The organism is Amycolatopsis regifaucium, assembly GCF_001613935.1.
Taxonomy (GTDB): domain Bacteria; phylum Actinomycetota; class Actinomycetes; order Mycobacteriales; family Pseudonocardiaceae; genus Amycolatopsis; species Amycolatopsis regifaucium.
Genome location: NZ_LQCI01000012.1, coordinates 1 through 57,671, shown reverse-complemented (window position 1 = coordinate 57,671; position 57,671 = coordinate 1). Strand labels below are relative to the sequence as shown.

Genomic DNA, 57,671 nt, shown 5'->3' with positions numbered 1-57,671 from the left:
TCAGCACGTCAGCGACCGGCTCGGCGGGCAGTGGTCTGATCAGCGCGGATTCGCCGACGTGGCCCGTGACCTGGGTGAACGTCCGGTCGGCGCGCGGACGGCGGTGGCCTTCGAGCAGCACGCCCCCGGTGACCCGAACGCGCCGGAAGGCTCGCCGCGGTCCAAGGACCGGGTCGAGACGAGGATCGTCGCCGCGGTGAACACCCCGCACGGCGTGGTCTTCGCCGATCCGATGACCGGGCGGCTCGCGACGCTGCCCGACAATCCGACGTCGATCAAGGCGATGCCGATGGGCGGTGGCGATGCTCCGCACGCTCACACGCCCGAAGCGCCGACGCAGTCACCCGAGCCTGAGACCGCGAAGTCGCCTGCCGAGCGGCTGCGCGGTGACGACGAACCACCTTCGCCGGACCGGCCCGAGGACCAGCAGCCGAAGACCGAGTCCGACATCGCCGATCGGCTCAAGGGCACCGAAAAGGCACCACCGCGGATCGACGAAAGCTACGTCAACGATCCCGGCTTCCGGGGCTCGCCGGAGGACCACAAGAGCCTCCGTGACCGCTACGACAACGCCGATCTCGCCGAGCAGGCGCGCGAGAAGGCGCTCAGGCGGCTCGAAGCCAGCCCGCTGAAGGACCGCGTCTCACCCGAAGCCGCGGAAGCGATCTACTCCTACTCGCGCGAACACGCCTACGCGATCAACGACGCGAACCGGCGGGGCGAGTCGCATCCCGACTTCGAGAACGCGCAGCGCAGCACCCGCGCGATCGTCGGCGCGCTGAACGAACTGCCGGACTTCCACGGCGAAGCCATTCGCGGCATCGACACCAAGGGCGACCTGCGCGCCGCCGGGATCATGGCCGCGCATTACGAGGTCGGCCAGACCGTCCCCGAACCGACGATGACCAGCTCCACCATCAAGACGTCGCCGGACACGAAGTCGAAATTCGGCGAAGACGTCGAGATCCACATCGTCTCGAAGACCGGCAAGGACGTCTCGTCGCTCGCGGAAAACCCGGGCGAGCACGAAGCGATCAACAAGCCGGCGACGCAGCTTTACGTGCACAGCAAGGAGTTCAAGACTCCGCCGCTGGTCGACCGGCCGAAGTGGGTCATCCACGCCGAGGAGGTCACTCCCGGCGACCCGCGGTACCTCGACCCCGAGACCGCCAAGCAGAAGATGGACGAGCGGCGGGCCCGGCACGCCGCGGAGGCGCCCGAACTCGCGCGCCTCGCACAGGAACGGTCGATGGCGCGCCTCGGCGGCTTCGACGAGCCGCAGACGCCGCACATCACCACCGAGAACCCGGCGGACCACGGCGTCGCGGACGCCGACAAGGGCCCGGAGTACGGCGAACAGCCCGCTCAGGACCACTCCGCCACCGACGACACGATGGAGTTGCCGGTCCCCGAGCGGGACTACTCGTCGATGGCGGTGGCGACGAACCCGCCGAGCGAACCCGCGATCCACGCCGGTTCCGCGAGCCCCGCCCAGCAGGCCGCCTACCTCGCCGACCGGCACCCGCGGCTCGGCGAGGTCAACCCGCATTTCCACGACTCCGACGCGCTGGCCAACGGCTTCCGGTCCAACTGCACCCGCACGCCGGGCGCGTACTGGGACCAGCTGCACGGCATCGATTCGACCGCCGGCCCGCTGCTCATGCACGAGATGGACAGCCGGGGCACGCTGGAGCACGTCGAGGAGCGGTTCGGCGGCCGGTTCTCCGACCGTGACGGCTACGACGCCGTCATCCGCGAGATGCGGGACATGCCGACCGACCACCACGCCGTGGTCGCGGTGAAATACCTCGACGAGAACGGCGTCGAGCGCGGCCACATCGCCATGGTGGCGAACACGCGGGACGGCGTCGCGTTCATCGACCCGCAGTCGGGTGCGCTGATGAACCTGCCGCATCCGCCGCTGAGCATGAAGCTGATGCACGTCGGCGTCCCGGAAACCCCGGCCGCGCACCACACCGACGGGCACACCACGCAGACCGAAACGGCTTCGACCAGGCCGGTCGACCCGCGCATCGCGTTCGCGCGGCCGGATCAGCCGGTGGATCCGCGGATCGCCTACGCCAGGGAAGACACGCCGGACGTGCAGCCGTCGCGGATCGGTCCGGACGGCCGTCCGATCGTGACGCCCTCGCGCGACGGGGGCTACGGGATGGCGCACGACGAGCAGCCCGCCGGAAACCGGGCCGAAGTCGAGCGGTTCCTGAACGATCCCGAGGTCGCGGCCGCGGTGGACGGACTCGACCCGGACAAGAAGCGTGCCGTTCACGAGGACGAAAACGGGGTCAAGCACGACGTCGGGCCGATGCGGGACTTCATCCGCGAACAGCTGCCGTCGCATCCGGAACTGGTCCGGCTGATGGAGCACCCGGACAACGCGTACCTGCGGGCATCGCTGCTGAACAACCCGATGACCATCGGCAGCCTGTTGCTGCACCCGGAGGCCATCCCGATCCTCGAAGACGCCCTGCGTGACGTCGAGGAAAGCGGCTACCAGATGATCGACGACGTGCGGCAGGAAGGTCCCGGCGATACGCCGCTGACCCAGGAGCAGCGGGAAATCGCGGCCGAGGCGGCGCGAATCGCGGCCGACGTGGAGCCCGGCGATCAGTACCACGCCGGCTTCGAGCGCGCGGACAAGGGCGATGCCGGGAAGATCCAGGAGTTCCTGGACGCCGAGCGGGCGGCTTGGCCGCGGAACCAGGGCGACCTCAACCGGATCGCCGAACGGATCGCGGCGGAGAACAACGGCGACGCGTCGGGCAGGCCCGGTCCGAAGGACGACGACCGCGCGAAGGCGAAGATCGCGGGCTACGACGGAGACGCGTCGAAACTGACCGACCTGGTGGGCGTGAAGATCCAGTTCGACACGCTGGCCGACGTCTACAACGCGCTGAACGCGGTGATGAACGACCCGGATCTCCGGATCGTCAGCTTCGACGACCGGTTCGCGAATCCGCAGGACAGCGGATACCGCGATCTGCAGATGAACGTCCGGCTGCCGAACGGGCACGTCGCCGAACTGCGGCTGCACCTGAAGCACATCGACACCGTGTCGGCCTACGAGCACGCCTTGTACGAGGTCCGCCGTGACTTCCCGACGTACAACCGGACACTGGACGAGAACAACAAGAAGAGGTTGTCCCCGGAACAGGCCCTGCTGGAAGCCGCCTTGATGGACCGGGTCCGGGAGAAGTTCATGGCCGGTCTTCGCGAGGGCCTGCCTCCTGAGGAGAACACGTGATCCAGACGCCGTCCTTCTACACGTACTTCGGAAAGACCTACCGCGTCGAGTCGACCCCCGACGGGGGCCTGACCGGTTTTCTCCTCGACCTGAGCACCGGCGAGTTCGACGAAAAGCCGGAGCACGTGCGTGAGGTCTTGTGGGCGATGGCGAGTTCGGACATCAGCAAGGTGTCCGAAGAGAAGTTCGTCCAGGAGACCGAGCGCGCCCGTGCGTACGAACTCAAAGGCGGCGGACCGATCTTCGCGCTCTACGAGACCATCGACGGCCTGTACGCGCAGGCCAAGCGCGAAAATCGCCGCTTGGAACCGCAGGAATCGGCGCTGATCCAGTCGCTGCGCAAGCGCACCTTCAAGATGTGGGAGGACGAGCTGGCCCGCCGCGCCGCCGGGGAGCCGCCGTCGTTCCGGGCGGAACCACGTTTCCCGAACCGGGCGCGATGATTCACGTGGAACAACTGACCGCCGAACAACAACGCGAGCTGCTGGTCGGGATCGGCAAGCTCCTCCGGGCGGGCGTCACCGACCCGGCGCACGTCGCCGTCGCCGACTTCCGGCAAGCCGGGGAGCACACCGAACTCGAGGGCCACAACGTCGTGCCCGCGGCCGAGCTGAACGAACTCTTCGGCAAGCTGCGCACGGGAATGTACGCCACCGGACGGGGCACCTGGCTCCAGTCGCGGTTCACGCTCAAACCCGACGGATCCTTCGACTTCGACTTCACCCTCGACGACGAACCGGCGTGGACCAAGACACCGCCGACTTCGGCCTACCCGGACGAGCTGGCCAGCTTCCCCCGCGACGACGAGCACATCCCGGACTGGTGGCGGCTGCGCGCGCAGTTGCCATTGCGGGTCGAGTTCCGGCACGCCCGGATCGTCGACGCCTACACCGAAGGCAAGCCACCGGTGGTCGACAGACCGGAGCTGGACGAGTCCGAAGCGCCGCTGATCGCGCAGTACCTCGAACGTGAACCGGCGATCCTCTCGGGCAGCGGCCTCGGCAAGGACATCTTCGAGCCCGAAGCCGACGGCGACGTCCCGGAGAGCTACCACACCGACGGCACCTGGATCTGGCACGCGTCCGTGCCGCATTACCTGCGGAAGTACGGGATCCCGCCGGAACCGGACCTGGTCGAGCACATCCGCGGCCAGCGCTTCCAGCCGCCGTACGTCGAGCACCTCGTCCGCCGGACCGCCGAAGCGGATCTGCTGGGCAAGCCGCGGCCGAAACCAGGCCGCTCCGACGTCAAGAAGACCGAGGGCGACATCGCCGCGGAGCTGGAGACGTCACCGAACCCGGCCTTGACCGACGAAGAGCTCCTGGTCGTTCTGGTCAGCAGGCTGGGCGAACACGCCGTCTGGCCGGAGGCGTACCGCATCGGGGACCGCGCGGACGGCGCCTGGTGTCTCAACTTCACCGAAAAGGGCTGGGAGGTCGCCGCGTATTCGAGTGGTAGCCCGGACTCACCGAAGTACTTCGACAGGCTTGAAGACGCGGCTCACCAGCTCCTCGGCGCCGTCCTGCTCCATCCGGCGCGGATGACCGCCGGCCATGAAACCCCACTCGAGACCGCGAAGGAACTGGCCGACTGGCCGGTGCGGGCGGCACCGGGTGAGCCGCCCCTCACACTGCTCCGCAACAAGCGCGTCAGCCGGATGGTCGCCGGTACGGTCGTACTGCGGTTCGGCGAGGAAACCGGCAATCTGGTGCACCACGGAGGGGTACGGTTCGCCACGACGTCCCTGCCGCTGGAGCGGGAACGTGTCGGTGGGACCTACCGGCTGCGCCGCCCGCTCCACGTGATCACCGGTGTCACCGTCCCCTGGGCGAACATGCCCGGTGGGGCGGTGGCCTACGTGCTCCCGAAGACGATCGCCGAGCACGTGTCCGACGGTAGCCTGGAGAGGATCGAGTAGGTGGAATCGGCGGAAGCGGTAGCCAAGGTCGAAGAGTGGCTGCGCGCGGTCCACGGTCCGGACGTGTCCGCACCTGGCGGCGCCGGCCTGCGCGTGAACCACGAAAAGGTCCTGCGCATCCCCGAGGGCTGGTCGGTCCCCTACAACACGATCGCCTTCCTCGACGAAGGTCATGCCGAGAAGGAGATCTTCCCGCCGCCGTCGGTGATCGTCCGCGAACCGGACGGTGAACTGCGCCAGGCGCATCCGCAGCCGGGCGGGCTCAGCGTCCCGGTCGCGTTCCCCGGCCAGGAGATGTGGCGCGAGGTCGTCGACCCCGAATACGCCAAGGCCGGACTCGGTGACCTCGGCGTCCCGCCCGCGGTCGTCGCGGGCTGGGTCCAGGTCAACGCGGACGGTGTGCAGACCGGGCAGGAGCGGGAGAATCCCGAGTACAAGGCCGGTCCCATTCGTCGTGGCTACCCGAAACCGGAGAACCGGCTCGAAACGCTGCTGTCGTTCGCCAGTGTCGGCTGGTTGACGAGAGAACAGCTGCTCATCGGGCTGCTGCGCTGCGAGGTCTACGTCCCGGTGGACCTGGCGTCGGGCAAGACGGAGCGGTTCTATTTCAACGAAGAACGCGCCGAGCTGCGGGTGTTCAGCTCGACCAGGAACCTCCCGTCCCGTGAGCACGGGTACTGGAAGGTCGACATCGCCACGCTGGCCGGTTACGAGAGTCCGCCGAACCTCGTGATCAACGGCGGACCCGCGACGTTCGAGGACGTCAGCGGCGTCGAACTCGCCGAGACGGCGGCGAAGTTCCCGCGCCGTGACGCCCACGTCGACGTCAACGAACGCTGCCCGGAAGCGGATCCGCAGCTGGAGGCCCTGGCGGCCGAAACCGCCGCGAAGATGGGCCTGCCCGAACCGGTGAAACCGCCGCTGGCCGCGGCCGAACGGGCTCGCCGTCGCGGGTTCGAACTGACCGCCGAGGAATGCCAGAAGACCGTCATCGGCCAGTCGTGGCTGGCGCGGCTCAAGCTGCCCGAACCGCCGCGCAGCCGTCCGAACGACCTGCGGGCGAACGGTCTGGCACCGGGATACGACAACGAAGGACAGATCCAGCCGCGCCTGGACACCTTCGGCAAATACTTCGAGCGAGACCGCTCCAGCTCTCGTTATGGCTGGCAGCGCGTTACGGGCGCGTACGTGGGCTTCGCGCTCGGCGAGGCACTCGGAGCCGCTGTCGATCGCATGCGGATCGACGAGATCCACAGCACCTACGGCCCCGACGGGATCACCGACCTGCCGACCGCGTTCGACCTGCCCGGCCGGATCGGGCCGCTCACCCAGCGGCTGCTGTTCTACACCGAGGCCGTGATCCGCAGCCCCCATCGCGAGCAGCCGGAGAACCGCGACGCCGAACGGGCGCTCGGGACGGTCGCGCGCAACTCGCTGATGCGCTGGCTGCACACCCAGGGCGCGCCGCTCGACAACGCCGACGGCTGGCTGGTGAAGGTGCCGGAACTCCGCGTCCGCCGCACCCCCGACGACGCCGAACTGAACGCGTACCACGCGCTGGCGACCGTCTCGCCGACGGCGATGCCGCTGAGCGGGCCGGAAGCGCTGGTCGCGGCACTGCCGGCGGCGATGACCGCGGCCGGGCCCGGCACCGCGATGAGCGGGGGCGTCCGCCAGGCGGTGCGCGACCTCGTTTCGGTCACGCATCCGGGAGAGGTCGACGTCGAGGCGGCGACCTTCCTGACCTGGCTGTTCGAACCCGCCCTGACCTCGGAGGCGTTCAGCTACCCGGTCTGGAACACCTCCCGCGAGATCTTCGACGACCAGAACCCGCACCAGCGCGGGCCGGTGTGGGCGGATCTCAAGGCGATGGTCGCGGAATCGGTGCCGTTCTTCGGCAAGCACGGCCTGCCCGATCTGCGTGTCCCGGAACTGATCGGCGACGGCAAGGGCACGCTTTCGGTGCTGGGCCGCGCGTTCGCGGCGCTGTCCGGCTTCGAGAACTACCCGGAGCAGGCGCTGCTGCGGGCGGTCAACCACTCGGGCCGCAGCGCGGTCACCGGCGCGATCGCCGGTGCGCTGCTCGGCGCCCGCACCGGCATTCCCGGCCTGCCGCAGAAGTGGGTCGAACAGCTGGAACTGCGCTATCTGGTGGAGAACATCGCCACGGACGCGTTCTGGCATTTCGACCGCCATTCGGCACTGCACGAGGTCGACGGCTGGGCCCAGCGGTATCCGCGCTGGTGAAATCTGGAATGGGGACGATGAACGAAGAGGAAGCCGTCAGCCGCGTCGAGGAGTGGCTGGCGGGCCAAGGCGCGGTGGGGACCGGCGCGTTGCGGGTCCGCCGCGACTACGTCGTGCGCGCGACCGACGGCTGGAACGTCACCTACAACACCGTCGGCTGGCTCGACGGGACCGATCCCGGCACGGGCCTGTTCCCGAGCCCGGTCGCGTTCGTCCCGGACGACGGCGGTGAGATCCGGCTCGACCTGGAGCTGATGGCGGTTTCGGCGGCGGGCGGTGATGGCGACGCCGACGCGTTCACCCGCTGGGTCGAGGTCGTCGATCCCGAATTCGACCCCTCCGTGGCCCCCGGCCTGCCCGTCCCGAAGGCGGCGATCGTGCGCTGGGAGCAGCACACGCTGTTCGGCGAGCCGACCGGCGCGGTCCGCGCGAATCCGGAGCACCGCCCGGGACCGCGGTTCGCCGGACGACCGAAGCCGGAAAGCGCCGTCGAGACACTCCTCGGCTACCTCCGCGTCGAGTGGATCACGCCGGAGGAGTTCGTCCACTGGATGCTCGACCTCGACGTGCTGGCCCCGGCCAAGGAAGGCCACCTGCAGGTCCGCGACTTCGGTGACGCTGGTGCGCGCTTCGTCGTCTACACGTCCGAAGCGCAGATCCCGTCCGAGTACACGATGTGGCAGCGGGTCCAGCCCCGCGTGCTTCTGCGCCGGGCCAAGGACACCCCCGGGGTCGGTCTGCTGGTCAACCCGGGACGGCCGGAGACCTTCAACGTCTACCCGGAAACCCTGCGGCGGGTCGCCGACCTCGAACTGCCGGCGGGAACCGAGCGGCCCCAGTCCGTCGGGCGCCCCGCTTACTTCGGCGAGGACTACGCGGAGGCGTTCAAAGCCCTTCACGAGGAGTACGGCCAGGATCTCGGCGCGGCCACCTCGAACCTGCGGAGTCTCGTCGACCAGGCCAGGGACAACGGCTACCCGCTGAGCACCGGCGAACTCGTCCGCTACGTCCGAGGCGTGACGCTGGCGTTCAAGCGGAGCCGGGCGAAGTACGACGGCCGTCCGCTACCGGAACTGCCCGAGGATCTGTTCGCCAACGGGCTGGTGACGCACTACTACGACAACGGCGAACCTCGCCCGAGTGCGTGGACGTTCGGGAAGTTCTACAACCCGACGATTCCCGTGGGCAGCTTCACGTACCCGCGGCTTGTCGGCGCGTACGTCGGCTTCGCGCTCGGGGACGCGCTCGGCTCGGGCGCGGATCCGGCCGAAGGTCTGCCGCTCGGCGGGCTGACCCGGCAGCTGCTGTTCCACACCGAGTCGGTGATCCGCGGCCTGGACGCGACTCCGGACAAGGCCGAGATCCCGGCGTCGCTGCCCGCGGGCGGACGTTCCGACGGCTGGGTCGCCAAGGCCACCGAAGGCGCGGGCCCGGCGCCCGCGGAATTCTCGGCCATGCTGGCGACGGCGCTGGCCGCGACAGTGACCGGTGGCGTGCCAGGCCCGGCCGACGACGCCTTCTACGCGATGAAGGTGGTCCGTGAGCTGGTCGGTTCCGCGGCCGGACACGAGGTCGTCCACGGTGCCGAACTCCTGGTGAACCTGTTCCGCGCTCAGCTCGCGGTCCGCGACGGCGAGCCCGCGGTGGCGAATTTCCTCGAAGGTTTCGACGAGTACAGCGGCGAGGTCGGCGACCTGGTCAAGACCGTGCTCGACCTCAGGAACGACATCGAAGGCAACGACGTCGAACAGTTCGACAGCATCGGGGACGGCCGGACGCCGCTTTCGGTGCTGGGCAGGGCGCTCTTCGCCGCCGCGAAACGGGGACACGACCCCGAGGCGGCGCTGACGCTGGCCGCGCGCGGCGGCGCGGTGACCGGGGCGCTGACCGGGGCGATGGTGGGTGCCAGGCTCACCGTGCCCGGTCTGCCGGAGTCCTGGCTCGCCGCGTATTCCGACCTCGGCGTCGTCGACAACATGGCGGGCGACGCCTATTACTACTTCAACCGTTTCGGCCTGCCCCGCGAACCCGAAGAGCGGCGCCGCTGGGACGCGAAACGGTACCCGCGAGGAGATCAGTAGAGACATGCGCGAGTGGCTTCAGGATCCGGCGACCAGGTCGCGGCTGCGGGGCAGCCTGTTCGCCGGAGCGCTCGGTGACGCGCTCGGCGCGAAGACCGAATTCGATTCGATCGACCGCATCCGGGAGATCGCCGGACCCGCCGGGATCACCGGCCTCATCCCCGCGTACGGCGGCCTCGGACGGATCACCGACGACACCCAGATGACGCTGTTCACCCTCGAAGGCCTGATCAGGGCCCATGCGGGTGCGCGGCGGCAGCAAGGGACCTTTACTACCGCCGCCGTCCCCGTCGAGCAGTCCCTCCAGCAGGCGTATCAGCGCTGGCTGCACACCCAGGGCGTCTCGTGGGAAAGGGCCCGCGGCCCGCACGACACCAGCGTCGAACCGGACGGCTGGCTGATCACCAATCGCGAGCTGTTCAGCCGTCGCGCACCCGGCCTGACCTGCTTCAGTGAGCTGGAGGCGTACGGCAAGACCGGCGTACGCGCCGGCATGGACAAGCCGGTGAACAACTCGAAGGGCTGCGGCGGGATCATGCGCGCGGCACCGGTCGCGCTGTGGTCGGACGACCTGGCCGAGGTCTTCCGGCTCGGTGCCGAGAGCGCGGCACTGACCCACGGCCACCCGAGCGGGTATCTCTCGTCGGGTGCGTTCGCGGTGATCGTGCACGAACTGCTGCGCGGGAAACCGCTGCTCGACGCCGTCGCGACCGCACGGGTCGAACTGGAGAAGTACCAGGGACACGAGGAGCAGAGCGTCGCGCTGGACCAGGCGCTCGCGCTGGCCGAGGACGGGGCCCCGACACCGGAGAAGCTCGAAACGCTGGGACAGGGGAACATCGGCGAAACCGCGCTCTCCATGTCGGTCTACGTCGCGCTGAGCACCACGGACCCGAACGTCGCGCTGCTCGCGTCGGTGAACCACAGCGGTGACAGCGACTCGACGGGCTCCGTCTGCGGGAACCTCGTCGGCGCGATGTATGGGGAGGAAGAACTCGAGACGGACTGGCTCGTGGAGCTGGAACTGAGCGAGGTGATCGGTCAGCTGGCGGACGACGCGCTCGCGGAGTTCGGCGGAAGCGCCCCGGGTGACGACCGGTGGTACGCCCGCTACCCGGCCTACTAGATTTACCTCCGGTTCGGGGAACTTGGGGAGGGGACGACACGTGCGTTACCGGGTTCAAGCGGCGGAGCGGCCGGATGGCCTGTACGCCGTATGGGGGGACACCGTTTTCGCGGCCCAGCGGTCGACCGAAGACGGCACGCTGCTGCTCGTCGCGCCGCCGGGGGAAGCGGCGCCCGAGGGGTTCGACCGCGAGTGGGACGGGCGTGCGGCCCGCGTGGTGTTGAACGGTGAGGTCGGCGCGACCTTCAGCCTGCAGACGTACGGCCGGTTCGACGACGAGCACTTCCAGATCGCGCCGCGGACCGGCGGCGGCGAGCTGACCTTGCGCTGGGCGGGCGACGACGCGGCCCGCGCGGCCGAACTGGGGCTGACGGATTTCTCGACCACGGCCGCGCCGTCGCGGCTGACGGCGTTGTGGCAGACCAGGCACGATTTCGTCGAGGCGCCGGACGCCCGGCCGGTGAACGGCACGGGTGACCAGCCCGCGCTGTTGCGCGCCATCGGCCGGACGCTGCTCGGTGTGCTGCCGCCGGGCTGGCAACGGGTCGGTGCCCAGTTCCGGCAGGTCGGCGACTACGCCGAACTCGAAGTCCGCTCGGTCGGTGACGAGGGCAACGGCCCGGTGTCGGTGTCGATCCCGGCTCCGCCGCGGCTCGGCACGCTGTTCGCCCGGCTGCGCGCGGCGATGCACAACCCCGAGACCGGCACCTGGTTCCAGGGCACCTTCACGCTCGACTCGGAATCGCACTTCGACTTCGACTTCGACTCCGAGCAGGAACCGACCTGGCGGATCCCGCCGAACGAGGGCGGGAAGCCGTCCCCGCGCGCGTACGCGGCCGAGCTGGCGATCTTCCCTCGCGACAAGAAACACGTCCCGGCCTGGCTCTCGGCCAAGGCGGGGCTGCCGCTGGACATCGTGTTCCGGCACGCGAAGGTCGTCGACGCGCACAACGAGGGCGAACGTCCGGTCGTCAACCGGCCACCGGTACCGCCGGACCAGCTGCGCGGCGTGCTCGACTACCTCTTCCGCTCCCCGGTGGCGCTGACCCGGCCGGGGCCGCAGCCCGACATCTTCACCCCGACCGGTCCGCCGGACGTGCCGAACGCCTTCCACACCGACGGCGTCTGGATCTGGCCCGCGGCCGTCCCGCACTACCTCCGGAAGTACGGCGTGCCGCCGGAACCGGAGCTGATCGAGCACATCCGGGCCGCCGGGTTCCGGCCGCCGCTGGTCGGCGAGCTGGTGCGGGCGACCGCCGAAGCGGAAATCGTCGGCAAGCCGCGGCCGCCGCGGACGGACGCGGATCTTCCGGACGAGAGCGTCCGCACCCGCGTCGAGCGCGACGGTGAGCCTGCCCGCGACATCCGGGCCGGTGAGCTCCTGGACGTGCTGTACCAGCGGCTCGCCGAGCACGGGGTGGCGCCGACGGCTTACCGGATCGGCGCGAACGCGGTGCCGGAGCCGGGGGTCTGGACGCTGCGCCGCGCCGAGAACGGCTGGGAGGTGTCGCGGCCGCCCACGGACGAGCCGGTGGCGTTCGCCAAGCTCGAAGAGGCGTCGCGGTTCTTCCTCGGCACCCTGCTGCTGTATCCGGCACGGGCATCGGTCGGTACGAACGAAGAAATCGACAACCCGGCCGACTGGCCGATCCTGCCGCTGCGGGGCGAGCCGCCGCTGAACTTCTTCCGCCGCAAGCGGATCATCGTGTTGCCCTCGGGTGCCACCGTGCAGCGGTTCGGGAACGAGACCGGCAACCTCGTGCACGCGGAATCGGCGCGGTTCGTCGAGACGTCGCTGGCCGGGGACCGCGAACGGGATCGGCGCCTGTACCGCCTCCAGCGTCCGCTGCGCGTGGTCACCGGGATCACCGCGCCGTGGAACGGGACGCCGGGCGGGGCCGTGGCCTACGTGCTGCCCCGGCCGATCGCCCAGCACCTCGAAACCGGCGCCCTCAGCCGCATTTAGTCCTCTAAATGCAGTACTTGGCGACGAGTTCGTAGGACCTCGCCCGCGCACCGGCGTCGTACACCGGTGTCGTCAGCATCAGCTCGTCGGCACCGGTGGCCGCGGCGAGGTTCTTCAGCGACCGCGCCACCTTCTCCGGTCCGCCGTGCGCTTGGGCGGCGGTGAACTGCGCGATCGTCTCGGCGGTTTCCGGAACGAACTCGTGCGCGGCCGCCTGCTCCAGGGTCGGAAAGGCGAGATCGCCACCCTCGCCCTTGAGCAGGTACGACTTGATCACCGTGCACGGCCCGGCGATGTACGCCGCTTCGGCGTCGGTGTCCGCGCAGATGGTCTCGACGGCGAGGATCACGTACGGCTTCTCACGCCACCGGGACGGCTTGAAGTTCTCCCGGTAGGTCTGCAGTACTTCGGCCGTGTGCTGCGGCCGGATGTGGTGCGCGGCCGCGATCGGCAGGCCGAGTTCGGCGGCGAGCAGCGCACCGGCCGTGCTGGAACACAGCAGCCACGGCTCCGGCGTCGGCACCGCCCCGGGCAGCACGCGGATGCCGGTCTCCCCGGCGAGATGCCGGAGCAGCTCCGCGACGTCGGCGCGGTATTCGTCGTCCGTCGCCGGTTCCGCTCCCCGCCGCAGCGCGCGGATGATCTTCTCGTCGAAGGTGCCGGGGCCGCGGCCGACGCCGAGGTCGATCCGGCCGGGATGCAGTGCCGACAGCGTGGCGAACTGTTCGGCGATCGCGAGCGGGGCGTGGTTCGGTGCCAGCACACCGCCGGAACCGATCCGGATCACCGAAGTCGTCGCGGCCAGATGCGCGGCCAGCACCGGCGGGGACGCCGTCGCGATGGCGGGTGAGCCGTGGTGCTCGGCGATCCAGAGACGGTGGTAGCCCAGTTCTTCCAGCTTCCCGGCGACGGCCGCCATCGAGGAGAGCACTTCGGTGGCCGCGCGACCGTCCTCGACGACGGCGAGTTCCAGCGCGGAAAGCAGAATCCCCATGTCCCCCAAGGTAGTCAAAACTCAGGACGCGGTGATGAGCACCGCGGGAGACCACCAGTAGTCGGCCAGCGGTTCGATCCGGATGCCGGTGAAGCCCGCTTCCTTGAGCTGCGAGGCCCAATCGGTGGCGGGCTGCTCCCAGTTCGTCCGGTCGGCCCCGGGTTTGACCAGCCCCAGCAAAATCGGCAGCAGGAATCCCTGCGCCACCAGCGATGCCTTCTTGCCGTACTCCGAGATCCCGCGTTCGTAGCGGGTGACCAGGGAAAGCAGGTATTCGTCTGAGTTCTCGTCGTACTCGGGGACGTCGAACTCGGCCAGCACCAGGCAGCCGGTGCGAGGCCGGAGCGCCCGCAGGACCTCGGTCCGCTCGCCGGTCGGGATCGACTGGAGCGCGAAGGTCGACTGCGTCAGCTGCCACTTCCGGTCGTCGTCGCGGGCGAGGAATTCCTGCGCGGTGGCGTCCCAGGTGTGCAGCCCATGGGTGCCGCCGAGTTGCTCACGCGTTTCCGCGAGCAGCGCGCTCGACGGCTCGACCAGATCGATCCGGCCCGGCTGCCGGTCGGCCTGTTCGAGGGCGGGGACGACGGCGAGCCCGTCCCCGCAGCCGAGGTCGAGCAGGGAACCGACGCTGCCGTATCGCTTGGCCAGCATCGCGCTGAGCTTGCGATAGAGCTGGACGTTCCCGCCTCCGCGGATGAAGGCGGTGAACGCTTCGGGCTGGTCGTAGACCGGGCCGCCGCCGCCTTCGGTCAGGTACCGGTGCAGTTCGTTGCCGAGGGTGGACCCGGCACGCCCGGCGAGGTCCGCTGCCGTGGCCCAGTCACCGTCGCGATACGCGGTGAGCGCTTCGGCCAGGACATCCGTTTTCTTCATGTTCTCCTGTTTACCGTCAGAACGGCACCCAAAGGGTGACTCGGGTGCCATTGCCCGGAGCCGACTCCACCCTGGCCGTCCCACCGACCTCGTGCAGCCGGGCGGTGATGGACTCGCTGATCCCGAAACCGGCGGGCCGTGAGTCGAGACTGAACCCGGCGCCGTGGTCACGGGTGATCACCGCGACCCCGCCTTCCTGCTCCTCGACCCGCACGACGACCTTGTCCGTACCGGCGTGCTTGAGCGTGTTGCGCAGCGACTCGCGGACGGCGTCGCGGATGGCGATCTGCCGGACCTCCGAGAGGGTGTCGTCGTCGAGTTCGGCGATCACGAGCTGCGCGCGCAGACCGTCCCGCGCCATCTCCGCCGCCAGCGACGCGAGCTTTTCGCCCAACGGCCGCGACCCTGCCTCCGAACGTTCCGAAGCCTCGCTTTCGATCGTCCGCCGCAGCTCCATCGACTGCGCTCGCGCCAGCCGCTGGACCTCGGCGAGCCGCTGGGCGGGGTCGCCCTTGTCGGTCAGCGCGATCACTTCGAGGGTCTGCAACACGGAGTCGTGCAGCATCCGATGCTGACGGGCGCGTTCGGCGATCCGGCCGTTGCGGATGCCGTAGGCGAGGGCGAGCCGGGTGCCGAGCCCGATCAGGACGAGCGCGCCGGTCGCGGTGAAGAGCACGCCGAGGATCGACGGGAGGGTGGCCAGCGCGTCGGACGGCGCGCCGTGGCCGGTCCCGAACACCGACGCGAGCATCCGGACCGGGAAGCTGACGACGGCCAGCGCCGCGGCGGCAGGCATACCCAGCGCCAAGGCCAGCAGCGCGACCTCGCCGAGCAGATGTTTGCCGGGCACCGCCATCGCCTCGGTGAACACCGAACCCGGCACGAGCGCGCCGATGGCCAGCGGCGCGAGCAGCGTGAACGCGAGGTCGATGGCCAGCAGTCTCACCGCGTTCTGCGGCTGGAACGGCGCCGACCGCAGCATCCACCGGATCCCGTACGCACTCAGCGCGACCGACCCCAGCGTCACCAACCCGACCGGGCCGATGCCGGTCATCCCGTGCGCGGAGGCGTAGGCCGCGAACGCGCCGGGCACCGCGAAAAGCCGGTAGACCAGCGGCACGAGTGCGACATAGCGGGCGGCCCTGAGCAGGAGATTGTCGCGATAGGCCGTGTCGACGGGGCCGGACATCCGCTGGATGCGCTGGAGCGCCCGCATCGGCGTCGGATCACCGACCTCGTCGGACAGCTCACTCGTCGCCGTGGCCAGCGCGGGCGCGCCACGACGCAGCAACGTCACCAGAAAACCGGCCGGCCGCTTCGCCATGGATTCTCCCCCTGCCCGGAGCATCGGCAGGAGTATCTCCGTTTACGCCGGATGGATCCAGAGACCAACGGGGTTCATCTCAGCCGATGCCGTTCTCGGCGGCCCACTTCTTCAACTCGGCCACGGCGTCGTCGTGCTCCAGCGGACCGCGGTCGAGCCGCAGTTCCTTCAGGTACTTCCACGCCTTGCCGACGTCCGGACCCGGCTTGAGGCCGAGGATCCGCATGATCTCTTCGCCGTTGAGGTCCGGCCGGACCCGGTCGAGGTCCTCCTGCGCCTGGATCGCTTCGATCCGCCGCTCGAGGTCGTCGTAGGTCGCCTGCAGCGCCGCCGCCTTCTTCCGGTTGCGCGTGGTGCAGTCGGCACGCACCAGTTTGTGCAGCCGGGGCAGCAGGTCACCGGCGTCGGTGACGTAGCGCCGCACCGCCGAATCCGTCCACTCGCCCTTGCCGTACCCGTGGAACCGCAGGTGCAGGAACACGAGCTGACTGACGTCCTGGACGATCTCCTTCGAGAACTTCAGGGCACGCAAACGCTTGCGGGCCATCTTCGCGCCGACGACCTCGTGGTGGTGGAAGCTCACGCCGCCGCCGGGCTGGAACTCGCGCGTCGCCGGCTTGCCGATGTCGTGCAGGAGCGCCGCGAGCCGCAGGATCAGATCTGGTTCCGACGTCGGTTCGTGCGATTTCTCCAGGTCGATCGCCTGCTCGAGCACGGTCAGCGAGTGCTGGTAGACGTCCTTGTGCTGGTGGTGCTCGTCGATCGCCAGCCGCATGCCGGACACCTCGGGCAGCACGCGGTCGGCGAGGCCGGTCTCGACCAGCAACTCGATCCCGGGCCGGGGGTCGGCGGCGAGCAGCAGCTTCGACAGCTCGGCCTGGACGCGCTCGGCGGTGATCCGGTCGATCTCCTCGGCCATCGACGTCATCGCGTCGATGACCCGCGGCGCCGCGGTGAACCCGAGCTGCGCGGAGAAACGCGCGGCACGCAGCATGCGCAGCGGGTCGTCGGCGAAGGACTCCTGCGGCGTCGCGGGCGTGTCGAGCACCCGGTCCCGCAGCGCCTGGAGCCCGTTGTGCGGGTCGACGAAGGTCTGGTTCGCCAGGTCGATCGCCATCGCGTTGACCGTGAAGTCGCGGCGGAGCAGGTCGCCCTCGATGCTGTCGCCGAAGGTGACCTCGGGGTTGCGGCCGACGCGGTCGTAACTGTCGGCGCGGAACGTCGTGATCTCCAGGGTCATGCCCTGTTTGGTCACGCCGACCGTGCCGAACGCGATGCCGACGTCCCAGACCGCGTCACCCCAGGCGCCGACGATCTTCAGCACCTGGTCCGGCCGCGCGTCGGTGGTGAAGTCGAGATCGCTCGACAGCCTGTCGAGCATCATGTCGCGGACGCTTCCGCCGACCAGGTACAGGCGGTAACCGGCCTTGGCGAAGAGCTTCGCGAGCTCGTCCGCCAACGGGGAGATCCGCATCAGCTCCGCCACGGCGTTCTGCATCGCAGTGCTCTTCCCCGCAACCGCCTGCCCGGCGACCACCTTGTTCACGACAATCCCACCACGATTTGGATGTACTTACTACGACCCGGCCCACCACGGGCACGGAGAGCCAGCGTACCCGTACCGCCGTTTGCTCTAGCATCGCAGCATGTCTGGATCAGCCGGCCGCTCCGGCGCTTCGAAGCCGGGCCGCCGGCGGAGGCGCAGGCGGGGCAGGCGGCTGACCACGGTCGACGAAACCTCGGCCGGTGGACTCGTCGTCGACGCCGAACGGGCCAACGCCGCGCTGATCGGGCGGCTCGACAGGCACGGCAGACTGCTGTGGTCGCTGCCGAAGGGCCACATCGAGGACGGGGAAACGCATGAGCAGACGGCGGTGCGTGAGGTGAAGGAGGAGACCGGCATCTCCGCACAGGTCCTCGAGCCGCTCGGCACCATCGACTACTGGTTCGTGGCCGAGCGACGGCGGGTGCACAAGACGGTGCACCATTTCATCCTGGAATCCATCGGCGGCGAACTTTCGGACGAGGATGTCGAGGTGACCGAGGTCGCCTGGGTACCGCTCGCCGAGCTGGAGACCAAGCTCGCCTACTCCGACGAGCGCAAGCTGGTCCGCAAGGCCAAAGAACTCTTCGCGCAGCAACGCACAGACCGCCGAGGGAGCACCTGAGTGAAGCGGCTTGCCGCCACTGTCCTGTCGATCCTGTTCCTGGCCATGCCCGCGTTGTTCGGCGCGGTCGCGCAGGCACAGGAACAGCCCCGGCTGCGCGTGGACCTCGACCAGCTGAACCCCCGCGTGGTCACCACGACCTCGACCTCGCTCACCATCACCGGCCGCGTCACCAACATCGGTGACCGGCGGATCAGCAAACTCGGCGTGCGGTTGCAGCTGGGCACCCGGCTCCAGACCGAGCAGCAGATCAGCGACGTGCTCGGTGGCGGCAAGTTCAAGGACCTCTCGGCCACGGACTTCGTCGACCTCGCGCCGGACACCTTGGAGCCGGGGCAGAGCGCCGGGCTGAACCTGGCCGTCCCGCTCGGCCAGTCCTCGAAGCTGCAGTTCCCGCGGCCCGGGGTGTATCCGCTGCTGGTCAACGTCAACGGCACCCCGGACTTCGGCGGCCCGGAGCGGCTCGCGGCGGTCAGCCTGCTGATGCCGGTGCTCGGTGTTCCGGGCAAGCCGCCCGCGTCGCGTCCGCCGTCGGCGCCGTCGACCAGCCTGCTGTGGCCGATCGCGAACAGCACCGTGCACGTCGTCTCGTCCCCGCTCGGCGGCCCGCTGACCCTGTCCGACGAGCGGCTGGCCGGTGAGCTGGGCAGTGGCGGACGGCTGGACTCACTGGTCGCGGCGGCGCGCGCGGCGGAGGCCGACACGAAGGTCTCGTCGTCGTTGTGCCTGGCCATCGACCCCGATCTGGTCGCGACCGTGGACGCGATGACGCGCGGCTACCAGGTGGCCACCGGGAGCGGCCCCGTCCCCGGCAAGGGCGTCGACACCGCGAAGAACTGGCTAGGTCAGCTGAAGGCACTGGTCGCGGGCCGCTGCGTGGTCACCCTCCCGTTCGCCGACGCCGACCTCACCGCGCTGACGAAGGTCCGGGCGGGGGACGCCACCGACACCGCGCTGCTGACCAGTGGGATCGGCGGCGCGGCGACGATCAAGAACCTGCTCGGTATCCAGCCGCAGGACGGCGTGCTCTGGCCCGGCGGCGCCCTCGACTCGCAGACCGTCGAGGCGATCGGCAAGGCCGGCGTCAAAACGGTGCTGACCGACTCGGGCAAGCTCCAATCCGATTCGCCGCCCTCGGGTGTGGTCTCGATCGAAGGAACGGACCTGCGTGCGCAGCCGATCGACGCGCTGATCGCCTCCGCGCTGGACGGTTCGATGTCCACCCAGAACGGACTCGGCGCCATCGCGTTCCGGACCGGGCTCGGCGGGCAGACCGCGGGGCAGGAACGGACGCGGCTGCTGATCGCACCGCCGCGGCACTGGAACCAGACCACCCCCGAGCTCACCACGTTCCTGGGACGGATGGGCGACTTCTACGCCGCCGGTCTCGCCAAGTCGACGCCGCTGCCCGATCTGCTCGGCGAGAGCCCTTCCGGGACCGCGACGGTCAACTACGACCCGCAAGACCTCACGGCCGCGACCAGCGGTGAGGTCACCGCGAAGATGTCCCAGATCGACAACGAGACGCTGGGCCTGTCGTCGGCGATGACGATGGATGCGACCAAACGGGTGAATCCGGCCGACGTGATCGCCCCCGTCCGGCTCGCTCTCATCCGGGCCGCGTCCCTGTCGTGGAACGGCGCGGACGCCGGGGTCGTCACCGGCAACGCCCGCGGCGAACTCGAGGCGATCCGCAGCCAGGTCACCGTGGAGCGGCCGAAGCAGACGATCGCGCTGGCCTCCGGCGCGTCGCCGCTGCCGGCGTACATCACCAACGGCCTGCCGGTCGGCGTCAACGTCCGCACCGTGCTGAAGAACAACGTGGGCCTGCGCCCGACCGAAGCGGTCCCGGAGCGGACCGTGCCGGCCTACGGCGCCGTCAACCAGCTGATCCCGGTCGAGGCGCTGCGAGCGGGCCGGTTCAGCGTCGACGTCACCCTGACCACGCCGGACGGGACCAGACTCGGCTCGGACGCGCGGTTCGAGCTGACCTCGACGGAGTACGGCGCGATCACCATCATCATCACGCTGACCGCGGCGGGCGCGCTGCTGCTGCTCTCGTCCCGTCGGATCTACCGGAGGATCAAGGACGCCCGGGCCGATCGGGCGAGCGAAACCACCCCACGTGTGACCGAGGACGCACAGGTTTAAGTGTTTCGGGCCGTTGCCGATTACCCTGGGTCGAACGATGCCACCGGGCATCAGGTAGTCGAGCACCGAGGATTGGGCGCACGTTGGAACGAGAGCCGGGTGTACCGCCCGAGCGTGCAGGCCGTCCCCGGCGCGAAGGTACGCCGCTACCGCCTCGCCGCACCGATGGCCCGGTACGCCGTCCGGAGCGTTCAGGACGCCCTGAACGCGGGGAACGCCGTCAGCCGCCTCCGCAGCTCCCGCCCGAACGCGGTGAGCGCCCGCGCCGGGCGGTGCCCCCGCCGCCCGTTCCTCCGCCTTCCGTGCCCCAACCTGCTCAGCAGCCCGTGGACGGCCGCCGTCCACGGGTCGTCGGTCGTCCCGACGACGAGACACGGCGGCTGAGGCCGCCCCAGAGTCCACCCCAGAATCCGCCGGCACCGAACCAGGCGCCGCCCAAGAAGGCCCCGAGGAAGGCGCCTCCGCCCGCGACACCGCCGTCGCAGTCGACGCCGCCTCCACCGACCCGTCGTCAGCCGGTCCCGCCACCCCAGGCACCCTCGCTGCCGCAGCCGCAACCACCTCAGAATCCGGCTCAGCGCCGTCCGCCGACGGCGCCGCAGGCGCTCAACCAGACGCCGCCTCCGCCTCATCGGGGGCGCCGTCAGCCGCCACCGGTCCGCCCGTGGCAGGTGGACCGGCGCGACGAACCCGACGCGACGCGGTTCATCCCGCGCACCCCTGGTGTCCCGATGGGATCGCGCTGGCCGGTCGCCGACCCCGACGTCCTCCGCCCGTACGACCAGCTCGCCACGCAGGTCATGCCGGCGATCAAGGACGCGCCGCTGGTCAAACCGCGGCCGGGGGAGACCGGTGAGCAGGACGTCGCCGCCCCGGCGAAGGCGCCGTCGATCGCGAAGTCCAGCGGCCGGATGGCGATCGCCTCGCTGATCAGCCGCATCACCGGCTTCGCGTGGAAGCTGCTGCTGGTCGCGGCGATCGGCGCCAAGGTCGAGAACGACTCGTTCAACGTCGCCAACACGATGCCGAACATCATCTTCGAACTGCTGATGGGCGGTGTGCTCTCCAGTCTCGTGGTCCCGCTGCTCGTGCGGTCGCAGGACGACAAGGACGGCGGCGAGGCCTACACGCAGCGGCTGGTCACGGTGGCGGGCACGCTGCTCGTCGGCGGGACGGTCATCGCCGTCCTCGCGGCGCCGCTGATCACCAAGCTCTACGTCGACGACAAGGGCCAGGCGAATCCGGAACTGGTCACCGCCTTCGCGTACCTGCTGCTGCCGCAGATCTTCTTCTACGGCGTGTTCGCGCTGCTCTCGGCGATCCTGAACGCGAAGCACGTCTTCGGCCCGACAGCCTGGGCACCGGTGATCAACAACCTGGTCGTCATCTTCACGATCCTCGTGGTCTGGATCATGCCGGGGAACATCTCGACCGACCCGGTGTCGATCACCGACCCGAAGCTGCTGACGCTCGGCCTCGGGGTGACCGCGGGCATCGTGGCGCAGTCGGTGCTGCTGATCCCGCCGCTGCTGCGGTCCGGGTTCAAGTTCAAATGGCGCTGGGGCATCGACAAGCGCATGAAGGAGTTCGGCGGGCTCGCCCTGTGGACCGTCGGCTACGTCGCGGTCAGCCAGGTGGGCTACACGATCACCACCCGGGTGCTGACCAGCGGTTCGGAAGGCGGGGTGACCGCGTACAGCAACGCGTGGCTGCTCTTCCAGCTGCCGTACGGCGTCATCGGGGTCTCGCTGCTGACCGCGATCATGCCGAGGATGAGCCGCGCGGCCGCCGACGGCGACCACAAGAAGCTGATCGGCGACCTCTCCTACGCGTCCCGCCTCTCGACGGTGACGCTCCTGCCGATCTCCGCGGTCATGACCGTCGTCGGCGGTTCCGTCGGCATCGCGCTGTTCACCTTGGGCAAGGGCACGGTCGAGAACGCGTCGCGGATGGGCGAGGCGCTGGCCATCTCCGCGTTCGCGCTGCTGCCGTACGCGCTGGTCATGCTGCAGATGCGGGTGTTCTACTCGATGAAGGACGCGCGGACGCCGGTACTGATCATGATCGTGATGACCGTGGTGAAGGTGCCGCTGCTCTACCTGTGCCCCGCGCTGCTGTCGCCGGACAACATCGTGCTCGGCGTGATGATGGTCAACGGGCTCACGTTCGTCGTCGGCGCCATCCTCGGCCAGGTTTGGCTGTGGGTGACCCTCGGAAACCTCCGGAGCAAGCGAGTTCTCGGGGTGATCCTCTTCACGGTCGTCGCGAGTGTGCTCGGGGTCGGCGCGGCCTGGCTCGCCGGGCAGATCGTCCCTGACTCGTTCGGGCCTACTTTCCATGCCTGGGTGAAACTTCTCCTGCAGACGGTGGTCGGGATCGTCGTGTCGTTCGGCGTGCTCATGGCCCTGAAGGTCGAGGAATTGAAGCCCGCCACGGCCAGGATCACCCGGTTGATCAAGCGCGGGTAACGATTCACGCACGGATGGCGCGCGTTCACGCGTCGTATTCTGGGTACTCTCGGGTGGGAGCTACGCGGGAGAGTGCGGTGGATACGAGACGGAGCGAACAGGCAGGGGAGGCGAGCCAGGTGGGCATCCGGGCCCAAAGCGGGTCGCTGGCCCCTGGCCGGGTCGTCGGTGACGGCCGGTATCGCTTGCTCGCACAGTTCGGGGTGGACGAACGAGCCGCCGCGCACCTTTGGCGTGCCCGCGACGGGCAGCTGAAGCGGGATGTCGCGCTGACGCTGCTGGTCGGCGACCCGGCGGACGCGGAAGCCGCGAGGCTGGCGCGCCGGACGCTGGAGCGCGCCGCGCACGCCTCGAAGTTCGGTCATGGCGGGGTCGCCCGCGTCCTCGACGTGCTCAGCCTCGGCAGCGGCGTCACTTCGAGCGAAGGTCTGCTCGGTGTCGTCGTCGCGGAATGGACGAAGGGCAGCGACCTGATCGACCTGGTGGCCCAGCGTCCGGTGGCGCCCGCCGCGGCGGCCCGGATGGTGCAGGCGCTGGCGGAAGCCGTCGACCACGCCCATCAGAACGGTCTCGTCCTCGGCCTCGACCACCCGCAGCGGTTGCGGCTCACCCCGGACGGCGCGTTGAAGCTTGCCTTCCCCGGCCCACTTCCCGAAGCGACCCTTCGCGACGACGTCAAGGCGCTCGGCGCGGTCCTCTACCTGCTTCTGACCGGCCGCTGGGCCCTGCCCGGCGGTCCCGCCGCGATCCCGGCCGCACCGCATTCGCCGAACGGGCGGGTCATCCCGCCGCGCTCGCTGGTCGCGACAGTCCCGGTCGAGCTGTCCTCACTCGCCGTCCGCACCATCGAGGACGGCGGCCACGGCGGCATCCGCACCAGCGCGGCCATCCTGCGCGTGCTGGACCAGGTCGCCGAAGCCGAGGAACGCACCCAGCTGATCAAAGCCGTCGGCGAAGACGAAGCGGTCGCCGAACCGGACGGCACGGTCTGGACGACGAAGAAGCCGGTCAAGGACGTCGCGCGGCGCAAGAAGCTCGCGTTCGGCGTGACCGTGCTGGTCGTCGCGACCGTGGTCATCCTCGCCTGGGGCGGGATGATGCTGATCAACCTGTTCCAAGGCGAATCGAAATCCAGCGGTCCGCAGATCAACGTCGCCGCGTCCCCGTCTTCGCAGGTCGCCCCGCCCTCGGGTGAGCAACCCCCGCCCGGTCAGCCGACGACGCCCGCGCCTCCCGGCGTGGGCGCGGCGGTGCAGCCCTCCGCGGTCGCCGTGTTCAACCCGGGCAGCAAGGGCGACAGCCCCGGCCGCGCCAAGAACACCACCGACGGCGACGCGGGCACGGGGTGGAAGACCGACGAGTACGACAAGCAGTTCCCGGTGCTCAAGGACGGCGTCGGGCTGATCATGACCTTCAAGGATCCGGTCAACCTCAGCCAGCTCAAGATCGACGCGGGAAGCCCCGGCTCGAAGGTCGAGATCCGCTCCGCCGACAAGAAGAACCCCAAGCTCGACGAGACGAAGGTCGTCGGCAGCGGGGAACTCGCGGCGGGCGAATCGACCATCGCGTTGCAGCAGCCCCAGCAGGCTCAGTACTTCATCATCTGGATCACTCAGCTGGGTGAGAATGACAAAGGCAAGTTCGTCACCGAAATCAAAGAGCTGACGTTCCTGCCTGCGGGGTGACGCGTGGCACGGAGTCAGTAGGCTCTCCCGGGTGACAGCTGCAGCTCCCACGGACGCGGATCTCATAGCGGCGCATGCCGCCGGGGATCCGCACGCGTTCAGTGAACTGGTCCAGCGACATCGAGACCGCATGTGGGCGGTGGCCCTGCGCACCGTGCGGGATCCGGAAGAAGCCGCGGACGCCCTGCAGGACGCCTTCATCTCCGCGTTCCGCGCAGCGGGCAATTTCCGCGCGGAATCGCAGGTCACGACGTGGTTGCACCGCATCGTCGTGAACGCGTGCCTCGACCGCATCCGGCGGGGCAAGGCCAGACCGACCGTCCCGCTGCCCGAGACCGGGCAGTTCAACGAGCCCGCCTCGCCACGCGACTCGATGTCCGAGCGCGAGACCAGCCTCATGGTGAAGGAAGCCCTCGACCAGCTTCCCGAAGAGCAACGTGCCCCGATCGTGTTGGTCGACGTCGAGGGATACTCCGTCGCTGAGACGGCGAAGATGCTCGGTATCGCGGAGGGCACGGTCAAGAGCAGGTGTGCCCGAGGTCGCGGAAAGCTCGCGAAGGTTCTCGGACATCTGCGGAACCCCGATGCGATTGCGAACGTCCCAACTCACGAAAGCAAACGAGAGCGCGCTACCCCGCAACGGGGTGCCAGGCGTCCTCAGGGCACGCCGGGTGACGGGGAGGGACGATGACAGACGAGAGCAGGGGGATCGGTGGGACCGTCGGTCCGCCGTGGTCTGTCGATGTGCTCGCCGACCTGCACGCAGGTGTGCTGGACGAGCGGGAGGCGGCCGAGCTGTGGCCGCTGGTGAACGCCGACCCCGAAGCACTGGCGATCATCGAAGCACTTGAAGCGACCACGGCCGACCTCGCGGAACTCGCGAACGAGCCGGTCGCGCCCATGCCCGCGGAGTTCGCGGCCCGGCTCGACGCGGCGCTGGCCGCCGAGATGCGGGCGTCGCCTGCGTTTCAAGGCGCACCTCAAGGGCCGCAGGCGCCGGTCGCCCCGGTGGTGGACCTCGCGGCCGCACGGCGGAAGCGGAACAAGCGGATCGGCTGGGGCGCCGGGATAGCGACCGTGGCCGCGGCGGCCATCGCCGCCGTCGCGATCGTCGTGCCCACCACCCAGCAGACGACTCCGGGCGGCGTCGCGCAGCCCCCGCCCGCACCCACCGGCCCTTCGGTCGGCGGAGACGGCGGCGGAGCGGAAGCCCTCGTCGGAAAGGCGGTCGGCGTCCGTGACTTCGGCTCGCTGAAGACCGAAGAACGGCTCGACGCCTGTGTCGCGGCCGCCGGACTGGACCCCGACGTGCGCCCGGAAGGCATCCGGCCGGTGAACGTGGCGGGCAAGGACGGCGTGATGGTGATCTACACCACAGGCAAACTCGCCCAGTTCCGCATCGTCGCGTTCGGCGCCGACTGCGGCCCGGGCAACCCGGCGATCCTCTTCGACAAGATCATCGGACAGAAGTAGCGGTTCAAGCGATAGCAAAGGTCCCTTGCTTCCCCTCCGGACATCGGCAGGGGGAGCAAGGGACCTTTGCTGTCGCCGTCGCAAGGCGGGAGAAGTAGCGCCGGTCACCCTGGGAACACCGGCCCCTACGATCGTGTTGAGCCTGGTGAACAGGTCACTACGAGCGGAGGTCACGGGTGGCTGCCGAGGAGATCAGGAACCTGATCGTCATTGGATCTGGTCCTGCGGGATACACCGCCGCTGTCTACGCGGCACGAGCGCAGCTCGAACCATTGGTGTTCGAGGGCACTCAGTTCGGCGGTGCGTTGATGACGACGACGGAGGTCGAGAACTTCCCCGGCTTCCGCGAAGGCATCCAGGGCCCCGACCTCATGGAAGAGATGCGCGAGCAGGCCAAGCGTTTCGGCGCCGACCTGCGGCAGGAGGACGTCGAGTCCGTCGAGCTGACCGGTGACGTCAAGTACGTCTTCGCGAACGGCAAGCGCTACGCGGCCCGCGCGGTCGTGCTTTCGATGGGCGCCGCGGCCCGCTATCTGAACGTCCCGGGTGAGCAGGAACTGCTCGGCCGCGGTGTTTCGGCCTGTGCCACCTGCGATGGTTTCTTCTTCCGCGACCACGACATCGTGGTCGCCGGCGGCGGCGACTCCGCGATGGAGGAGGCGACCTTCCTGACGAAGTTCGCCAAGTCCGTCACGATCGTCCACCGCCGCGAGGAGTTCCGTGCCTCCAAGATCATGCTGGAGCGCGCCCGCGAGAACGAGAAGATCAAGTGGGCGCTCAACAAGCAGATCACCGAGGTCGAGGGGGACGGCAAGGTCGAGGGCCTGAAGCTCAAGGACACGGTGACCGGCGAGGAGTCGAAGCTGGAGGTGACCGGTTTCTTCGTCGCGATCGGCCACGACCCGCGCAGCGAGCTGGTGCGCGGTCAGGTGGACCTCGACGAGGACGGTTACGTGCTCACCAAGGGCCGGACCTCGTACACGAACCTGCCCGGCGTCTTCGCGGCCGGCGACCTGGTCGACCGGACCTACCGGCAGGCGATCACCGCCGCGGGTTCGGGCTGCGCCGCCGCGATCGACGCGGAACGATGGCTGGCGGAACACGCCGGTGTCGAGGCCGCGCAGGAAACCCCCGAGCTGGTCGGCGGCGGCTACGGCGCCTCCGCCAACTGACTCCACAAGCACCCCGTTCACCACCCAGAGGAGACACCATGAGCAACACCGTGAAGGTGACCGACAAGTCGTTCGTCGACGACGTGCTGACGAGTGAGAAGCCCGTCCTGGTCGACTTCTGGGCGACATGGTGCGGCCCGTGCAAGATGGTCGCCCCGGTGCTCGACGAGATCGCGGCGGAGCACGGCGAAAAGCTGACCATCGCGAAGCTCGACATCGACGCCAATCCGAACACTGCGCGTGACTACCAGGTGATGTCGATCCCGACGCTGATCCTGTTCCAGGGCGGCAAGCCGGTGAAGCAGATCGTCGGCGCCAAGCCGAAGGCCGCGCTGCTCTCGGACCTCGCCGACGTCCTCTGATCTCGCGTTTCACCTGCCGAAACCCGGAGCCTGCCCAGGCTCCGGGTTTCGTCGTTACGTGGAGCGGGTAGTCCAGGTCGTCACGACAACATGATCATGGGGCTCGATCGGGTTTCCCGAACGGGGAGTTGACGCACCGACCGGGCCTCCGCGCTCACCGAGAGTTCACAGGGCACAATAGAGCACCGGGGTTCGCCCCGCAGAGTTTTCACGTCGTGCATCGAGCTCGATTCGGTGCCCCAAGGGAAGAGCGAGGAGTGCATGCGGGTACTCCGCCGCGGTGACGCCGGGCCGGACGTCGCCGAGATCAGGTCCACGCTTGCGGCGATGGATCTGCTCCCGCCGGTGACCGAATCCGGGGAGTACGAGGTCTTCGACACGCCGATGGAACACGCCGTGCGGGCGTTCCAGCAGCGTCGTGGACTGATCACCGACGGCCTGGTGGGCCCGGCGACCTACCAAGCACTCCGTGGCGCCAGCTTCCACCTGGGGAGCAGGCCGCTGGCCTACATGTTCGCGGCGCCGGTGCACGGCGACGACGTGTTCGCCCTCCAGGAGCGGCTGACCGAGCTCGGCTTCGACGCCGGCCGCCCGGACGGGCATTTCGGCGCGCAGACCGAACGCGCGCTCAAAACCTTCCAGCGGGACATGCGCCTGGTCGCCGACGGCATCTGCGGTCCGGCCACCATTCGCGAGCTGCACCGGCTTTCTTCACCGCGGGCCCGCGGTGGCCGCCCGGTCTTCCTGCGTGAGCAGGAGCAGGTGCGCCAGGCGGGCCCCCGGCTGCGCGGCAAGCGCATCGTGATCGACCCGGGGCACGGTGGCGAAGACCTCGGCGTCGTCGCCGGCGGCCTGCGTGAAGCGGACCTCGCCTGGGACCTGGCGCGACGGCTCGAAGGCCGGATGAAGGCCACGGGTATGGAGGCGCTGATCTCGCGCGGCCCGAACCAGAGCCCCAGCGAGGGTGAACGCGCGAAGTTCGCCAACGAGGCGGGCGCCGACCTGTTCCTTTCGCTGCACAACGACCAGAACCCCTCGCCCAAGGCGCAGGGGGTGGCGAGCTTCCACTTCGGCACCGGCAACGGCACCACCTCGACCGTCGGTGAGCTGCTGGCGGGCTTCATCCAGCGTGAGCTGGCCGTCCGGACGGGCATGCTCGACTGCCGCACGCACTACAAGACCTGGGAGATCTTCACCCGTACCCGCTGCCCGGCGGTGCGGATCGAGATCGGTTACCTGACCAACCCGGAGGACAGCCGCAAACTCGCCGACCCGGCCTTCCGCGACGTCGTCGCCGAAGGCATCCTGGTCGCCGTGAAGCGCCTCTACCTCCTCGGTGAAGGGGACCAGCCGACCGGCACGTTCACCTTCGCCGACGTCCTGGCCCACGAACTCGCCAAAGCGGAGTAGTCAGTCCTCCACACCCGCACGCGGGCGCACATCCCCCTGCCGACGCTCTCGGCACAACCGGTTGTGTGCCCTCTCCCCGGACCACGCCACCCCTAGCCCCACACGGTGCGCAGCCCCCGCCCTTCCCGGGGGGCGTCCCCAGGTCCAGCCTACCCATCCACAGATTCTCCACCGCTCCTATCAGGGATCTGTGGATAACTCGGCGGGTTACCCACAGCTGTCCCCAGGGTGGGGGATGGCCGCTGCGCGTACCTGAAAGCTCTGCTAGAGGGCTCGGCATCGTGCAATGAAGGGGCCTTTCATTGCAAATTTCGCAATGAAGGACGCTTTCATTGCGACCGGACTCGAGCCTCCGGGAGCGCGAAGCTCAGGCGCGACCCATGCTCGGCTCGGCGGTGGTGATGGAGACCTGGCCGAGCAGCCGTTCGAGGGCCGCCTCCACGTCTTCCTTCCACGAGATCGCCGACCGGAGTTCCAGTCGCAGCCGCGGCCACCGTGGATGCGGCCGCACGGTCTTGAACCCGACGCTCTGCAGGAACGCGGCAGGCAACACGCAACTGTGTCCGCCGTCCGGATCGGTCTCCTCGGGCTTGGCGTCACCGAAGGCCTCGATCGCGCGGACGCCGCGTTTCGTCAAATCCTTCGCGACAGCCTGCACCAGCATCCGGCCGAGTCCACCGCCCTGGAATTCGGGCAGGATCTGGAAGGCGGTCAGCAGGACAGCGTCCGGTCCGGGGGGTGAAGTCGGGAAGGCCAACGAACGCGGCACGGCGTTCGGCGGCGCGTAAAGCACGAAGCCGACGGGCAAGGTGTCGCTGTAGACGATCCGGCCACAGGAACCCCACTCCAGCAGCACGCTGGAGACCCAGGCTTCCTTTTCGACCTCTGTGGCGCCGTATTCCTCGGCCTGCGCCTTCAAGTGCGGCGCCAGCTCCCAGTAAACGCAGCGACGACAGCTCTTGGGCAGATGTTCGAGGTTGTCCAGGGTTACGCCCACGACGCGACGTGACACCGACAAACCTCCCTGAACGACGACACCCGACTCAGCCCTGTCCCGAGCACGGCTCGCTGAAGGGGTCCAGACCGAGGATAGGCCGATGTGATGAACACCGGAAGGCCAGGGCCCCACAAGGGAGGGTGGTTACACTCGATGGAACTACCAGTCGGTAGCGACTATGTCCACTTCGAAGCACGGGTGAAGCGCCTGATGACCGAGAACCGTCCTGTCCGGCCACAGGCCGGCCGACACAACCTCGACCCGCATCTCGACCGCTACGCCGCGCGTACGGCCGGGATGACTGCTTCCGAGATCAGGGCTTTGTTCGCGGTCGCCAGTCGCCCCGAGGTGGTTTCACTCGCCGGTGGCATGCCGAACCTCGCCGCTCTCCCGCTGGACACCTTGTCCGCGCAGGTCGGCGAACTCATCGCCGAAGAAGGATTGGTCGCGCTTCAATACGGCTCCGCGCACGGCGTCCCGGCGCTGCGCGAACAGATCTGCGAGGTCATGGCCGTCGAGGGCATCAAGGCCCACCCGGACGACGTCGTCGTGACCGTCGGCTCCCAGATGGGCCTCGACATGGTCACCCGGTTGTTCTGCGACCCGGGCGATGTCGTCATCGCCGAAGGGCCTTCGTACGTGGGCGCGCTCGGCTCATTCGCCGCGTACCAGGCGGACGTCGTCCACGTCGCGATGGACGACCACGGTCTGGTCCCCGAAGGGCTGCGCGCCGCGCTCGCGGAAACGAAGAAGTCGGGCCGGCGGGTCAAATTCCTCTACACGATCCCGAATTTCCACAACCCCGGCGGCGTCACGCTGGCCGTCGAGCGCCGCGCCGAGATCGTGGAGATCTGCCGCGAGCACGACATCCTCATCGTCGAAGACAATCCGTACGGCCTGCTTGGCTTCAGCGGCCAAACGTACCCGTCGCTTCGCTCGATCGACCCCGACAACGTCGTGTACCTGGGCTCGTTCTCGAAGACCTTCGCCTCCGGCCTGCGGGTCGGCTGGGTGCTCGCACCGCACGCCGTCCGGGAGAAACTGGTGCTCGCGGCCGAGTCCGCGACCCTTTGTCCGCCGACGCTTAACCAGTTGATCGTGTCGCGATACCTCTCGACCCACGACTGGATGGGTCAGATCAAGACCTTCCGCGAAAACTACCGGGAGCGCCGGGACGCGATCCTGTCCGCGCTCGATCAGCATATGCCGGACGGCTGCACCTGGACCAAACCCGACGGCGGCTTCTACGTCTGGATGACCGTCCCCGAAGGCGTCGACACGAAGGCGATGCTTCCCAGAGCCGTCACCGCCCGGGTTGCCTACGCCTCGGGAACCGGTTTCTATGCCGACGGTTTCGGCAGCAGACAGCTCCGTCTTTCCTATTGCTACCCGACGCCCGAGCGGATCCGCGAAGGCGTCCGGCGGCTCGCCGCGGTGCTCGAGTCCGAAATGGACCTTGCGCGTACCTTCGGTAACGTGAGCCCACGCTCGATCTCGGGGCCGCAGAACCCCTCTCCGGACACGGTCTGATCGACCGGGCGTCCCATAGACACAAAGGAGTCCTCGGTGGTCGATCGCACCGTTGCCGTGCTCGCAGGCGGACTTTCCCACGAACGCGATGTCTCTCTCCGCTCCGGACGTCGGCTTTCCGCCGCGTTGCGGGAGGAGGGTCTCCTCGTCGAAGAGTGGGACACCGACGCGAGCCTGCTCGAACGTCTTCGCACCCAGCGGCCCGACGCGGCCGTCGTCGCCCTTCACGGTGGTGAAGGAGAGAACGGCTCGGTGCAGACGGTGCTCGAGATGCTGGACGTGCCGTACGTCGGCACCAGTTCGCAGGGCTGCCGCCGCGCGTGGGACAAGCCGACGGCCAAGGCACTGGTCGCCAATTCGGGCTTCACGACGCCGGACTGGGTCGTGCTGCCGCACAGCATCTTCCGCGAACTCGGCGCACAGGCCGTACTGGACGCGATGGTCGACAAGCTGGGCCTGCCCCTGATCCTCAAGCCCCACCAGGGTGGTTCGGCCTTGGGCACCCAGGTCGTCAAGGAGGCCGCGGACCTACCCGCGGCGATGGTCGGCTGCTTCGCGTACGGCGACACCGTTCTCGCCGAAAAGTACATAGACGGCGTTGAGGTGGCCGTGACGGTCATCGAAGGCGAAGGGGGTCCTGAGACCCTGCCCGCTGTCGAGATCGTTCCGGAAAGCGGCGTGTACGACTACACCGCTCGCTACACCGCCGGGCTGACCGATTTCTTCACTCCCGCGCGGATCTCCGACGACGCCGCCAAGGCGGTCAGCGAACTGGCCGTCGCCGCGCACCGGCAACTCGGCCTTCGCGACATCTCGCGGACCGACGCGATGGTCGCCGAGGACGGCACGGTCTACTTCCTCGCGGTGAACCTGTCGCCGGGCCTCACCGAGACGTCGACGGTGCCGATGGCGATCGAGGCCGGCGGCGCCACGCTCGGCTCGGTCTTCGCCGACCTCGTCGGACGAGCGGTTTCCCGCAAGAGCTGATCCGGAGTTCACGAAGGGGACTTGCCCGAACGGGCGAGTCCCCTTTTTTTCAGTTCCGCGCTACCGCCACGACCTGATAGTCGTCCTCGTAGATGACCATCCCGGGGTCCGCCGACCGGACGGTCTCGCACGGAACGCCGTGCGCTTTCAGGATCGCGAGGTAGCCGTCGACCGGCTCGATGAAGACGCGAGCCGTCGCTTTGAACCACGCTGCGGCGCCGGGATTCACCGCCGCGTCATACACGATCGGATCGCTGTGTGCCGGGTTGATGAAGTTCGCGTCGTACCAGTCGTTGGTCGCCCGACGAAAAGCCTCTTGCTCGACGGTGAGCCGACCGGTTCGGGCGAGCCCGTTGACGAGACCGAAGACGCCGGTGAAGTTTCCTCGCCTGTCGCGGGTTGGGCTCTGAAAGCGAACGAAGGGAAGCTCGCTCACCCACTCCTCATCGATCCGTTTCACGGGAAACATTTCCAACACTTAGCGTGACTCTATTCTCATCGCTCCGCAATCGTCACCGTGACAAAATGGCCTGGGGTGATCCCTAATCGGTTTTCGGTGTCTGATTTGCCTGATTTTGATCCATCAGCGCGACGATGCGTTCAAGATCGTCAACCGACCCGAATTCGAGGGTGATCCGGCCCTTCCGGCGGCCGAGGTCGACCTTCACCCGGGTGTCGAACCGGTCCGAAAGCCGGTTCGCGAGTTCCTGGAGACCTGGCGCCTGGATCGCCTTGCGGGGAGCGGGCTTCGGCTTGGCAGGTTTCTCGCTCTTCTTGAGCGTGACGGCTTCCTCGGTCGCCCGGACCGACATGCCCTCCGCGACGATCCGCGCGGCCAGCTCTTCCTGACTTTCGGCGTCCTCAAGGGAGAGCAGCGCCCGCGCGTGCCCGGCCGAAAGTACCCCGGCGGCGACCCTTCGCTGGACCGCGAGGGGGAGTTTCAGCAAGCGGATCGTGTTCGTGATGACCGGGCGGCTACGGCCGATCCGGCCGGCCAGCTCCTCGTGCGTGACCGCGAACTCGTCGAGCAGCTGCTGATACGCGGCCGCCTCTTCGAGCGGGTTGAGCTGAACGCGGTGGATGTTCTCGAGCAGCGCGTCGCGCAGCATCGCCTCGTCGGCGGTCTGGCGGACGATCGCCGGGATCGCCTCCAGCTCCGCCAGCTGAGACGCGCGCAGCCGCCGCTCGCCCATGACGAGCTCGTACTCGTCGGGTCCGAGCTCCCGGACCACGATGGGCTGCATGAGCCCGAAAGCCCGGATCGAATGCTCGAGCTCGTTGAGCGCCTCTTCGTCGAAGACCTGCCGCGGCTGCTTCGGGTTCGGCTTGATCTGGCTGACCGGCACCTCGCGGTAGACCGCTCCGGCCACCGCGCCGCCGTGCGAACCGGCCGCGCCGTTGGCCGCGAACCAACCTTTGTCGTCCGGCCCGGTCGGTCCGGACGGTGGAGCGGGAACCGCGGTGGAACCGTTCTCGGCCGGGGCCGCAGAGCCCGGTGGCGGACCGGTGGGGATCAGGGCGGCGAGCCCGCGCCCGAGCCCCCCTCTGCGCTCACTCATGCCGTACCGCTCCTTTCTTTCATCTCCGCCCCACGCTGGGCGATCTCCTTCGCCGCGTCCACGTAGCTCATCGCGCCCCGTGAACCCGGGTCGTACGCAAGGACCGTCTGCCCGTACCCGGGCGCCTCGGACACCTTCACACTGCGCGGGATCACCGTCTTGAGGACAGTGTCCCCGAAGTGGTTCCGGACCTCGTTCGTCACCTGGTCGGCCAGCTTCGTCCGGCCGTCGTACATGGTGAGCAGGATCGTGGAAACACTGAGTTCGCGGTTCAGGTGCTTCTGGACGAGCTCGATGTTGCTCAGCAGCTGCCCCAGACCTTCGAGCGCGTAGTACTCGCATTGGATCGGGATCAGCACCTCCTGCGCGGCGACCATCGCGTTGACGGTCAGCAGACCGAGCGAGGGCGGGCAGTCGATGAAGACGTAGTCGACCCCGATCTCGTCGAGGATCTCGGAGGAGAGCGCCTCCTTGAGCCGCATCTCGCGGGACGCCATGGAGACGAGTTCGATCTCGGCGCCGGCGAGGTCGATGGTCGCGGGCACGCAGTAGAGGTTCGAAGACTGCTCACTCTGTGCCGCCGCTTCGGCGAGCGACACCTCACCGATCAGTACCTCGTAGATCGACGGCGTGCCGGAACGGTGGTCGATGTCGAGTGCCGTACTGGCGTTGCCTTGCGGGTCGAGGTCGATCACGAGCGTCTTGAGTCCGTGGACGGCCAGTGCGGCGGCGAGGTTCACCGTGCTCGTCGTCTTACCGACTCCGCCCTTCTGGTTGGCGACCGTCAGCACGCGCCGACGGGCGGGCCGGGGGAGCGCACCCTCCTTGGGGTGCAGCACGCTGGCGGCTCGGACGGCTTCCTCGGCGATGGGCGTCCAGCCGAGTTCGCGGCCAGTGCTCGCGGGGTCGGACGGTGGGGGAGTCACCGGTCTTGAACCTCCTCTGTAGTGGACGTTGAAGTCACTCTGCGTTGTTTCACGTGGAACCGGACTAGCTACGCCTACCGCGCGGCCGAGACGGTTTCGGAGGCAGGCGGTGAATCAAGACGACCGTGCTGGGGACCTCAAGCACCTTTGTGCCGCACTCGAAGACCTCCGGTTCGCCGCCGCCGGCCTTCCGGACGGCGACGCGATCGCGTTCGATTTCCTCTCCAGCGCTCGCTCCTTTGAGGGCGACCAGAGTGCCTTGGGAACGCACAAGCGGAAGGCACCAGTTCGCGAGCCGGGCCAATGGGGCGACCGCCCGGGCGGTGACGACATCCGCGCCACCGAGCTCCTCGCGCACCTGCCGCTCTTCCGCGCGCCCGCGGACAACGGTGATAGGGAGTTCGAGCTTCTCGGCGACCTCGGCCAGCCAGTCGACCCGGCGAGCCATCGGTTCGAGCAGAACGATATCGAGGTCCGGTCGGCTGATCGCGAGCGGTATACCCGGAAGCCCCGCGCCCGATCCGACATCGACCACGCGGGCGCCGTCGGGGATTCGTTCGCCGATCACGGCGGAATTCAGCACGTGTCGTTCCCAGAGCCGGTCGACTTCCCGGGGGCCGATGAGCCCGCGCTCGACGCCGTGGCGCTCCAGAAGTTCGACGTAGCCGACAGCTTGCTCAACGCGGTCTCCGAACACCTCCGTCGCCGCGCTCCGTACCGATGCGGCGACCCCGTCCAAGCCCACTCTTGCTCCTCAACCTCTACGCCGTTTCACGTGAAACGCGCTTCACTGATTGTCCATGACGCCGACCGCAAACCGGGGAGACAGTCCGAAGTTGTGGACAACTCCACTCGTCGTCGCGTTTCACGTGAAACGCGAAGCGGCCAATTCGGTCTGGAAACGACGAAGCGGCCCGCCGGATGACCGGCGGGCCGCTTCGCTCAAAGAGATCGTCAGGCGGGGAAGATGACGACCCGGCGCTTCGGGTCCTCTCCTTCGCTCTCACTCTTGACCCCGTCGACAGCGGCGACCGCGTCGTGCACGACCTTCCGCTCGAACGGGCTCATCGGCTGCAGCCGGACGCGCTCGCCGGAGGAGAGCACCGTCTCCGCGGTGGAGCGACCGAGCTCGCGGAGCTCCTCGCGGCGATCCGCGCGCCAGCCCGCGACGTCCAGCATGAGACGGCTCCGCGAACCGGTCTCCTGCTGGACCGCCAGCCGCGTCAGCTCCTGCAGTGCTTCGAGCACGGTGCCGCGCGGGCCGACCAGTTTCTCCAGATCCTCGCCACCGTCGATGCTGACGATGGCGCGACCCGCCTCGACATCGAGGTCGATGTCGCCGTCGTAGTCCAGAAGGTCGAGCAGCCGCTCGAGGTAGTCGCCGGCGATGTCGCCCTCCTTCACGAGGACGTCGTCGTCGACACCTCCCTTGCGCGGGGTCTCGTCAGCGACGTCCTCGGTCTCGGCCGCGCTGTTCTCCTCGGCGTCGATCGTGTCGATCGTCTCCGCCATTCTTAGTCTCCTCTCCAGCCCGGATCGGCGTCAGCGACGCTTCCGGCCTGATTTCTTAGTCGAGTCCGAGATGAGACCGGGCACGTCCGCGCCGTTCTCCTTCGAGCCGTTCGTCGACGGCTCGGCCGCTGTGTCGTTGGTGTCCGTCTTCTCGGCGGCGGGAGCGGTCTGGGCGAACCCGTGCGGTGAGCCCGCCTTCTTGACCTGACCACCGGAGGACTGCTTGTTCTTCTTCTGCTGGACCGGCTTCTGGCCGGGGCGGGGCGCGGTCGGCTTCTGGCCGGGCTTCGGGCCGAGGTTCGCGCGCTTCTCCTTCTCGGCCTGCTTGCGCGCTTCCTCTTCCTTGTCGATCTTCGTGTAGACGAGGCGCTGCTGCATCAGGGTCCAGCCGTTGTTGGCCAACCAGTAGAAGAGGAGGCCGAGCGGGAACAGGGCACCGAAGATGAGGACACCGAGCGGGAAGATGTACATCGTCAGCTTGTTCATCATCGCGGTCTGCGGTGTCGCCGACTCGGGGTTCTGACGCTGGACCGAGTGCCGCGCGGTGAGGTGCGTGGCGATGCTGGCGACGATCATCAGCGGGATCGCCACGGGAGCGACGTGCCAGTGGAAACCAGCGGGCGTGTTGCCGCCGCTGACCACGCCGACACCGGTGTAGATGGCTTCACCCAGGTTGGTGCCGAACAGCTTCGCGTTGACGTAGGACTCGACACCGGACTGGTCGAAGAAGTAGTTCTCGGTCTTCGGGCCGCCGTACGGGTTGATGGTGAACATCCGCAGGACGTGGTTCAGACCGATGAAGACCGGGATCTGAAGCAGCATCGGGAGGCAGCTGCCCAGGGGGTTGACGCCGTGCTCCTTCTGGAGCTTCTGCATCTCCATCGCCTGGCGCTGCCGGTCGTTCGCGTACTTCTTCTGGACCTTCTTCATCTCCGGCGCGAAGTCCTGCATCTTCTTCATCGACCGGACCTGGTTCACGAACGGCTTGAACATGATGCCGCGGACGGTGAACGTCAGGAAGATGATCGCGAGGATCCAGGACACCGCGTTCGCCTCACCGAACACGAGCCCGAAGACCTTGTGCCAACACCACAAGATGAAGGACACGGGGTAGTAGATGAAGTCGAGCACTGAGCTACTCCTCGATCGGTGTTTCAGGTCGGCGGCGGCGCCACGAGAAAGTCTCGGGAACCGGATCGCGGCCGGGCGGAGTCCACGGGCCGCAGCGCAGCAGTCGCCGGGCCGCGAGATAACCACCGCGGCCGGCGCCGTGCCGGGTCAGTGCCTCGACGGCGTACGCGCTACAGCTCGGGTAGAACCGGCACGCCGGAGGAAGGAAAGGAGAGATCGCCTTGCGGTAGAGCTTGATGGGCAGCAGCAGTACCCAGGCCACCGGACCCGGCCGGGCCGCGTCGGTGGTCTCGTTGTCGGTGGCTCGCATGCCGTTACACCGCAGATCCGTGGTCGGGGGGTCGCGCCTGGCGGGACTTCCCGGTGACGACGGAATGCCCGGACAGCCCGAGACGCCGCAACGACGCGTCGAGGTCCGAACCGAGTTCCGCGCTGGACGCGTCCGCGGCCGGTGGTAGTGCCCGTATCACCAACGAGCTGCCCGGCGGCAGTGTTCCGATCCTGGCGGAAATGAGATGCCGCAACCGGCGGGTGACCCGGTGGCGGACCACCGAGTTGCCCACGGCCTTGCTCACCACAAAACCCGCCCGCGCCGCTTCGGCGGCGTCGGGCGGGTCCGTGGTCAACGCATGGACGACGAGGCGGCGCCTGCCTGCCTTGGCCCCACGCCGCATCACGGCACGGAAATCCTCACTGCGCCGCAAACGCGCGGCGGCCGGCAGCACGACGTCCCTCGACGACGGCAGGATCAGGCGGACAGCGCGCCGCGGCCCTTGCGACGGCGAGCCGCCAGGATCGCCCGACCCGCGCGGGTCCGCATCCGCAGCCGGAACCCGTGGACCCGGGCGCGTCGGCGGTTGTTCGGCTGGAAGGTGCGCTTACCCTTGCTCACGACTTACTTCTCCTGTTTCTCGGCCGCCGGGAACGGTTCGACCCGTTCCTGGCGTGTCGTGCTGACGCACGGCAGTCTCTGGTGTCTCCTACCAACGTGTGGCCTCGTCACGTCGAGCGACGACAACGTGGGCACGCGAAACGCCCCCGCTGTATACGGGAGACCTTACGAGGGTACGCACCCATCGGCGGGGCTCGTCAGGCACCCCCTCGACCACGGACCGCGACCGCGCGTGGGGAGTGATCATCCGCGACGCGAAGGTACCGAATGGCAACGCGCCGTACACCGTGAAATGCTTGCGCGAGAGGATGCCTTGTGGCAATGGGCGGGGCTTGTTAGCGTGCCCCTCCCGGGTTTTCGCCGAGGTGGAGCGGTGCAGACGCCCGGGCGTCCTTGGGGATGTGGAGGCGTCCCACCGGCATAGGCCGAGCCCGCAGGTGACGTCGCCGCGGGCCGCCGTACATTAGTGCACAGCTGTGGACAACTATGTGGATATTTGCTGTGCGCATGAACTGATCGGGCCAAGATGACGCTCGACGGAGTTCTTCCGGGCGTTCGTTGAGTGATCTCGCCGCACGCACCGATGAGGGGAGGGAGTCAGGCAGGTGTCCGATCACCAGCACAATCTTGGCGTCATCTGGGAACAGGTCGTGCGTGAACTGTCCGATGGCACCCTCTCCCCGCAGCAGCGCGCCTGGATGCGGGTGACCCGGCCGATCGGCCTCCTCGACGGCACCGCCCTGCTCGCCGCGCCCAGCGACTTCGCCAAGGAAGCGATCGAACGCGCCCTTCGCGGCGCGATCACCGAAGCCCTTTCGCGACGACTCGGCCGCGCGGTCTCTCTCGCGGTGAAGGTCGACAGCACCGAGACACACACCTCGATGCCTCCCCCCGCGCCCGGTCCTCGCTACGACCCGTCACCCGGCCGGGTGGAAAACGGCGCCGGTCCCTCGCACGGCACACCGCCGTTGCCCGAGGGCGACGGCATGCTGTCCCCGAACCGGCCCCGGCCCGAGCCACCGAAGCCGCGGCCGCCGATGCAGCCGAGGCACCCGGTCGACAACAGCCTCAACGATGGCGATGACAGCGATGAGGAAGTCGACGAAGAGGGCGAGGCTCTCGCCGCCGTGACCGAAATCTGGCCCACGTTCTCCGGCCAGCCGATCGCGGGCCAGCCCTACACCGCGCCGGCGCAGCCGCAGACGTCGAAGACGAAGCTCAACGAGAAGTACACCTTCGACACCTTCGTCATCGGTGCGTCGAACCGATTCGCCCACGCCGCCGCGGTCGCCGTCGCCGAAGCACCGGCGCGCGCGTACAACCCGTTGTTCATCTGGGGAGAATCCGGACTCGGGAAGACCCACCTGCTGCACGCCGTCGGGCATTACGCCCAGCGGCTGTTCCCCGGCATGCGCGTGCGGTACGTGTCGACGGAAGAGTTCACGAACGACTTCATCAACTCGCTGCGAGACGACCGCAAGGTCGCGTTCCAGCGCCGCTACCGCGACGTCGACATCCTGCTCGTCGACGACATCCAGTTCCTGGAAGGCAAAGAAGGTACGCAGGAAGAGTTCTTCCACACCTTCAACACCCTCCACAACACGAACAAGCAGATCGTCGTCTCCTCCGACCGCCCGCCGAAGCGCCTCGAAACGCTGGAAGACCGGCTGCGCACGCGGTTCGAGTGGGGCCTCATCACCGACATCCAGCCGCCCGAGCTCGAAACACGCATCGCCATCCTTCGCAAGAAGGCCGCGCAGGACAGGCTCGCGGTACCCAACGAGGTGCTGGAGTTCATCGCTTCACGCGTCGAGGCGAACATCCGGGAACTCGAAGGCGCGCTCATCCGCGTCACCGCCTTCGCGTCGCTGAACCAGCAGCCGGTCGACGTCGGACTCGCCGAGATCGTGCTCCGGGACCTCATCCCGGATTCGCACGCGCCGGAGATCACCGCGCCGACCATCATGGGCGTCACTTCGGAGTTCTTCGACGTGACGCTCGACGACCTCTGCGGTCCCGGCAAGACGAAGGCGCTCGCGACGGCGCGTCAGATCGCGATGTACCTCTGCCGCGAACTGACCGACATGTCGCTGCCGAAGATCGGGCAGACCTTCGGCGGCCGCGACCACACGACGGTCATGCACGCGGACAAGAAGATCCGCAAGGAGATGGCCGAACGCCGCCGCATCTACGACCAGGTGCAGGAGCTGACATCGCGCATAAAGCAGCGAGCACGGCAGTAATCCCTTAGCACACAAGGACTTCAGGGGCTCTCACCGTCCAGGTGGGGGCCCCTTCTTCATGCCGTCTTCCAGCTCAAGCCGCCGTCCACATAGGTCCGAACCGCGTGTAGAGCCGCGAAGAGCGGGTACCTCATCAACATGACGTACGCGCGCGAAGGAGCCGAAGAGCGCCTACGCACGCTTCGCGTTTTCCCTTGTGCACAAAGGAAATCCACATGCTGTGGGTACCTTGTGCACAACTCCCGCAGGCTCAGGGCCAGCGACGACCGGGTTTCATCCACATCGCGCTCACAGGCAATCCACAGCATTTCCACACCATGATCCACACGCTGTCCCCAGGTTGTCCCCATTCTGTGCACAAGGATTACCTCTGCTGCCCGGATCACTCTCCCGAGCGATTCCGGTCACGAACCGGGCCCACAGCCCCTGGGTACAAATCACCGCACAGCTGGGGATAACCGTGGGGACAACTGTGGATGACTGTGGACAGTTCGAGCGCCGCCCGAAACCATCCACCGACGGCTCGAGCTGTCCACCGTCCGTACACACCCGGAGTCCACAGGGTCCGAGGCATCCGGACCTGCGCGAACGGGGCTTGTCCACACAATCCACAACGCCTATTACTACTGCTGTTCTTAGTTCTTCTTAAGAAGGGAATAAAACAAAAACAGGCGAAGGACGAATCTGGGGACAGCTTCGAGCCGTGTCGTCTTGTCGACAAAAGCAAGGGGAGGCCGAGGTGACGCGAACCCCGGGGACGGCCTAACGTGGGTCCCTGCACCTGGTCTGCGTGTCGACGTGCGTTCGCGTCCTCGCCGGACCGAACACACCTGCGAGGCACCTGGCCATCGCGCTCTCCGGCCGAGGTGACCCGTTGAGCTTTCGAGCCGTCAGGGGCTCGGCTGTCGAAAGGAAGCGCGCATGAAGATCCGCGTCGAGCGTGACGGGCTGGCCGACGCCGTCGCGTGGGTGGCGAGAAGCCTCCCGTCGCGGCCTCCGGTCCCGGTTCTGGGCGGTGTCCTGCTCGATGCGGGATCCGACGGGACGAGTGACGCACTCACCGTCTCCGGATTCGACTACGAGGTCTCCGCCACGGTCGGCGTCCCGGCCACCATCGCCGACGGCGGCCGCCTCCTGGTCTCCGGCCGTCTGCTGGCCGACATCACCAAGTCGCTGCCCGCGCAGCCGGTCGAGATCTCCGTCGACGGCGCTCGCGCGACCATCACCTGCGGCTCCGCGCGCTTCTCCCTGCCGACCATGCCGGTCGAGGACTACCCGCAGCTCCCGTCCCAGCCCGCCTTCGCCGGCGAACTCACCGGCGATGCCTTCGGCCAGGCGGTCACCCAGGTCGTCGTCGCCGCGGGCAAGGACGACACGCTCCCGATGCTGACCGGGATGCGGCTGGAGATCTCCGGCTCCTCGCTGACCCTGGTCGCCACCGACCGCTTCCGGCTCGCCATGCGGGAGTTCACCTGGGAGCCCGCCGAGGGCCTGTCCGACGCCGCGGTGCTCGTCCCGGCGCGCACGCTCGCCGAGGCCGCGAAGACGCTCGGTGCCAGTGGCGCCAAGATCCGCCTCGCACTCGCCAGCGGTGAGGGCCTTCTCGGTCTCTCCGGCTCCGGCCGCTACACCACGACGCGTCTCCTCGACGCGGAGTTCCCGCCGTACCGGCAGCTGCTGCCCGCGCAGCACACGTCACGCGCGGTCATCGAGGTCTCCGCGCTGGCGGAGTCGATCAAACGTGTTTCGCTGGTCGCCGAACGTGGCACCCAGGTGCGGCTGGAGTTCAACGACGGTTCGCTCCGGCTCTCGGCCGGTGGCGACGACGAGGGTTCGGCCGAAGAAGAACTTCAGGTCGATTACGAAGGTGAGCCGGTGACCATCGCGTTCAACCCGGGTTACCTCGTCGACGGGCTCGGCGCGCTGAACGCGAACCGGGCGGAACTGACGTTCACCACGCCGAACAGGCCGGCGCTGATCAAGCCCGCCGACGAAGAGGGCAACGTCGTCCCCGGCTACCTGTACCTGCTGATGCCGGTCCGGCTCCCGGGCTGACCGGCCTTCGTTTCTTTCGCACCAAAGGGGATCTTCATGGCTCAGCTGGGACTCATCGGCCTCGGCAAAATGGGGTTCAACATGCGCGACCGGCTGCGCGGCGCCGGTCACGAAGTGATCGGTTACGACCGCAACCCGGACGTCACCGACTCCACGTCGCTCGAAGACATGGTGTCCAAACTGGACGGTCCGAGGATCGTCTGGATCATGGTGCCCGCCGGTGAACCCACCCGGCAGACCGTCGCCGAGCTCAGCAACCTGTTGTCCGAGGGCGACCTCGTGATCGACGGCGGCAACTCGAAGTACACCGACGACCGCATCAACGCCGACCTGCTCGCGGCGAAGAACATCGGCTACCTCGACTGCGGGGTGTCCGGTGGCGTGTGGGGCAAGGACAACGGCTACGGCCTGATGGTCGGTGGCGCCGCTTCGGACGTCGAAAAGGCCATGCCGATCTTCGACGCGCTTCGTCCCGACGGCCCGCGCGAAGAGGGCTTCTCGCACGCCGGTGCCGTCGGCTCCGGGCACTACGCGAAGATGATTCACAACGGCATCGAGTACGGCATGATGCAGGCCTTCGCCGAGGGCTTCGAGCTGCTCGAAGCCGCGAAGGTCGTCGAGAACGTGCCCGCGGTCATCAAGGGCTGGCAGCGGGGGACCGTCGTCCGCTCGTGGCTGCTCGACCTGCTCGTCCGCGCGCTCGACGAGGACCCGGAACTGGACGACCTCGAGGGTTACGTCGAGGATTCCGGCGAAGGCCGGTGGACGCTGGAAGAGGCGATCAACAACGCCGTGCCGGCGCCGGTCATCTCGGCCGCGCTCTTCGCGCGGTTCGCCTCCCGCCAGGAGGACTCCGCCGCCATGCGTGCCGTCGCCGCGCTGCGCAACCAGTTCGGCGGGCACGCTGTGAAAAAGGTTCAGTGACGACGGCCGGCCGCTAGGCAGACGGGTTGTACCTCAGACATCTCCAGGTCACCGATTTCCGGTCCTGGCCACTGGCCGATCTGGCGCTCGAACCCGGCCCGACCGTCCTCGTCGGACAGAACGGCCGCGGTAAGACGAACCTCCTGGAGGCGATCGGCTACATCGCGACCCTGGGCTCGCATCGCGTCGCGACCGACGCACCCTTGGTGCGGCATGGCTGCGAACGCGCGCTGATCAGGGTCGCGGTGGTCAACGACGACCGCGAGCTGACGGTCGAGCTGGAGATCACCCCCGGCAAGGCGAACCGCGCGCGGATCAACCGCGGCTCGGTCGGCAAGCCCCGCGACGTGCTGGGCATCCTGCGCACGGTGCTGTTCTCCCCGGAGGATCTGGCACTCGTGCGCGGGGATCCCGGTGAGCGCCGTCGCTTCATGGACGAACTCCTCGTGCTGCGCGCCCCCCGGTACGCCGGGGTCCGGGCCGACTACGAGAAGGTGCTGAAGCAGCGGAACGCCCTGCTCAAGACGGCGGGCAAGCGGCGTACGGGACGTGAAGACCCGTACGCGTTGTCGACGCTCGACGTCTGGGACGACCACCTCGCGGTGGCCGGGGCCGCGTTGCTGGCGGCCCGGCTCAACCTCATCGCGGACCTCGCGCCGTACGCGGCCGCCGCTTATATGGGGGTCGCGCCCGACTCGAGACCGGCGAAGATCGCGTACAGGTCCAGCCTGGGCGAAGCGATACCGGCGGGCTACGGCGTTCCGGACGGTCCTCGCGCCGACGAAGCGGTACTCAAGGAAGTGCTGGTCGAAGCGCTGGGGCGGTCCCGGAACCTGGAGCTGGAGCGCGGGGTCAGCATGGTCGGCCCGCACCGGGACGAACTCGACCTCGTCCTCGGCGAAGCGCCGGCCAAGGGCTACGCGAGTCATGGGGAGTCCTGGTCGTTCGCCCTCGCATTGCGTCTGGGAAGCTACGAGCTCCTGCGTGGCGAGGCCGGGGAACCGGTGCTTCTCCTGGATGATGTGTTCGCCGAGCTGGACCGGCGTCGCCGGGCCCGGCTGGCGGAGGTGGCGGCGGGTGCCGAGCAGGTGCTGGTGACCGCCGCCGTGGACGAGGACGTACCCGCCGAACTGGCCGGGCGCCGGTTCCTCGTGGCAGATGGTGAGATCAACCCAGGGTGATCCCATGAAACGGACACCCCGGGTGATCGGCGCCACAGCAGTTGCCCACCAATCTGGGGACAAACCTGTGGACAGTGTGGATAACACCGTGAACGCGTTATCGCCCCGCGTGACCAAGGGGCCTGAAAAGCGGCTTGACCCCTCCCATAAGGGGGGTAACCCCAGTGAGGGAAGTCTGTTCGACACGCAGAGTGAGCAGCCTTCGTCACCGAACGGCGCAACCGATACCAACAGCAAGGAAGCGGCTACTGGTCGTGACCTCGCTCATCTCGCGCTGGAGGCCGCGAAGGCCAAAGCGAAAGCGCGCGGAGTCGAACCAGGCGTGCGCCGAGGCCGTATCACCGGCGGGGGAGCCGGGGCGAACGGACAGAGTCCGCGACGTCGTCGCTGGTCAGGGCCGGGTGCCGACACGCGTGACCCGCAACCGCTCGGCAGGCTCGCCTCGCGGCTCGCGGTCGACCGCGGCTGGAACACGCGGCTGGCCAACGGGCAGGTCTTCGGCCATTGGGCCCGGCTTGTGGGTGAAGAGGTCGCCGAACACGCCCAGCCGGTGGCACTGAAGGACGGCGAGCTGACCGTGCGTGCCAGCTCGACGGCGTGGGCGACGCAGCTGCGCCTGCTCCAGAGCCAGCTGCTGACCAAGATCGCGGCCGGGGTCGGGCACGGCGTGGTGAAGAGGATGCGGATTCAGGGACCGACGGCGCCGAGCTGGCGGAAAGGGCCGCGGCACGTCCCGGGACGTGGTCCGCGTGACACGTACGGCTGATCCGAGTTGCGCTTCGCCGCAACTGTGCCACCAGCGCCCCGAGAACGCGCTCAGAGCGCTTCGCGAACGTCAAGACTCTTCTTCGAACGAATTAGCGCGTCTGTGAGCAAATCAGGGGTGTCCTTGCCGCATGTCAGCGAACGCGGCCAAGTACACTGGAGATGAGCGAGCGTCTGCTCGAGCGAGACGAGGAGAATCAACGCCTGTGACCGAGAACAAGAGCGAGTACAACGCGTCGTCGATCACGGTGCTCGAAGGGCTCGAAGCTGTCCGCAAGCGTCCCGGTATGTACATCGGTTCCACCGGTGAACGTGGCCTCCACCACCTCGTGCAGGAGGTCGTCGACAACTCCGTCGACGAGGCGATGGCGGGTCATGCCACCAAGGTCGAGGTTACCCTGCTGGCCGACGGCGGCGTCCGCGTCGTCGACGACGGCCGCGGTATCCCCGTCGACATGCACCCCAAGGAGAAGAAGCCGACCCTCGAGGTCGTGCTCACCGTGCTCCACGCGGGCGGCAAGTTCGACAGCGACTCCTACGCGGTCTCCGGTGGTCTGCACGGTGTCGGTGTCTCCGTGGTGAACGCGCTGTCGAAGAAGCTGCTGGCCGAGGTCAAGTACGGCGGCCGCAGCTGGCGCCAGGAGTACACCGACCAGCTCCCCGGCGAGCTCGAGGACCTCGGACCCGCCGACGGCACCGGCACCACGATCACCTTCTGGGCCGACGGCGACATCTTCGAGACCACGACCTACAACTTCGAGACGATCTCCCGCCGGCTGCAGGAGATGGCCTTCCTCAACAAGGGCCTGACCCTTTCGCTGCGCGACGAGCGCGTCGCCGACGAAGAGACCGAAGAGGACGCCTCCGGCCAGGCGGCGCGGGTCAAGGAGAAGACCTACTGCTACCCGGGCGGTCTCGAGGACTTCGTCAAGCACATCAACGGCAGCAAGGACCCGATCCACCCCAACGTGATCTCCTTCGAGGCCAAGGGCACCGGCCTCGAGGTCGAGGTCGCCATGCAGTGGAACAACGGCTTCACGCCGTCGGTGTACACCTTCGCCAACACGATCAACACGCACGAGGGCGGCACGCACGAAGAGGGCTTCCGCGCCGCGCTCACCCGCGTCGTCAACGCGTACGCGCGCGAGAAGAAGCTGCTCAAGGAGAAGGACGCCAACCTGACCGGTGACGACGTGCGCGAGGGGCTCGCCGCGATCGTCTCGATCAAGTTGTCCGAGCCGCAGTTCGAGGGCCAGACCAAGACCAAGCTGGGCAACAGCGAGGCCAAGACGTTCGTGCAGCAGACGTCGAACGAATGGCTGGCCGACTGGTTCGAGCGCAACCCCACCGAGACGAAGACGATCATCAACAAGTCGATCTCTTCGGCACAGGCGCGGATGGCCGCCCGCAAGGCGCGCGACCTGGTCCGCCGCAAGGGCGCGCTGGAGATCGGCGGGCTGCCCGGCAAGCTCAAGGACTGCCGCTCGACCAACCCGTCGGAATGCGAGCTCTACATCGTCGAGGGTGACTCGGCCGGCGGTTCGGCCAAGGAAGGCCGCGACTCGATGTACCAGGCGATCCTGCCGATCCGAGGCAAGATCATCAACGTCGAGAAGGCCCGTATCGACCGCGTCCTCAAGAACACCGAGGTCCAGTCGCTGATCACCGCGCTCGGCACCGGTATCCACGACGAGTTCGACCTCGAAAAGCTGCGGTACCACAAGATCGTGCTCATGGCCGACGCCGACGTCGACGGCCAGCACATCACCACGCTGCTGCTCACCCTGCTGTTCCGGTTCATGACCCCGCTGATCGAGCACGGGCACGTGTTCCTTTCGCGGCCGCCGCTGTACAAGATCAAGTGGCCGAGGGCCGAGCCGGAGTACGCGTACTCCGACCGGGAACGCGACGCCGTCATCCAGGCCGGTGTCGAGGCGGGCAAGCGCCTCCCCAAAGACGACGCGATCCAGCGCTACAAGGGTCTCGGCGAGATGAACGCCGAAGAGCTGTGGGAGACCACGATGGACCCGGCGAACCGGCTGCTCGGCCAGGTCACCCTGGACGACGCCGCGCAGGCCGACGACCTGTTCTCCGTACTGATGGGTGAGGACGTCGAAGCGCGCCGCTCCTTCATCACGCGCAACGCCAAGGACGTTCGCTTCCTCGACGTGTAGTCACGTCCCGTTTCTCTGTCCAACCAGGACTGCCCTCACGAGAAGGACCTCATGACGGAAACCTTGCCGCCGGCTCCGGACCACGACCGGATCGAACCGGTCGACATCCAGCAGGAGATGCAGCGCTCCTACATCGACTACGCGATGAGCGTCATCGTGTCGCGGGCGCTGCCGGACGTGCGAGACGGCCTCAAGCCGGTGCACCGCCGCGTGCTGTACTCGATGTTCGACTCCGGCTTCCGCCCCGACCGCGGGTACAACAAGTGCTCCCGCGTCGTCGGCGACGTGATGGGCAACTACCACCCGCACGGTGACTCCGCGATCTACGACGCGCTGGTGCGGCTCGCGCAGCCGTGGTCGCTGCGGTACCCGCTGATCGACGGCCAGGGCAACTTCGGCTCGCCGGGCAACGACCCCGCCGCCGCCATGCGGTATTGCGTAACGCGTGACACGCGGATCAAGGTGGCCGATGGCTCGACTGTCCGGATCGGTGACATCGTTCCCGATGCTAAGCCGAACAGCGACAATCCGATCGACCTCAAGGTTATGGACCGCAACGGTGACCCGGTCCGGGCGGACATGCTGTTCCACTCCGGCGACCACCCGACGCTGAAGCTCGCGACCCGCGAGGGCTACGAGCTGACCGGCACGCACAACCACCCGGTGCTGTGCCTGGTGAGTGTGCTCGGTGTGCCGACGCTGATGTGGAAGCTGCTCGAAGAGGTCAAACCGGGCGACCGCGTTGTCCTGCAGCGCACGGATGCTCCCACCGACGGCGTGACCGAGGTCCGCAAATGGGTCGAGGGCCTGCTGGCGGGTGCGTTCGTCGCCGAGGGTTTCGTGTCGGAAGAGCGCGCTGGTTTCAACAACGTCGATGAAGCGTTCTTCGACTATGTTCGCGACGCGTATGACGAGGTTGTGGGCGGACGCCGCTACGTTTCCCGCCGCGAGATCGCGTCCGGTTCCGTCCTGCACGAGATGGACATTCAAGATCTGGCGACGCTGCGGAAGAGCGTTCTCGGCGAAATGGTCGGCCACCGCAGCGCGGACAAGCGTGTCCCGGAGTTCGTCTGGGCGTCCGGCCGGACCGTCAAGCAGGCATTCCTGGTCGGACTGTTCACCGGTGACGGGTCGTGCTCGGTCCTGCCGCGCGACACCGTGCAAATCTCGTACGCCACGATCAGCAAGCAGCTTGCCGTCGATGTTCAGCAGCTCTTGCTGGAATTCGGCATCGTCTCGCGGCTGACCAGCTATGAGAACGGTGAGTACAAGGTCTACATCGGCAATCGTCGTGACGCACGGCTATTCGCCACCCGGATCGGCTTCCATAGCGCCAAGCAGCAGAAGCTCGAAGCGATCCTGGACGGCATTCCGGTCGATTCGCGGGCGATGTCGTCGGATCACGTGCCGTTCGTCGGTGAGTACATCCGGGCGAACGGTGCGAGCCGTTGGACCGAGCAGGACTGGCTGCGCCGCCACAACGTCGACCGCATCGCGCGCTGGGAAACGCGTCGAGACGAGATCGCCGAACACATCACCGACCCCGAGGTGCTCACGGTCGTCGAGCCGTTGGTGGACGGGCGGTTCTACTACGCCGAGGTCAAGTCGATCACCGATGCCGGTGTGCGGCCGGTGTACAGCATCCGGGTCGACACCGACGAGCACGCGTTCATCACCGACGGGTTCGTCAGCCACAACACCGAGTCCCGGCTCGCGCATCTCGCGATGCACATGCTGCAGGACATCGAAGAAGACACCGTCGACTTCTCCGACAACTACGACGGCCGCACCCAGGAGCCCGACGTCCTGCCGTCGCGGTTCCCGAACCTGCTGGTCAACGGCGGTTCCGGGATCGCGGTCGGGATGGCGACCAACATCCCGCCGCACAACCTGCGCGAGGTGGCCGACGGCGTCAAGTGGGCGCTGGAGAACTACGACGCGACCGACGACGAGCTGCTCGCCGCGCTGCTCGTCCGGATCAAGGGCCCGGACTTCCCGACCAAGGCGATGATCCTCGGCAACTCCGGCATCGAGGACGCGTACCGCACCGGCCGCGGATCCGTGCGCATGCGTGCCGTCGTCGAGGTCGAAGAGGACGCCAAGGGCCGCACGATCCTGGTCGTGTCCGAGCTGCCGTTCCAGGTCAACCCGGACAACCTGGTCGAGAACATCGCGAACCTGGTCCGCGACGGCAAGCTCACCGGCATCTCCGACATCGCCGACGAGTCCAACAGCCGCAGCGGCATGCGGATCGTCGTCACGATCAAACGTGACGCCGTCGCGAAGGTCGTGCTGAACAACCTGTTCAAGCACACGCAGCTGCAGCAGAACTTCGGTGTCAACATGCTGGCCCTCGTCGACGGCGTGCCCCGCACGCTGCGGCTGGACCAGATGATCCGGCACTACGTGAAGCACCAGATCGAGGTCATCGTCCGCCGGACCCGCTTCCGGTTGCGCAAGGCCGAAGAGCGCGCCCACATCCTGCGCGGTCTGGTCAAGGCGCTCGACATGCTCGACGAGGTCATCGCCCTGATCCGGCGCTCGCCCTCGGCCGAAGAAGCCCGGCCCGCGCTGATGAGCCTGCTCGACGTCGACGAGATCCAGGCGACCGCGATCCTCGACATGCAGCTCCGCCGCCTCGCGGCACTGGAGCGGCAGCGGATCGTCGACACCCTGGCCGAGATCGAACTCGAGATCGCCGACCTCAAGGACATCCTCGAGAAGCCCGAGCGGCAGCGCTCGATCATCGCCGAGGAACTGCAGGAGATCGTCGACAAGTACGGCGACGACCGGCGCACCAAGATCATCCCGTTCGACGGTGAGGTCTCGGTCGAAGACCTCATCGCGGTCGAGGACGTCGTCGTCACGATCACCCGCACGGGTTACGCCAAGCGAACGAAAACCGATCTGTACCGATCGCAGAAACGCGGCGGCAAGGGCGTACAGGGCGCGACGCTGAAACAGGACGACATCGTCCAGCACTTCTTCGTCTGCTCGACCCACGACTGGATCCTGTTCTTCACGAACAAGGGCCGCGTCTACCGGGCCAAGGCCTACGACCTGCCGGAAGCCAACCGCAACGCGCGCGGCCAGCACGTCGCGAACCTGCTCGCGTTCCAGCCGGACGAGAAGATCGCCCAGGTCATCGAAATCCCGAATTACGAGGTCGCCCCGTACCTCGTGCTCGCGACCCGGCGCGGCCTGGTGAAGAAGACCAAGCTCACCGACTTCGACTCCAACCGCGCCGGCGGCCTCATCGCGGTCAACCTCCGCGAAGGGGACGAACTGGTCGGTGCCGTGCTCGCGGCCGCGGAAGACGACCTGCTCCTGGTGTCCGCGGAAGGCCAGTCCATCCGCTTCCACGCCACCGACGAAGCACTGCGCCCGATGGGCCGCGCCACCTCCGGTGTGCTGGGCATGCGGTTCAACGACGGCGACGAACTGCTCGGCATCAACGTCGTCCAGCCGGACAAGTTCCTCCTCGTCGCCACCGACGGCGGCTACGCCAAGCGCACCCCGACCGACGACTATCCGGTCCAGGGCCGCGGTGGCAAGGGTGTGCTGACCATTCAGTACGACCGGAAACGTGGCAGGCTGGTGGGTGCGGTCATCGTCGACGCCGAAGACGAGCTCTACGCGATCACCTCCAGCGGCGGGGTGATCCGGACTTCGGCCGGACAGGTGCGCAAGGCAGGCAGGCAGACGAAGGGAGTGCGGCTGATGAATCTCGACGAAGGAACCACTCTTCTCGCGGTCGCACGCAACGCGGACGAGCCCTCAGACGTCGCCACTGCAGGTAGTACTGAAGGAGAAGAAACCCCGGCGTCGGAGCAGGAGTAGACGACGCCCCACGTACTGGGTAAGGACTGACACCTCGTGACACCATCCGAGAAGCCCGAAGCAGGCGGCGCGCAGGCGGGATCGTCGAGCCCGCCGTGGCAGCGTGACAGCGGTGCGGGAGAGGCCGAAGGCGCCAGTGAGCAGACGGTCTCGGTGTCTTCGGTAGCCACCGAAGACGTGGCCTACTCGGAACCGAAGCAGGACGCGGCAACCGTGACCGACTACCACGGGGTCAGCGGCACCGCCGCGAAGAGGCTGTTCGGCGAGAGCGGAGAGGGCGACCAACCCGCCTCCTCCGCCATCCCGTCGGCCTCCCGCGCGCGGACCGCCCCGACCGCGCTCCGCCGCCCCGGCCGCGGACCGCGTCGCGCCAGCCTGCAGATCAAACGCTTCGACCCCTGGTCGGTGCTGAAACTGTCCCTCGTCCTCGGCGTCGCGCTGTTCTTCGTGTGGCTCGTCGCCGTCGGCGTCCTCTACACCGTCCTCGACGGCATGGGCGTATGGGACAAACTCAACGGGACCTACTCGTCGCTCGTCGGCGGAGAAGGAGCCGACGCACCGGCCGACCCGCTGATCAGCGCAGGCCGCGTCTTCGGGATCGCGGCCATCCTCGGCGCCATCAACATCGTGCTGATCTCGGCACTCGCCACCGTCAGCGCGTTCATCTACAACGTCTCCGCCGACCTCGCCGGAGGCCTGGAAGTGACCCTTTCCGAACGAGAGTGACCCGGTTGCAGGGCGCCGAAAGGCGTCCTGTAATCTTCTCGTCGTTCGGGCCCATAGCTCAGGCGGTTAGAGCGCTTCGCTGATAACGAAGAGGTCCCAGGTTCAAGTCCTGGTGGGCCCACCCGATCGCCCGGTTTGTGTTCGCGGAAAGCGCGAACGCGGATCGGGCGTTTTTCATTTTGGGGGTCGAACCCCCAAGCCCCCGCCAGGGAGGGCTTCGCCCCCCTGGACCCCCCATCCGGCTCGGGCCCTGGCGGGCCCATTGCCGTGGGGTGGGGTGGTCAAGGTCACGGGGGTGGGGGAAGGGTACGGGGCGTGTCGGTGTTGTGTAAGTGGGGTCGGTGTGCGGTGTTTCCGGGCTCACCCAGCGACAGAAGGGGACGCGGCACGCCGGCCTTGTCAGGGCCCTGCCGGACCTTCTCTTCCCGGCAGGGCTTTCGTCATGCCATGGGTGTTCCACGTGGAACCTCGGGCGTGCAGTAGCATCGATGGGTAAGCGGAGCAATTCGGCGGAGAAGAGGGGGCTTCTGATGAAGAAGCTGTTGGCACTCGCGGTCATCGCGGGCGGCGTGCTGTTCGTGATCAAGCGCAACAAGGCAGCCAAGGCCGAGGCCGACCTCTGGCGAGAGGCCACCGCGCCGACCGAGCGCCCGCTTGGCTCCGTTTCCACGAACGGAAGCGCCCCGGCCAAGGCCGCGGACGCCTCCCGCAACAACTGAGGTTTCCGCAGGCGGCTATCCTGACCGCCTGCGACCCGGGGCTGTAGCTCAATTGGTAGAGCACCGCCTTTGCAAGGCGGGGGTCAGGGGTTCGATTCCCCTCAGCTCCACAAGTTTCACCAGCGGTTTCACCGCTCCCCAAGGTCCGAAATTTGATCAATGGGAGCCACGGTGGGTGCGGGTACCATCGACCCGTGGCCAAACAGGCAGCTAGCAAGGCCCGGGACCGCGGCTCCATCGAGCGCCGCGGCAACTCGCTGCGCATCAAGGTCTACGCCGGGATCGACCCGCTGACCGGAAAACGCCTCTACCTCACCGAGTCGACGACCGACGAGAAGGAAGCCAAGCGCATCCTCACCCGGCTACTCGCCGAGGTCGACGAGGAACGCCACGCGCGTAGCAACGGAACTCTCCGCGTCGCGATGGAGGACTGGCTCCGGATCGCCGAACTGGGCGACGAAACCCGCGACACGTATGAGATGTACGCCCGTCGCTACATCTACCCCGCGTTCGGCGACCAGCCGCTCGCGAAGATCCGAGTCCGGATGCTCGATGAGTTCTACGCCGACCTTCGGCGATGCCGGATGCGATGTGACGGACGCCCGTTCCTGGAGCACCGCACCGACGGCCCGCACAAGTGCAGGACTGTGAAGCACAAACGTCCGCCAGGAAGGCCGCCCGCCGGCGGCTACCCGCCGCACGACTGCGCGACCACCGGCTGCCACATCATCGAATGCCCGCCACACTCTTGTCACCCGCTCGCCAAAGCAAGCGTCCTCAAAATCCACTTCATGATCAGCGGCACCTTCTCCGCCGCCCAGCGGTGGGAGTGGGTGAAGAGCAACCCTGCCGAACTGGCAGTCAAGCCGAGCGCGCCGAAGCCGGACCCCAAGCCGCCAACCCCAGAACAGGCCGCTGAGATCATTACCGCGGCCTGGGAACAGGACGACGTCTGGGGCACGCTGGTCTGGCTCGTCATGGTCACGGGTGTCCGCCGCAGCGAGTTGGTCCGGATCCGCTGGCGCGACGTCCAGTTCACCAACCAGATCCTTGCCGTGCACGAAACGAAGAGTGACCAGCCGCGGCGAATCTCGCTTGACGACGCCACGATCGAGGTTCTGCGTGACCTACGCGCCCATTACGAGGAGGGGATGCGCACGCTCGAACTTCCCCCGGCTGACGACGCGTACTTGTTCTCCTACGCGCCGACGTTTGACCGGCCGTGCGACCGCTCCGCCATCACCCACCGCTACACGCGGATGTGTGCCGCAATCGGGATCGACAGCCACCTGCATGCGCTCCGGCACTACTCGGCCACCGAGCTGATCCTGGCCGGCGTCGATATCCGTACAGTTGCCGGTCGACTTGGCCACGCCAACGGTGTCACGACAATGCGGGTTTACGCTGCATGGGTCGCCGAGGCCGATCGCCGCGCCGCCGACATCCTCGGAAGTCGAATGACACGGCCGGACCGCAGGAAGGCGCCCGAGTGACCATGAGTTCTACGCCGCACTCCGGCCACTGCCCCCTGCCGCAGGTTCCGGCAGCGGTGACCGAGGCAATCTGCGACCGTTGGCCCGGCCGCGGCCCAAGGTGGTTAGCCGCCGCGCCGAGTGAGATTTTTGCGTTGTGCCAACGATATGACGGACGAATTCGGCAAACGTTCAGCGCTCGTTATGGTCTCGTGGTGTCCGTGGAGACAAGCCACGGCCACATCGTTCTCAAGTCGACGCCTGATCCAGACGCCCCTCTTCAGGCGGCTGCTGCGAGGCAGCTCGCTGCTCTACGCGTCGGTCCGCCCGTTCACGAGGTCATCGAGTCAGAATTCGCGACATCGATCGTAATGGAGCAAGTCCTGCCTGGTGTGCGAGCCATCCGGAACGCGTCGATAGACGAGTTGGGCGAGCTGCTCAACGTGCTTAAAACCGCACCGGTCACGTTGGAGTTTCCGCCGATCTCGGCATGGCTCCGCAACCGCCTGGTGAATGGTGCTGCGACCGATCTTCCTCCAGGTGTTCTCGCTGCCAGTGCAGAAGAGCGAGCACAGGCCCTGCCGGTCCTTGACGACTTGGTTCGTGATGAAAGCCGCACGTTCATTCATGGCGACATATCGTCCGGGAACGTGCTGCGGGGGCCCTTCGGCCTGAGGCTTATTGATCCCCGTGCAGCTACGGGCGACCCAGAGTACGACGTTGCAGTACTTGCGCTGAAGTCTGGACACCAGTTGGCCGAGTTGGCCCGTCGAGCCGCAGCCAACTCAGCTCGGGTAGAGGCATGGGCCATGGTCGCAGTCGCAGCGCGTGTATGAACTTGCAGGAGGGCCACGCTGGATCAAGCGGCGTCCAAGAGTTCGCTCATGCTGTCGATGATCGCGTCAGGGTGGAGTTGGCCGAACCTTTCTCGTTTACCGGGCTTGTTTGCGTAGGCGACCGCGGCCGTGCCAGCAGCTCTCGCCGCCTCAACATCGCTAACAGAGTCGCCGACCATCACACAGGATTCGACGTTTCGAGACTCAGTGAGCTGCATAGCCTCACGAAGGAGATGAGGGTGAGGCTTTAAAAGTGCAGGATCCGGCTTCTTTCGTGACGCCACCCCCGAAACAAATCGGGTGAGGCCGTGGTGGTTCAAGTAGGCATTGACGCAGGCTGACGAGTTATTGCTCACGATTATCACTGGTCGGCCGAGTTCATGAAGTCGACGAATCACCGCGTCAGCGTATGGCGTCGGCTCAGCAGTCTGTACCGCGCGCAGTTCGAGATCGGTCAGGATTGCCTCAGCTTTGACGATCTCACCGGGCCGGTTGGCAGCGATGTATCGCAGCGTGTCGAACATGCCAGCGTCCGGTGGAGCGTCAACAACATCGAGGCGCGACTGCAACTCAGCGGCAACGGCCACCGGTTCAAAATCACTGAACACTGAGCAGACTGGGCCATCGAAGTCCAACAGCACAGTCGACGTACGAGCAAAGACTTCGCCAAGCGGCCAGGTCGTCATGGCATGTACTCCCGCCCGACCGTGGTCCAAATCGAGTTGAACCACATACGAGACTGGCTGATGAATTGCGCCGCGAGACTGTCCTCGTTGCCGTCGGCAGAGTGGTGGAAGAGTGTTGCGTCCTTGCCCATCAAATCCCAGATAGCCGTTTCCTCGCCGTCCAGCTTTATCTTGTGCTCTTGAACGGGGTAGTAGCCGAAGAAGGCTTCTGCTTCGTTGATTAGGTACAGCTTGAAAAGCGGGACCGCCGGGTTGATCCGGACTTCTGCTCGGGCGTTCGACACGATTTCGAGTTCGGCTAGCTCGTTGACCGCATCGACCACAGCAAGGGTGTGACGCTGCATGATGCGTGTCGCGCGCGCGCGGAAGGCGGGACTGTCCGTCAGGTCGTCCACGCGTGCCGGAAGGCTCCAGGGTTTGCTGGGATCCGGCACAAGTAGTCGCACGGACAGAGACTCCGGCCGGAGTCGACCGTCACGGATCTTGTCCAACGGCTCAGTGATAGCGCCGTGCAAGGTCTCACCAGAGAAACCGGCGAAGTCAACGGAGACCACGGGTTCCTCGAACGCACGCTCAAGGTGAGACCGGAGGTCCACCGGGCGTTGCGTGCGTTCCCGAACGAAGACACCGCTGCCCTGGCGCGACACGACGAGACCTTCGTCTCGAAGCAAGCGAACTGCCTGCTGGACGGTCATCCGAGCAACGCCGAACCGCTGCGCCAACTCGGGTCCGGACGGCAGCTTCTCACCAGCCTTGAAGGTCTTCGTCAGGATCGCCGCTCGGAGAGCATTCGCTACCTGCTGGTACGGCGGGCGCGGGTCATCTGGGTCCAGCTCCATGAACTCAGGATACGGCGCAACGGACCTTCCGGCCTAGCCAGCCTAGACAACCTGTTGACATGGCTAGCCATGCTGGGTAACTTCAAACATGCCTAGCCAACCTATACAGGTTGGCGATGGCGAGGCCAGTGCAGACAAAGCGACCCGGGCGGGGATGCCGCCCCGCCCGGGCCTCGCACCGGACATTTGGAGACCCAGATGCAGGAACAAGCTACGACACCTGAGGCGCGAGTGGCTCGTGCCCAGTGCCGTGAACTGCTGCGTGATGTCGCGTTGCGGAACGCGATGAGGAAGCGCGAGGCAGGGGTGCCGACCTACACCGTCCCCGAAGCTGCCGCGCTTATGAGCTTGTCGCAGGAGTACGTGTATCGACTCATTCACGCCGACGCCTTTCCTGCGCTCCGTAGTGGAGGTCGCAAGGGCCGAGGCCGCTACGTCGTTCCCGCAAAAGCCGTTGAGCAGCTGCTCGACTTTGCCTCCAGGGCGGGGAACTGCGTTGACATCGGCGAATGGGTCGAGGGCTGGCGTGCGAGTGCGACTGGGGGTGCGGCCTGATGCGTACTTTCGGAGCGTTTCTGACGGGCGCGACGCTGATTGCGCTGGGGAATCTGTTGAGTGATTGGCATGTGAAGGCCGCTGTGGTGTGGCCGTGGTTTGTGGTCGCGGGTGTCTTCGCCGGCGTGTTCGGTCTGGCGGAGTTGGTGAAGGGAAACGCGGCGCGGATCGTGACCGTGGCGGCCGGGTTGACCGGGTTGTCGGTGTGGTTCGTGGGCTGGGTTCCTGAGGAGACGCCGGGTTATGACGTGTGGCCGTGGGGTCTGCTGATCGGTGGCCCGGTTCTCGCGGTGGCCGCGTTTGTCGGTCTGCGTGGCCGGAACGGTTCGTCTGGGTTGATCAGCCGGTGGTTGCGGCGGTCGCGCCGTAATGGCGGTGTGGCGTCGCGCTGGCAGATTCGGCGGGTGGCGTCGAAGTCGGCGATGCGGCGTAAGGCGAAGAC

The 57,671-nt window shown here is 67.6% G+C and carries 48 protein-coding genes and 2 tRNA genes (1 of these 50 running past the window's edge); 34 read left to right on the top strand and 16 right to left on the bottom strand.

Annotation, left to right across the window (positions count from 1 at the left end; translation table 11 throughout):
- The 7 genes in view from AVL48_RS14735 to AVL48_RS14705 are tightly spaced (at most 40 nt apart) and all read left to right on the top strand, a layout consistent with a single transcriptional unit that may run on beyond the window.
- Positions 1 to 3,262, top strand: the final stretch of a protein-coding gene (locus AVL48_RS14735) for a WXG100-like domain-containing protein (RefSeq protein WP_244162611.1). 3,971 nt of this gene lie to the left of the window's left edge; only the last 3,262 of its 7,233 coding nucleotides appear in the window; its start codon lies beyond the left edge, outside the window; its stop codon occupies positions 3,260 to 3,262.
- Entirely contained in the window at positions 3,259 to 3,705 is a 447-nt protein-coding gene (locus tag AVL48_RS14730) for a hypothetical protein (RefSeq protein WP_061981656.1), read from the top strand. The genes AVL48_RS14735 and AVL48_RS14730 overlap by 4 nt, the downstream gene beginning before the upstream one ends.
- Positions 3,706 to 3,710: 5 nt before the next feature.
- Complete coding sequence (locus AVL48_RS14725) at positions 3,711 to 5,180, top strand: TNT domain-containing protein (protein WP_177242328.1); 1,470 nt, start codon at positions 3,711 to 3,713, stop codon at positions 5,178 to 5,180.
- Positions 5,181 to 7,427, top strand: coding sequence for an ADP-ribosylglycohydrolase family protein (locus AVL48_RS14720; protein WP_061981654.1), 2,247 nt, complete (start codon positions 5,181 to 5,183; stop codon positions 7,425 to 7,427).
- Positions 7,428 to 7,444: 17 nt separating this feature from the next.
- Positions 7,445 to 9,508, top strand: coding sequence for a YrhB domain-containing protein (locus AVL48_RS14715; protein WP_061981979.1), 2,064 nt, complete (start codon positions 7,445 to 7,447; stop codon positions 9,506 to 9,508).
- A gap of 4 nt (positions 9,509 to 9,512) precedes the next feature.
- Positions 9,513 to 10,634, top strand: a complete 1,122-nt coding sequence (locus tag AVL48_RS14710; protein WP_061981653.1) for an ADP-ribosylglycohydrolase family protein — start codon at positions 9,513 to 9,515, stop codon at positions 10,632 to 10,634.
- Positions 10,635 to 10,674: 40 nt separating this feature from the next.
- Positions 10,675 to 12,600: a TNT domain-containing protein gene (locus AVL48_RS14705; RefSeq protein ID WP_061981652.1), complete on the top strand. Its 1,926-nt coding sequence runs from the start codon at positions 10,675 to 10,677 to the stop codon at positions 12,598 to 12,600.
- A gap of 4 nt (positions 12,601 to 12,604) precedes the next feature.
- Here AVL48_RS14705 and AVL48_RS14700 read toward each other — a convergent pair whose 3' ends face one another.
- The 4 genes from AVL48_RS14700 to AVL48_RS14685 form a co-directional block, all read right to left on the bottom strand.
- On the bottom strand, positions 12,605 to 13,594 hold the full coding sequence (locus AVL48_RS14700; protein ID WP_061981651.1) for an LLM class flavin-dependent oxidoreductase: 990 nt from the start codon (positions 13,592 to 13,594) through the stop codon (positions 12,605 to 12,607).
- A 21-nt stretch (positions 13,595 to 13,615) separates the two neighbouring features.
- Positions 13,616 to 14,467: a class I SAM-dependent methyltransferase gene (locus AVL48_RS14695; protein ID WP_061981650.1), complete on the bottom strand. Its 852-nt coding sequence runs from the start codon at positions 14,465 to 14,467 to the stop codon at positions 13,616 to 13,618.
- Between the two features lie 16 nt (positions 14,468 to 14,483).
- On the bottom strand, positions 14,484 to 15,791 hold the full coding sequence (locus AVL48_RS14690) for an ATP-binding protein (RefSeq protein WP_061981649.1): 1,308 nt from the start codon (positions 15,789 to 15,791) through the stop codon (positions 14,484 to 14,486).
- Positions 15,792 to 15,870: 79 nt separating this feature from the next.
- Positions 15,871 to 17,289 carry a CCA tRNA nucleotidyltransferase gene (locus AVL48_RS14685; RefSeq protein ID WP_061981978.1) on the bottom strand — a complete coding sequence of 473 codons (1,419 nt, stop codon included), beginning with the start codon at positions 17,287 to 17,289 and terminating at the stop codon, positions 15,871 to 15,873.
- 148 nt (positions 17,290 to 17,437) lie between these two features.
- Between AVL48_RS14685 and AVL48_RS14680 the strand changes: the two genes are divergently transcribed.
- From AVL48_RS14680 to AVL48_RS14635, 10 genes are all read left to right on the top strand, one after another.
- Positions 17,438 to 17,959, top strand: a complete 522-nt coding sequence (locus tag AVL48_RS14680) for an NUDIX hydrolase (RefSeq protein ID WP_061981648.1) — start codon at positions 17,438 to 17,440, stop codon at positions 17,957 to 17,959.
- Positions 17,960 to 20,110 carry a DUF6049 family protein gene (locus AVL48_RS14675; RefSeq protein WP_061981647.1) on the top strand — a complete coding sequence of 717 codons (2,151 nt, stop codon included), beginning with the start codon at positions 17,960 to 17,962 and terminating at the stop codon, positions 20,108 to 20,110. It begins immediately after the preceding gene.
- A gap of 99 nt (positions 20,111 to 20,209) precedes the next feature.
- A complete protein-coding gene (locus tag AVL48_RS14670) occupies positions 20,210 to 20,494 on the top strand; it encodes a hypothetical protein (protein WP_061981646.1) in 285 nt (94 codons plus the stop codon).
- On the top strand, positions 20,437 to 22,578 hold the full coding sequence (gene murJ, locus AVL48_RS14665; RefSeq protein WP_061981645.1) for a murein biosynthesis integral membrane protein MurJ: 2,142 nt from the start codon (positions 20,437 to 20,439) through the stop codon (positions 22,576 to 22,578). Before AVL48_RS14670 ends, murJ begins: the two co-directional genes overlap by 58 nt.
- 119 nt (positions 22,579 to 22,697) lie before the next feature.
- Positions 22,698 to 24,263 carry a protein kinase family protein gene (locus AVL48_RS14660; RefSeq protein ID WP_082857645.1) on the top strand — a complete coding sequence of 522 codons (1,566 nt, stop codon included), beginning with the start codon at positions 22,698 to 22,700 and terminating at the stop codon, positions 24,261 to 24,263.
- 31 nt (positions 24,264 to 24,294) lie between these two features.
- Positions 24,295 to 24,954 (top strand): RNA polymerase sigma factor SigM, encoded by a 660-nt coding sequence (gene sigM / locus AVL48_RS14655; protein WP_061981643.1) that lies wholly within the window; start codon positions 24,295 to 24,297, stop codon positions 24,952 to 24,954.
- Entirely contained in the window at positions 24,951 to 25,736 is a 786-nt protein-coding gene (locus tag AVL48_RS14650) for a hypothetical protein (RefSeq protein ID WP_061981642.1), read from the top strand. The genes sigM and AVL48_RS14650 overlap by 4 nt, the downstream gene beginning before the upstream one ends.
- Before the next feature lie 176 nt (positions 25,737 to 25,912).
- Positions 25,913 to 26,908, top strand: coding sequence for a thioredoxin-disulfide reductase (trxB, locus tag AVL48_RS14645; RefSeq protein WP_061981641.1), 996 nt, complete (start codon positions 25,913 to 25,915; stop codon positions 26,906 to 26,908).
- Positions 26,909 to 26,946: 38 nt separating this feature from the next.
- The gene (trxA, locus tag AVL48_RS14640) at positions 26,947 to 27,270 is read left to right on the top strand and encodes a thioredoxin (RefSeq protein WP_061981640.1); all 324 of its coding nucleotides are present in this window, start codon (positions 26,947 to 26,949) and stop codon (positions 27,268 to 27,270) included.
- A gap of 261 nt (positions 27,271 to 27,531) precedes the next feature.
- Positions 27,532 to 28,680, top strand: coding sequence for an N-acetylmuramoyl-L-alanine amidase (locus tag AVL48_RS14635; protein ID WP_061981639.1), 1,149 nt, complete (start codon positions 27,532 to 27,534; stop codon positions 28,678 to 28,680).
- Positions 28,681 to 29,047: 367 nt separating this feature from the next.
- Here the strand turns inward: AVL48_RS14635 and AVL48_RS14630 are convergent, their stop codons facing one another.
- On the bottom strand, positions 29,048 to 29,692 hold the full coding sequence (locus AVL48_RS14630; protein WP_143104828.1) for a GNAT family N-acetyltransferase: 645 nt from the start codon (positions 29,690 to 29,692) through the stop codon (positions 29,048 to 29,050).
- A 195-nt stretch (positions 29,693 to 29,887) separates the two neighbouring features.
- Between AVL48_RS14630 and AVL48_RS14625 the strand changes: the two genes are divergently transcribed.
- The gene (locus AVL48_RS14625) at positions 29,888 to 31,207 is read left to right on the top strand and encodes an aminotransferase-like domain-containing protein (protein ID WP_061981977.1); all 1,320 of its coding nucleotides are present in this window, start codon (positions 29,888 to 29,890) and stop codon (positions 31,205 to 31,207) included.
- Positions 31,208 to 31,243: 36 nt separating this feature from the next.
- The gene (locus AVL48_RS14620; RefSeq protein ID WP_061981637.1) at positions 31,244 to 32,194 is read left to right on the top strand and encodes a D-alanine--D-alanine ligase family protein; all 951 of its coding nucleotides are present in this window, start codon (positions 31,244 to 31,246) and stop codon (positions 32,192 to 32,194) included.
- A gap of 49 nt (positions 32,195 to 32,243) precedes the next feature.
- On the opposite strand, the gene AVL48_RS14615 is transcribed toward AVL48_RS14620, so the two are convergent.
- From AVL48_RS14615 to rpmH, 9 genes are all read right to left on the bottom strand, one after another.
- A complete protein-coding gene (locus tag AVL48_RS14615; protein ID WP_208616278.1) occupies positions 32,244 to 32,630 on the bottom strand; it encodes a hypothetical protein in 387 nt (128 codons plus the stop codon).
- A gap of 106 nt (positions 32,631 to 32,736) precedes the next feature.
- Entirely contained in the window at positions 32,737 to 33,753 is a 1,017-nt protein-coding gene (locus AVL48_RS14610; RefSeq protein ID WP_061981635.1) for a ParB/RepB/Spo0J family partition protein, read from the bottom strand.
- A complete protein-coding gene (locus tag AVL48_RS14605; RefSeq protein ID WP_061981634.1) occupies positions 33,750 to 34,679 on the bottom strand; it encodes a ParA family protein in 930 nt (309 codons plus the stop codon). Before AVL48_RS14605 ends, AVL48_RS14610 begins: the two co-directional genes overlap by 4 nt.
- Before the next feature lie 64 nt (positions 34,680 to 34,743).
- On the bottom strand, positions 34,744 to 35,424 hold the full coding sequence (rsmG, locus tag AVL48_RS14600; RefSeq protein WP_061981633.1) for a 16S rRNA (guanine(527)-N(7))-methyltransferase RsmG: 681 nt from the start codon (positions 35,422 to 35,424) through the stop codon (positions 34,744 to 34,746).
- 209 nt (positions 35,425 to 35,633) lie between these two features.
- Positions 35,634 to 36,191 (bottom strand): Jag family protein, encoded by a 558-nt coding sequence (locus AVL48_RS14595; protein WP_061981632.1) that lies wholly within the window; start codon positions 36,189 to 36,191, stop codon positions 35,634 to 35,636.
- A 30-nt stretch (positions 36,192 to 36,221) separates the two neighbouring features.
- Positions 36,222 to 37,322 carry a membrane protein insertase YidC gene (yidC, locus tag AVL48_RS14590; protein WP_061981631.1) on the bottom strand — a complete coding sequence of 367 codons (1,101 nt, stop codon included), beginning with the start codon at positions 37,320 to 37,322 and terminating at the stop codon, positions 36,222 to 36,224.
- Positions 37,323 to 37,326: 4 nt separating this feature from the next.
- Positions 37,327 to 37,632 carry a membrane protein insertion efficiency factor YidD gene (gene yidD / locus AVL48_RS14585; protein ID WP_061981630.1) on the bottom strand — a complete coding sequence of 102 codons (306 nt, stop codon included), beginning with the start codon at positions 37,630 to 37,632 and terminating at the stop codon, positions 37,327 to 37,329.
- Between the two features lie 4 nt (positions 37,633 to 37,636).
- Entirely contained in the window at positions 37,637 to 38,047 is a 411-nt protein-coding gene (gene rnpA, locus AVL48_RS14580) for a ribonuclease P protein component (RefSeq protein ID WP_061981629.1), read from the bottom strand.
- Between the two features lie 23 nt (positions 38,048 to 38,070).
- Positions 38,071 to 38,214 carry a 50S ribosomal protein L34 gene (gene rpmH, locus AVL48_RS14575; RefSeq protein ID WP_005154511.1) on the bottom strand — a complete coding sequence of 48 codons (144 nt, stop codon included), beginning with the start codon at positions 38,212 to 38,214 and terminating at the stop codon, positions 38,071 to 38,073.
- A 605-nt stretch (positions 38,215 to 38,819) separates the two neighbouring features.
- Here rpmH and dnaA point away from each other — a divergent pair.
- The 13 genes from dnaA (at position 38,820) to AVL48_RS38315 (ending at position 55,149) form a co-directional block, all read left to right on the top strand.
- Positions 38,820 to 40,457 carry a chromosomal replication initiator protein DnaA gene (gene dnaA, locus AVL48_RS14570; protein WP_061981628.1) on the top strand — a complete coding sequence of 546 codons (1,638 nt, stop codon included), beginning with the start codon at positions 38,820 to 38,822 and terminating at the stop codon, positions 40,455 to 40,457.
- Positions 40,458 to 41,378: 921 nt separating this feature from the next.
- Positions 41,379 to 42,512: a DNA polymerase III subunit beta gene (gene dnaN / locus AVL48_RS14565; protein WP_020632653.1), complete on the top strand. Its 1,134-nt coding sequence runs from the start codon at positions 41,379 to 41,381 to the stop codon at positions 42,510 to 42,512.
- 36 nt (positions 42,513 to 42,548) lie between these two features.
- Positions 42,549 to 43,436, top strand: coding sequence for a phosphogluconate dehydrogenase (NAD(+)-dependent, decarboxylating) (gene gnd / locus AVL48_RS14560; protein WP_061981627.1), 888 nt, complete (start codon positions 42,549 to 42,551; stop codon positions 43,434 to 43,436).
- Positions 43,437 to 43,462: 26 nt separating this feature from the next.
- Complete coding sequence (gene recF / locus AVL48_RS14555) at positions 43,463 to 44,617, top strand: DNA replication/repair protein RecF (RefSeq protein WP_061981626.1); 1,155 nt, start codon at positions 43,463 to 43,465, stop codon at positions 44,615 to 44,617.
- Between the two features lie 274 nt (positions 44,618 to 44,891).
- Positions 44,892 to 45,383, top strand: coding sequence for a DciA family protein (locus AVL48_RS14550; protein ID WP_061981976.1), 492 nt, complete (start codon positions 44,892 to 44,894; stop codon positions 45,381 to 45,383).
- A gap of 205 nt (positions 45,384 to 45,588) precedes the next feature.
- A complete protein-coding gene (gene gyrB, locus AVL48_RS14545; RefSeq protein WP_061981625.1) occupies positions 45,589 to 47,556 on the top strand; it encodes a DNA topoisomerase (ATP-hydrolyzing) subunit B in 1,968 nt (655 codons plus the stop codon).
- Positions 47,557 to 47,607: 51 nt separating this feature from the next.
- On the top strand, positions 47,608 to 51,396 hold the full coding sequence (gene gyrA, locus AVL48_RS14540) for an intein-containing DNA gyrase subunit A (RefSeq protein ID WP_061981624.1): 3,789 nt from the start codon (positions 47,608 to 47,610) through the stop codon (positions 51,394 to 51,396).
- Between the two features lie 36 nt (positions 51,397 to 51,432).
- The gene (locus AVL48_RS14535; protein ID WP_061981623.1) at positions 51,433 to 52,122 is read left to right on the top strand and encodes a DUF3566 domain-containing protein; all 690 of its coding nucleotides are present in this window, start codon (positions 51,433 to 51,435) and stop codon (positions 52,120 to 52,122) included.
- A gap of 47 nt (positions 52,123 to 52,169) precedes the next feature.
- A tRNA-Ile gene (locus AVL48_RS14530) sits at positions 52,170 to 52,243 on the top strand.
- A gap of 409 nt (positions 52,244 to 52,652) precedes the next feature.
- Positions 52,653 to 52,841 (top strand): DLW-39 family protein, encoded by a 189-nt coding sequence (locus AVL48_RS14525; RefSeq protein WP_061981622.1) that lies wholly within the window; start codon positions 52,653 to 52,655, stop codon positions 52,839 to 52,841.
- A 37-nt stretch (positions 52,842 to 52,878) separates the two neighbouring features.
- Positions 52,879 to 52,951, top strand: a tRNA-Ala gene (locus tag AVL48_RS14520).
- 84 nt (positions 52,952 to 53,035) lie between these two features.
- Complete coding sequence (locus AVL48_RS14515) at positions 53,036 to 54,334, top strand: site-specific integrase (protein ID WP_061981621.1); 1,299 nt, start codon at positions 53,036 to 53,038, stop codon at positions 54,332 to 54,334.
- A 194-nt stretch (positions 54,335 to 54,528) separates the two neighbouring features.
- On the top strand, positions 54,529 to 55,149 hold the full coding sequence (locus AVL48_RS38315; RefSeq protein ID WP_244162609.1) for a phosphotransferase: 621 nt from the start codon (positions 54,529 to 54,531) through the stop codon (positions 55,147 to 55,149).
- A 23-nt stretch (positions 55,150 to 55,172) separates the two neighbouring features.
- On the opposite strand, the gene AVL48_RS37995 is transcribed toward AVL48_RS38315, so the two are convergent.
- Together AVL48_RS37995 and AVL48_RS14505 are read right to left on the bottom strand one after the other, a co-directional pair.
- Positions 55,173 to 55,835, bottom strand: a complete 663-nt coding sequence (locus tag AVL48_RS37995; RefSeq protein WP_063816518.1) for an HAD family hydrolase — start codon at positions 55,833 to 55,835, stop codon at positions 55,173 to 55,175.
- Positions 55,832 to 56,674, bottom strand: a complete 843-nt coding sequence (locus tag AVL48_RS14505) for a GntR family transcriptional regulator (RefSeq protein WP_061981619.1) — start codon at positions 56,672 to 56,674, stop codon at positions 55,832 to 55,834. Before AVL48_RS14505 ends, AVL48_RS37995 begins: the two co-directional genes overlap by 4 nt.
- A 198-nt stretch (positions 56,675 to 56,872) precedes the next feature.
- Here AVL48_RS14505 and AVL48_RS40840 point away from each other — a divergent pair, with 198 nt between their 5' ends.
- A complete protein-coding gene (locus AVL48_RS40840; RefSeq protein ID WP_061981618.1) occupies positions 56,873 to 57,229 on the top strand; it encodes a helix-turn-helix domain-containing protein in 357 nt (118 codons plus the stop codon).
- Positions 57,229 to 57,671 (top strand): hypothetical protein (locus AVL48_RS14495; RefSeq protein ID WP_208616277.1); only part of this gene is annotated, 443 nt, incomplete at its 3' end. The genes AVL48_RS40840 and AVL48_RS14495, both read left to right, overlap by 1 nt.

Bases quoted from the DNA above. Each gene is read 5' to 3' on its own strand.
- AVL48_RS14715 (WP_061981979.1), top strand. From the start codon at position 7,445: ATGAACGAAGAGGAAGCCGTCAGCCGCGTCGAGGAGTGGCTGGCGGGC.
- AVL48_RS14710 (WP_061981653.1), top strand. From the start codon at position 9,513: ATGCGCGAGTGGCTTCAGGATCCGGCGACCAGGTCGCGGCTGCGGGGC.
- AVL48_RS14700 (WP_061981651.1), bottom strand. From the start codon at position 13,594: ATGGGGATTCTGCTTTCCGCGCTGGAACTCGCCGTCGTCGAGGACGGT.
- AVL48_RS14695 (WP_061981650.1), bottom strand. From the start codon at position 14,467: ATGAAGAAAACGGATGTCCTGGCCGAAGCGCTCACCGCGTATCGCGAC.
- AVL48_RS14690 (WP_061981649.1), bottom strand. From the start codon at position 15,791: ATGGCGAAGCGGCCGGCCGGTTTTCTGGTGACGTTGCTGCGTCGTGGC.
- AVL48_RS14685 (WP_061981978.1), bottom strand. From the start codon at position 17,289: ATGCAGAACGCCGTGGCGGAGCTGATGCGGATCTCCCCGTTGGCGGAC.
- AVL48_RS14680 (WP_061981648.1), top strand. From the start codon at position 17,438: ATGTCTGGATCAGCCGGCCGCTCCGGCGCTTCGAAGCCGGGCCGCCGG.
- AVL48_RS14650 (WP_061981642.1), top strand. From the start codon at position 24,951: ATGACAGACGAGAGCAGGGGGATCGGTGGGACCGTCGGTCCGCCGTGG.
- trxA (WP_061981640.1), top strand. From the start codon at position 26,947: ATGAGCAACACCGTGAAGGTGACCGACAAGTCGTTCGTCGACGACGTG.
- AVL48_RS14635 (WP_061981639.1), top strand. From the start codon at position 27,532: ATGCGGGTACTCCGCCGCGGTGACGCCGGGCCGGACGTCGCCGAGATC.
- AVL48_RS14625 (WP_061981977.1), top strand. From the start codon at position 29,888: ATGACCGAGAACCGTCCTGTCCGGCCACAGGCCGGCCGACACAACCTC.
- AVL48_RS14610 (WP_061981635.1), bottom strand. From the start codon at position 33,753: ATGAGTGAGCGCAGAGGGGGGCTCGGGCGCGGGCTCGCCGCCCTGATC.
- AVL48_RS14595 (WP_061981632.1), bottom strand. From the start codon at position 36,191: ATGGCGGAGACGATCGACACGATCGACGCCGAGGAGAACAGCGCGGCC.
- yidD (WP_061981630.1), bottom strand. From the start codon at position 37,632: ATGCGAGCCACCGACAACGAGACCACCGACGCGGCCCGGCCGGGTCCG.
- dnaN (WP_020632653.1), top strand. From the start codon at position 41,379: ATGAAGATCCGCGTCGAGCGTGACGGGCTGGCCGACGCCGTCGCGTGG.
- gnd (WP_061981627.1), top strand. From the start codon at position 42,549: ATGGCTCAGCTGGGACTCATCGGCCTCGGCAAAATGGGGTTCAACATG.
- gyrA (WP_061981624.1), top strand. From the start codon at position 47,608: ATGACGGAAACCTTGCCGCCGGCTCCGGACCACGACCGGATCGAACCG.
- AVL48_RS14525 (WP_061981622.1), top strand. From the start codon at position 52,653: ATGAAGAAGCTGTTGGCACTCGCGGTCATCGCGGGCGGCGTGCTGTTC.
- AVL48_RS37995 (WP_063816518.1), bottom strand. From the start codon at position 55,835: ATGACGACCTGGCCGCTTGGCGAAGTCTTTGCTCGTACGTCGACTGTG.
- AVL48_RS14505 (WP_061981619.1), bottom strand. From the start codon at position 56,674: ATGGAGCTGGACCCAGATGACCCGCGCCCGCCGTACCAGCAGGTAGCG.
- AVL48_RS40840 (WP_061981618.1), top strand. From the start codon at position 56,873: ATGCAGGAACAAGCTACGACACCTGAGGCGCGAGTGGCTCGTGCCCAG.